Here is a 56,888-nt window from a genome sequence, read left to right on the forward strand (position 1 = left end):
CTGGCGGCGAAGGAGGTGCGGGCACCGTTCCGCTTGGCGTTAACCGGCACGCCTTTGGAGAACTCGCTCAAGGATGTGTGGTCACTGTTCTCGATCACGGCACCCGGACTGTTCCCGAGTCCTCACCGGTTCGAGGAAGAGTACGTGCGTCCGATCGAGTCGGGTGAGAACCCGGGTCGGATGCAGCGCCTGCAGCGGCGGATCCGACCGTTCATGATGCGGCGGACGAAGGATCTCGTCGCCGCGGATCTGCCGGCGAAGCAGGAACAGGTCATCTCGGTCGAGCTCAACGCCGCGCACCGGAGACTCTACGATCGGATTCTGCAGAAGGAGCGGAAGAAGATCCTCGGCTTCATCGACAGCGAATACGACAAGCAGCGGTTCATCGTCTTCCGGTCGCTGACGCTGCTGCGGATGCTCGCTCTCGATCCGTCGATCGTCGATGCCGAACATACTGAGGTGCCGTCGTCGAAGTTGGCCGCGCTCCTGGAACGGCTCGACGATGTCATCGCCGAGGGCCACCGGTCGATCGTGTTCAGCCAGTTCACGTCGTTCCTGGCCAATGTCGCCGCAGAGCTCGACGCTCGCGGGATCCCCAATGTAGTCCTCGACGGGTCGACGCGGAATCGTGGGGCCGTGGTCGACGCGTTCCGATCCGGTGAGGCGCCGGTGTTCCTCATCAGCCTCAAGGCCGGTGGGTTCGGGCTCAACCTCACCGAGGCGGACTATGTCTTCCTCATGGATCCGTGGTGGAATCCCGCCTCGGAGAATCAGGCGATCGACCGGGCGCATCGGATCGGGCAAACGAAGAACGTCATGGTCTACCGCTATGTCGCCGAGGGCACGATCGAGGAGAAGGTGCTCGCCCTGCAGAAGCGCAAGGCCGAACTCTTCGACGACCTCATGTCCGATTCCGGAACCTATGAGGGCCGCGGCCCCGGCGGTCAGGCCTTCAGCCAGACCGTGACCGCCGCGGACATCAAGGGGCTGCTCGAGGGGTAGGGGCCTTAGGCACGTACCCCGTCACACCCCTCCGTCCTCATCAGGCCATTGAGAGGAAGAGCTTCTCGAGCTCTTCAGTGCGCACTTCGTCCTCGTCATCCTCGAGGCACTCCCGCAGTGCCGTCGAGATGATGAGGAATCCCGCCCGGTCGAGTGCCTTCGACACCGCCGAGAGCTGGTGGATGACGTCTCGACAGTGGCTTCCGTCCTGCACAGCGGTGATCACCGCGCCGAGCTGCCCCTGTGCCCGGCGCAGTCGATTGAGGACCTTCTTCTGCGCGGCAGGGTCGGCGAGCATCCGCTCTCCCGGGTCCGCTTCTGTCTCAGTCGGAGCAGTGTCGCGTTCGCTCATCGTCGTCCTTTCACGTTCTCGATGTTGACATCAACTATACCCCTAAGGGTATATTTACTGGATACCCCCTGGGGTATATGGAATTGATGACGAACCGGCCCGCTATGGCCGAAGAAGGAGACAGCTATGTGTCGAGCAGCGACGTGCCGAGTATGCGGAAAGACCACGTGGGCAGGATGCGGGCAACACATCCAGTCGGTGAAGAGCACGGTCCCGGCTGGCCAGTGGTGCAGCGGCAAGCACACCCAGGCCGAAGAGGATGCGGCCCGAGCGGCCAAGCCCGGGTTCTTCTCCCGCCTCTTCGGCCGCTGACCCGGGCGGCAGACCAAACACCCGTCGACCACGGAAAGAAGACTCCCATGCTCCTCGAACGCATCTTCGACACCGACCTCGCCCATGCCAGCTACGTCATCGCCTGCCAGGCCAGCGGGGAGGCGATCGTCGTCGATCCCCGCCGGGACATCGCGGTCTACCGCGACTTCGCCGACCGCCACGGACTGACGATCACCGCCGTCACCGAGACCCACATCCACGCCGACTACCTCTCCGGCACCCGCGAACTCGCCGCCGCCACCGGAGCGACGATGTACGTCTCCGACGAAGGCGGACCCGACTGGTCATACGGGGCGGGCTTCGACGACGCGGTGCGCCTGCACGACGGTGACGAGATCGCCCTCGGCAACATCACCCTGCGCGCCTCGCACACCCCCGGCCACACTCCCGAGCACCTATCGTTCCTCGTCACCGACGGTGCCCAGGCCGACGCACCGGGGTTCATGCTCACCGGCGACTTCGTGTTCGTCGGGGACACCGGACGCCCGGACCTCCTCGACGAGGCGGTCGGCGGCTCCGATACCCGCTTCGCCGGTGCCCGCGACCTCTTCGCCAGCCTCCGCGACCGCCTGCTCACCCTCCCCGACTACGTGCAGATCCTGCCTGCCCACGGCGCCGGAAGCGCCTGCGGCAAAGCCCTGGGCTCCGTTCCGACGACCACCGTCGGCTACGAGCGCGCCTTCGCCTGGTGGTCGCCGTTCCTCCAGAGCGGCGATGAGCAGGGCTTCGTCGACGAACTGCTGTCCGGGCAGCCCGACGCCCACGCCTACTTCGCCAGGATGAAGACCGAGAACCGGGAGGGCCCGTCACTCCTCGGCGAACTCGCAGAGCTCGAGGAATTCGACGCCGGTCGCGTGCAGGAGCGGATCGAGGACGGCTCGGCGGCTTTCATCGACACCCGTCCGACCGCGGATGTCCGTGCCGGCACCCCGGCCGGGGCTCTGCACATCCCGGGGCCCGGAAAGTCCGCGAGCTTCGGCGCCTGGGTCTTCGACCCGGCTGCAGAGTCGACGCCGATCGTCGTCCTCGCCGACGACGCAGAGCAGGCAGCGGAGTTCCGGGATCATCTCATCAGGGTCGGCATCGACACGGTCACCGGCTACGCGACGTCGCTGAACGGGATGGAGCTGCATCCGGTCGAGCTGGTCGCCCCGGCGAACCTGGCGGACGCAGCCGACATCCGCCTCCTCGATGTCCGTTCGAAGATCGAGCACGCCGGCGGCCACATCCCCGGTGCGACCCAACTCAGCGGCGGCCGCGCCCTGTGGGAACTCGACCGCCTGCCGAGCGAAGGCCGGATCGTCACCTACTGCCAGAGCGGCACCCGCAGCGCCATCACCGCCAGCGCCCTGCGCCGCGCCGGATACCGGGTCGCGGAGCTGGCCGGCTCCTACGACGCCTGGCGGTCGCTCTAGTCCTGATTCGGAACAGGGAGCTGCCGGCCATCCGCGAGCCGCTTACCCCTCCAGATCGGGGATGATCGGAAGCTCGGTCGTCACCTCATCCCGGGGAACCACCTCGGCGCTGGTGGCAGTGTTGTCCACGGAATCGTCGGCGGGCATACCGGTCAGCCGTTCGGGGCGAAGGATCTCGCCGAGCTCATCCCGCTCGAGCAGTCCGTGCTCGACGACGAGATCGGCGATGGATTCGTTCTTCGCCAGTGCTTCCTTCGCCAGTTTTGCTGCGGCGACATAGCCGATGACCGGGGCGAGCGCGGTGATAACGGTGACCGAGCGGTCGACGGTGTCCTCGATATGCGCCTCGTTGGCGGTGATGCCATTGACGCAGTTGATGCGGAAAGTCTGGGCCGCGCGTTCGAGCCAGGTGATCGACTGGAACAGCGAGTGGGCGATGATCGGTTCGAAGGCGTTGAGCTGCAGCTGTCCGCCTTCGACGGCCATGGACACGGTGACGTCGGCGCCGGCCACGGAGTACGCGACCTGGGATACCGCCTCGGGGATGACGGGATTGACCTTGCCGGGCATGATCGACGATCCCGCCTGGCGGGCGGGCAGGTTGATCTCACCGATGCCGGCCTGCGGCCCCGAGGACAGCAGGCGCAGGTCGTTGGCGATCTTCGACATCTTCAGCGCGCTGCGCTTGAGCGCACCCGAGAAGGTGATGAAAACACCCGTATCGGAGGTCGATTCGACGAGGTCGCCGGCCGTTTTCAGGTCGAGTCCGGTGATCTGCCGCAGGTGCTTGATGACCGCTTCCTTGTAACCGACCGGGGCGTTGATCGAGGTGCCGATCGCGGTCGCGCCCATGTTTACCTCGCCGAGGAGGGCGACGGCTTCCTCGAGACGTTCGACGTCCTCGCGCAGGGTCGTGGCGAAGGCGTTGAACTCCTGACCGAGCGTCATCGGCACGGCATCCTGCAGCTGGGTGCGCCCCACCTTGACGATATGGGCGAACTCGCGGCCCTTCGCGGCGAAGGCATCGGCAAGGAGCGTGAGTTCGCCGAGGAGGTTCTGCAGTGAGAACGCCAGCGCGATCTTGATCGCGGTCGGGTAGGTGTCGTTCGTCGACTGGCTGTGGTTCGTGTGGTCGTTGGGGTGGATGAACGCGTAGTCGCCCTTGGATCGGCCGGCGATCTCGAGGGCACGGTTGGTGATGACCTCGTTGGCGTTCATGTTCGTCGAGGTGCCGGCTCCGCCCTGGACGACGCCGACGGCGAACTGGTCGTGGAGTTTGCCTGACTTGATCTCTTCGCAGGCGGCGTCGATGAGGTTCGCGCGCTGGTCGTCGAGCGCGCCGATCTCAGCGTTCGCCCGAGCGGCGGCCTGTTTGACGCAGGCGAAGGCGCGGACGAAGTCGGGGTAGACGGAGATGGGACGGCGGGCGATGGGGAAGTTCTCATTCGCTCTGGCCGTGTGCACGCCCCAGTACGCGGTGTCGGGGATCTCGAGGCTGCCGATCGAGTCGGTCTCGGTGCGGGTGGGGAGGTTCGGGTTCGCCGCGGTCGGTGAGGTGAGGGGAAGGGAGGCGGTATTGGGTGATGCGGAGGCGTTTGGCTCAGTCATAGTGATTTCAGAGTCTCACATTTTGGCCGCTGACCGAAGGGGTAGTCGATGTGACCTCAGGAACTGAAGTGGTAGTCCGAGTGCGCCGCGCAGCGGGGGTTGAAAGGTGCGGCGCATTCCGGGCACCCATCGACACTCTTATACGTCTCGATCGTCAGTTCGCTCCAGCAGTTCCCGCACAGGATCGCGGGCTGGTCGAACTTCTCGCGTGGCCATTGCTGAGCGGGATGATCCGCAGTCTCAGAATGGCACAGGTGGCACGGATAGTAGCGGTCGCAGCAGGCGAAGCGGATCGCGATGATGTCGAGTTCGGTGGCGTAGTGGACGCACCGAGTGTGCTCAGCGACGGTCTTGCCGAAGACCTCGGGAGTTCGCGTCATCGCTCGTTCGTCCTCTCGTACGACTTTCGACCGAGAATGGTCCCGGTCGGATCCAGCCTAACTGCAGCGAATCGCTGCCGGTCGATTGCAATCAAACGGTCGCCCTAGTGTTCGCCCGCGTAGAGTGGAACCCCCCCCCGAGCCGATGAGGATCCATGCCGCAGATTGACGACTACGTCCACCCCTTCGCCGAGGTGGCGCTGAGCAACGTCACCCGTGCATATCCGTTCGCCTCCCATCATCTGGCGCGGAGTCTGGCCGATATTGTGCCAGCGGTGGAGAAGCACCCCGCATTCGCGAACTCCTATGACTGGCATTCAAGCGTGCATATGCACTACCTGCTGGCGTCTTTGCTGGAGACCGAGGTGGCGCAGGGGGCCGGTTGGCGCGAACGTGCGATCGTCGTTCTGTCCTCACACCTGAGCGAGGAGAATATGCTCGCCGAGGCGGCCTTTCTCCGTGAGAATCCCTCGTGGGAGCGGCCGTATGGCTGGGCGTGGGCGGCCGAACTCGACCGGGTGCTCAATGCCAGCGAAGTTCCGGAGTTGCGCGCGCTTGGTACCCACACGCAAGTGCTCGCCGAGACGGTTTTCGACTTGGTGGTTGCATGGCTGCCGAAGGTGGCCGCGCCGGTTCGGCATGGAGTGCACTCGAATACGGCCTTCGGTCTGCGTCGTATCCTCATCGGTGCTCGTGCGGCAGACCGGCATGATGTTGTCGACGTCATCGCCGGTGCGGCGCGTCGATTCTTCGCCGAGGATGCCGCGTGGAACTTCCGGCAGGAACGCAGCGGTCACGACTTCCTCTCCCCCGGGCTGTGCGAGGCCGACCTCATGGCTGAGATCCTCACCGAGGATGAGCTTGCGTCATGGCTGTCAAGTTTCCTTTCGGAGCTGTCTCCCGAGTCGCCGGCGCTCACACCCGTAAAGGTCCTCGACCCTACCGACGGTCAGCAGAGCCATCTTTACGGTTTGGGACTCTCTGTCGCGGCATCGGTAATGCGACTAGCTCCGAAGCTAGAGGCGATCGCGGAGAATCCAAGCGATGATGTCCTCATGGTTCAAGCAAAAGGCATGCTCACGCGAGTCGATTCATTAATGGCGCCAGGACTCGAAGCTGCGGTGTCAGGCGAGTATGTATCTTCCCATTGGCTCGCGACGTTTGCTTGGGAAGCATTGATTCAGCGAGTCGGCCATCAGCACTAGTGAAATCCAGCTGCCCCGGCAACTTCATCGCTAGAACAGCTTGTCTTTCTGATCGTCGTTGTATTCGAGCCGAATTGGTGTCTCTTCATGGCTTAGATCAATTGACGGAGCTTTAGAGCTGCGGCTCTTTGCCTCTTCGATCGCCGGGCCTGTCGTCAAATAGTCATAGAGCGCTGCATCAATGGGGTACTCCAGGTTGAGGTCCATCGTGACAACGTCCAAGCTCTTCCCGTTCTCCCCAGGCATCTTTGTTTGCACTGGGTCCGAGGACGTGGCCTGGCCCAAGTAGTAAAAGTCCGTGCCTTCAGCGTCGTCCTTCTTAGCAAAGAGATACAGCGGGATCTCATTGTTCACAATCGACCGGACTTCCTTGCTCTGCAATGTCCTCTTGCTGCGTGTGAACCAACGGAGCGTGTTCTCGCTGACAAAAGAGTCTTCGTACGAAGTGCTCGCGGACACGTCGTCATCTTTGTGATAAGTCACGAAGATTGGACACGAATTGGAGTAGACGTCGACTTTGTACCCGTACATCGTCCCCTTTTGATCGCTTTGCCAATTGAGCAGTCTGCAAACATCTTTGCGCGAGTACTTCTTCCCTGCCTCTAGACGTTCATCCCAGCGGTACCTGTGACGGGATAAGAAGAGTCCTGTCTCAATCGCATCATTCAAATGGGCTAAGAAGCTGGGCGAGTGTTCAAGCAGGTCCAGAAATTCTGAGGTTAGAGTGATCCTGTCGTCTGTCCAATCGACGATCGGAGTCCCGTATTTTTTCTGATCACCCTCAGTGAAGAATTCAAAGTTGAAAATTCTTTCAATGGAGTCAATTGTGGCCTGGTCTGAAGTCGCTCCCTTTTGATCAAAAAGCGAGCGAAGGTCTCTCACAGTCACAGGAGTTCTTGCACTCACTAGTTGCTCGAGCACCAGAAGTTCATGGGGCCGTTTGCCGTTCAGAAACTCCTGACTGACCATCGACAGGATCTGACTTTCTCTGTCTGTGGGCTGCTCGTCGACAACTTTGAATGCGTTGAGCAGTTTCCAATAGTTGCCACGCGCACTGGCGATTACTACTGGGTCAACAACATCAAAGCGCGCATAGTCCATCAGCATCGGCGGCCTACCGAGTCGGGTATGCAGGTCTCTAAAGGACTGCTTGAGGTTCTTCAGGCTATCCAGGCGTGTGGACTCGATCGACTTGAAGATTCGCTCCTTTGCGACCGCATCAAAGTTAATGCTTGAAAGTCCAGAAACCGCGCCGACATCTTGCGCTTCAATCATCCTCTTCCGGAGAGAGTCCTTGTTCAGGCTGCTGTCTCCGAAGAGCGCAATCGGCACGAGGAAGTTGTTCGTGTAGTTACCGATGAAGTCGATAACGATGAGATGGCTCTTGCCAGCTGCCTTGCGCAGTCCGCGGCCGAGCTGCTGAGTAAAGATGATGCTCGACTGAGTTTGCCGAAGCATGACCACTTGGTTGACTGTCCGGATATCAATGCCTTCGTTAAACACATCGACGGAGATGATGTAGTCGAGCTCTCCGTTTTCGAGCTGGGCGACGACACGTTCACGGGTTTCTACCGAATCTTCACCAGTTAGAGCTCGCGTTCGAAGCCGTTTGCCATGTACTTCGTTCTGGTTGAGAAGCGTCGATAGCTCTCGAGCTTCATCTTTTCGGCTGCAGAACATGAGGCCTCTGACCGGGTCGCCTACGTGCCCATAACGCTCAATCACCTGAATCAGGTGAGCTACTCTCTCTGGGGCAACGAGGTTCCGCAGCTGGCTTGTGTCACCGATAACTTCGCCGTCCTTCTCGAAGTCGGTGACACCGTAATAGTGGAACGGGGCGAGCATGTCTTCCTCGAGCGCCTTCTGTAGTCGAATCTCATAGGGCACGTTATAGTCGAACAGGCTATAGACATTGAAATCGTCTGACCGCTCGGGAGTAGCGGTGATTCCAAGCATGAAGTCCGGGGTGAAGTACTGAATGATGTTCTGGTGCAACCTCGCACCAGCCCTATGAACCTCATCGATGAGGATGTAGTCGAAGTGGTCGCGTGCGATTTGGTTCAGCTTTTCAGGAGACCCCAGTGACTGCACGGTTGCAAATACGAATCGTCGATCAAGTTCTCTACGTGACCCGACGAACTTCCCAACCTCGTGTTCCTCAAGATCGAGCACCTTGGTGAATTCCTCAATCGCGCGATCGAGAATTTGTTCTCGGTGCACGACGAAGAGCACTCGTTCCGGATTTGCGGCCTTCACGTCTAGCGCCGCGAGAATGGTCTTACCTGTGCCAGTCGCCGACACGACTAGAGCTTTATCCTCACCCGAGTCGCGTACTTTTCGAATTTCAAGGAGAGCCTCTGCCTGCATCGCGTTGGCGACAATCTGAGTACGAGTCCCTGGCAGCTGAAGGTTCGACCTCGAAACTTCGCTACGTGCGGAAGGCGGGACGTACAACTCTTCGTATACATTGATCCAGTCATCGCTCAGCAGCGTGGCGGACTCAAGCTGGATATCAATAGCAGCAGCAAGCTGCTGAACAATATCGCCGTCAGGAAGTGCTGAGAACCTCAGGTTCCACTCGTGGTTTCGCTTGAGCGCCCGAGAAGTCAGATTTGAGCTACCCACGATCGCTGTGGTCGTAGCTGCTTGCTCAAAGATGAAGCCTTTGGGATGGAAACCTCTTGTGTCATCTTCAAACACGTACACTTCGATGCCAAGGTCGTGGAGATTCTTCAGTTCCCTAAATGACTCAGGTGAATTGAAACCCAAGTAAGTCGAAGTGATGATTCGGCCCCGGCCCGGGAACTCAATCAGTGGTTGCTTCAATGAAGCGATTGCATCTGAACTGACAAATGCAACTGAAAAGGTGAAGCTCTTCGAGCGTCTCAGTTCTTCAAGGATCGCTTTGTGCATCGTGTTGGCTTCAACATTTGAAACTAACATCGGGTTGAAGAGGCGTTCCGCGGGCGACGAACGATCAAGAAATCCGAACGCTGTGTCTCGCTGAACATGCTCTGGAACTGTTGCCACGCCTACTCCTCGGTCATTGAGAAATCTTGCACCACCTTTTCAACTGCAGGTATATCAGCTGGCGCCCACTCCACCGAATCGAGGTCGGTTGCTTCGATCCATCGAATTTCGGAATGTTCAGTTAGTTTCGGTTCGCCTTCGACTAGCTTTGAGTAGAAGGTAGTCAGGGTGACGAAGCCAAAATCGTACTCGTGCCGAGTCGAAGCGACTTCATCTCCTATCTCAGCCGTGCATAATAGCTCTTCTTGGAGCTCCCGGACGAGAGCCGCACGAGGAGTTTCACCGGCTTCGATCTTGCCACCGGGAAACTCCCACATGCCGGGCAGAGACATTGTTGCGCTTCTTTGCGCTGCCAAGACATTTGGACCGTCGACTATGATGGCACCCACGACGTTGATTTCTTTCTTCATGGTTCCCTGCTTCCTTCTCCCTAGATGGCTCCCACCCTACCGACTCGCTAAGTGTTTCTAGGTGCACCGTCGCGTCTGTCGAATCGAAGGGCGACTCATACGATAACGCCCTCGCCGAGCGCTGAACTCTCTCTATAAGGTCGAGCTGATCCGGAACTAGGATCCGTAAAAAATACTGACGATATCGAGGTCGCCACGGCGAAGTGGGTGCAGTGGTTCAACACGTACCGGCCTCACGGAGCACCCGGTGAGGCGACTCCAACCGCGTTCCGACCAGAGTATTTCAACACGCTGCCACAGGTTGGCTAGCTCGTGTGTCAGTTGATGAATTCCAAGTAGAAAACTCTCCATCAAACCCGGGACTTGACGCCCCTCACCCCACGGGCCCCGGAAGTTCAAGCACTCGGGAATTGCGAAGCCGCCACCGGAGCACGCTGATGCCCAACCTGGTGCGGTTGTAGCCCGACAGCGGGTCGTAGCCGAGGCAGCGTTCGATCTGCTCGGCCCGGCTCTGCACCGTGCTGTGGTGCAGACCGAGGTCGCGGGCCGCCTGTCTGATCGTCGGTGCTTCGAGGAGCACGCGCACCGTGGACTCCGCCCACGGCGAGTCCATGATCTCGTCGATCAGCGCAGCGTCCGGATCGGTTGTGTCAGATGATTCGGCGAGCAGTTCGACGAGCCCACCGAAGTTTTCCGCCCGCACTAGCCCTTCCTCGGGCGGGCGGCTGAGCCGCAGTGCCACCACGGCTGCCCGCAGTGACCGCGGCAATTCTCCGATCGACCCGGACGGCCCCAGTCCGGCCGGTGTCACGGCGATGTCCTCGGTGTCGTCGGTCACGATGACCACCTGCAGCGTGCCATGTTCGCTGGTGATGACATCGGTGGGACCGGCGGGTCGTTTCTCGAAGACGGCGAACAGCGGGGCCGCGAGGACTCGATATCCCGAGCCTGGCATCAGCCCGAGGCGAACCGCGGCAGCACTCCGGTCTTCGGGCGTCGCGGCAGGATCGAGGACGAGCGCCACGTCCCGCGGGGTCTCCAGCTGCTGCCGTTCGAGACCGAATCTCACGCCGATGGCCAGGCCGAATCTCTCAAGGATGAGTACATCGTTGGGCAAGGCAACGTCCTCCCGCTCGAGCCAGACCTCGGAATCGTTCGGCAGGGACAGGGCGGCCACCTCGGCGGGTCGGTCTCCCGGAATCGAGACTCCGCCTGAATCGACCCTCAGCTGCCTGCTCCCGTCCCCACTGCGAAAGCCGGCCGGGCAACCGGCCAGAGCCGCGGCCGCGGAGGCGAGGGCATGGGAATTGACCTCGCCGGCCATGAGTTCGTCGAAGCAGGCGATGACGCGCAGACCCAGGCTCGCCTCGGGATCGAGCTTGGCAATCCTGCCGAGCAGCTCCTGCACGTCACCACCTCCTCGTTCGTCCGTCGGTCGACGATTGGCAGTCCACGTTTGTCGCCCGACGGTCGCGATTCGCCTCGGTCGCGAATCAGCCTTTCAGAGCATCGTAGACTGCCGTCTCCATCTCGAGGTACCCACCGACGGATACGGGGTCGGCGAAGGGGAAGATCTGTGTGGCCCAGTACCCGCCGATCTTGTTCTGTCGGTCGAACCAGTAGTAGAGGTTGGCAAGACCCGCCCATGCGGCGGCGCCGGCCGGGCGTCCGGTCGGGGCTTCCTCCTCGTTGATCATGAACGTGTATCCCCAGGTCTTCGGCATGCCGGGGAAGAACTCCGCATCGTTGGACAAGCTCGGGATGACTCCGGGCAGCAGTTTCACCCGAAGATCGCCGAGGTGGTTCTGCGTGGCCATGTCCACCGTTTCGGGGCGGAGGACGACGGTTCCGTCGTCGGCTGCTCCGTCGTTGAGCCACATCCTGATGAACTTCAGGTAGTCATCGACGGTCGAGAAGAGTCCGTGGCCGCCCATCTCCACCTCCGGTTCGGGCAGCATGAAGTCGGTCGCCGCGAGTTCGCCGTCGGTGCGCTGGTGCATCGTGGCCTGCCGCTCCTGCATCGACGCGGTCGGACGGAAGGTGCTGTCGTCCATGCCCAGCGGTTCGAGGACTCGGGTGCGCATCGCCTCACCCAGAGTCTTTCCGGTGATGCCTTCGATGACCTGGCCGACCCAATCCATGTTCGACCCGTACTCCCACTGGGTGCCGGGATCGAACAGCAGCGGAGTCTCCAACGCCTTCCTGGTCGCGGTGACGATGCTCGGCTGGCCGTGTTCGCGGGCGAGTCGTTCGTACTTCTCGTTGAAGAAGTCGTAGCCGAAGCCGGCGGTGTGCAGCAGCAGCTGTTTGGTGGTCGGTTCGCTGGCGGGTGCCCGGAGGATCGGTTCTCCACTGTCGTCGAAGCCGTCGATGACCTGCACGTCGGCCAGTCCTGGGGCATAGTCCTTCGCCGGGGCGTCGAGGTCGAGCTCTCCCGACTCCACCAGCTGCAGTGCCACGGTGCCGGTCAGGGCCTTCGTCGTGGAGAAGATCATGAACACGGAGTCCGTGGTCATCGGCTGCGGATCGTCGAGGGAGCGGACTCCTGCAGCAGTGAGACTGATGGTCTCCTTGTCGGTGGTCACTCCGGCAACGACGCCTGGGACGCCGCCGCTGTCGACGGTCTTCGTGGCCACGCGGACAACTGCGTCGTTGACAGCTGTGTTCTCAGACATGATGTTCCTTTCAGTCGGCCAAGAGCTTCTCGATCCAGGCCATTCGGGTGCTGATCATTCCTTGCGCAAGGTGTGTATGGGCGGCGAAGATGTCGAAGGCGTGGAAGCCTCCGGGCCACACGTGCAGCTCCGCTTCGCTGCCGTCGTTCCAGAGGGCCGAGGCGTAGGCGGCGGCTTCGTCCCGGAAGATCTCGGCCGAGCCCACGTCGATGTACGCGGGCGGCAGATCGGTGAGGTCGTTGGCACGCGATGGTGCGATGTAGGGCGAGACCGCCTCGGTGCGGTAGTCATCGCCGAGCATCGCCTGCCATCCGGTTTCGTTGCTCACCCGATCCCAGACGCCGATGCCGTCGAACTGATGGGTCGACGGTGTGATGCCTCGGTCGTCGAGCATCGGGTAGATGAGCAGTTGGCCCTTGAGCTTCGGTCCGTGCCGGTCACGGGCCGCCAGCGCCATTCCGGCGGCCAGTCCCCCTCCGGAGCTGGCTCCGGCGACGATGAGTCGGGCGGGGTCGACGCCGAGGGTGTCGGCGTTCTCTGCCGTCCACAGGAGCGCGGCGTACATGTCCTCACGCGCATAGGGGTCTTGGAACTCGGGTGCCAGGCGGTATTCGGGGCAGATGAGGATCGCACCGATTCTCTCGACCCAGTCGAGGTTGAGGCCGAGCGCGCTGAAGCGATCGCCGAACATCAGCCCGCCGGAGTGGGCGTAGACGATCGTCGGTCGTCGTTCGGTGTCCCCGGATCGTCTGAAGACGGAGACGGTGATGTCCTCGCCGAGGTGGCCCGGCACCTGATATTCGGAATGTTCGACCCGACGGCCGCTGAGAGTCTCCGCCAGCGGCTCCGAGGCGTACGAGACTCGCATGAAGTCGATGAGCGAAGGAGTGATGGTCGGCGGAAAGACCCCGCCGATGACGGACAGACTCGCGGCGAGCTCCGCGTCGAATCGTGACCGTCGTTGTGTCATGTCACCAAGTATGCCGACCCCGGCACCGCGGCACTACCGCCAGACCATCGTGCTTTTCGCGCAGTCACCCGACAGTTGTCGGGTGCGCCTCACTTCACCCGATGAACCCCATCACCGACTCCTTGACCTGGAGGATCGCCAAGAATCCGAAGAGTGCCAGGCACACCGTCAGCAGCGTGTTCGACCACCAGGTGTTGCGCAGACCGGTCGGCACGGATCCGCGGTTGAGGATGACGAGCAGGGCGAGCGCGAGCACCGGCAGGATGAACGCGCTGATCGCAGCGTAGACGAGGACGAGAGTGACGGGTTTGCCGAGTCCCATGATGACCAGCGTCGCCACCGAGAGGTAGACGAGCGCGCCGCGGAACTCGACCGACTTCGCCGACATGTCGAAGCGCGCCTCGTCCTGGTGCGGGTAACGCCTGAGCACTCGCAGGCAGTCGGCGGTGACGTAGGCGATGCCGGAGAATCCGCCGAGCACGCTCGTGTACACCACGGCGAGGAAGCTGATGAGGAAGACCATCCGTCCGACGTCACCGATGCGGCTGACCAGACTGTCGGCGATCGCGAACAGTGAGTCGTTGTCCGCGATCGTGAAGCCCTGGCCGTAGAGGATGAAGGCCCCGACCGCACTCATCGCCACGGCGAAGACGAAGACGAGGCCGTAGCTGATGACGAGGTCGAGGCGGACGACGGTTTTCCAGTCCGGACTCCGCCAGGACTTCTCCCGGATCCAGAACGAGTACGCGAGGATGCCGGTCGCCCCGCCGACGCCGCCGATGAGCGACATGACCGTGATGATGGACGTGTTCGGGAACGTCGGGACCACGGTCTCGGCGGCGACCTGTTGGGCGCCGTCACCTTGGAAGACGGAGATTGCGAGCGCGATGATGCCGAAGAACATGATGATCCCGAAGCCCATCATCGCCTTTTCGACGAGACCGTAGCGGCCGATGCCCACCAGCACCGAGGCCGAGAGCAGCACGACGACGGCCGTCGGCCAGAACGGAAGCACCGGGAAGATCGCCTGGAGGATGTTCGTCGTCACCGCAACGACGCCGGCGCCGAAGAAGAGCCCGACGAGCAGTTCGGCGATGAGGAAGAGCACCGGGAAGGTCCGCCCGCCGAAGCCGGTGAGGTGGGACAGCAGCGACCGGTCCCCGCTCATCTGCAGCCGGGAGACCGCCTCGGAGAGCACGAACTTGAGCACGATGCCCACCGTGAAGACCCAGATGAGCGCGAGACCGTACTCGGCCCCGGAGTTCATCGTCGTGATCATGTCGGAGGCACCGACGCTGGCGAGCGCGAGCACGATTCCGGGTCCGATGAGCCGCAGTCGACCTCCGAAGGTCACCGGCGCCGAGGTGGCCCCGTCGGTGGTCGTCGATGTGGAGGTGGACATAGGCGGGCTCCGGTCGTTCAGGCTCAGCGGTCGTGCAACGGTCGGGCTCAAGTGTGACTGATCAGCAGCCCTCCGGGACGAGCAGTCTCAACAATCGGGCCCGATGCCCTCCCCGTCGGTGGCGTTCGGCGCAGCAGCCTTGGGCCACGGCACAGCCAGCCTGAGCCCGCAGGATCTGCAGATGTGGCGGGGGCGTCTCGCCGCGATCCGCGCGGACGATGACAGCAGATCCTCAACTGAGGCCCGCCGAGTCCAACCGCTCGGTCGACCGCACCCAATCGGCCGGCAGACGCTCAGTCCGGCTGAGCTCCGAACACCGGGTGGTCGCTGGCGATCGAGATGCGGTTGAACGCGTTGATGAGGATGATCGACCACTCGATCGCCGAGATCTGCTCGGTTGTCAGATGCTGGGCCGCGTCAGCTGCGATCTGGTCGCGATCGGCGGCCTTGTCGAGCACGGTCAGCGACTCGGCGAGGGTCAGGGCCGCGAGCTCCTCATCGGTGAAGATCTCAGCCTCGTGCCAGCTGGGCAGCACGTCGAGCTTGAGCTGAGAGATCCCGGCATTCCGTGCGGCCGGAGCATGGATGCTCAGGCAGGTGCGGCAGCCGTTGATCTGCGAGACCCGCGTGTTCACGAGTTCGATGAGCCCGTCATCGAGTCCTGCGGCACGCGAGGCCTTCCGCGATGCCGCGGCCGCCTGGGCCATGGTCTTGTAGTTCTCCGGGTGGATCTTGTCGATGAAGGGGCGACTCGCGTTGCTCATCGACCCGCTCACGCCTGGCTTTTCACGATGTCGATGTCGGCGCCGGTGGCGTTGCGGTACTTCCCGCCCTGTGCCGTGTAGTCGTCGCCGGCCTCCTGGAGCTTCTTGACGAAGAGCGGGCACACGGGCACCACCGTGATTCCGCGTTCGCGGGAATCATCGAGCGCTTCGGCGACGAGGAACTTCGACAGCCCTCGACCGCCGAACTGCTCGTCGACGACGGTGTGGTGGAAGATGCGTTCGGTCTCAGGATCCGGCCCGGGCAGGAAGTACGCGTGCCCGGCGACGGTCCCGTCGGCAACGGCGATGTCATAGGACTGCGTTGATCCGTTCAGTGAGACCGTCACCTCGGCGCCGGTCTTGTCCTCGAATGTCTTCACCATGGCTATAACCCTTTCGTCGTGGCCTGCTGGTACTGGGTGGAGCGGAATTCGCGGCGGTTCTATTCCGCGGGTCCGGTCTATTCCGCGGGTCCACCTTGGACCTGCGGCGGCGGATTCTTCCGCGGTCTGATCGTGACGTTGGGCAGCCTCGGCGCGGGGAGCCTTCCCATGCCATCGGCGTTCTGACCGGGCCCGCCCTTGCCGACGTATCCCTCGACGGCGCCGAAACGCTCGCCCTCGGCCTGCCATTCCTCGCGGAACCGCGCTATCTCCTCATGCGTGCGGCCGACGAAGTTCCACCACATGACGATCTCTTCGGGAAACGGTTCGCCGCCGAGGAAGATGAGTCGGGCGGGTTCGTCGCTGCGGTTGGCGATGCGCAGCTCCTCCACGCCGGTGCCCGTATAGCCGATCGTCGCGACCGGCAGATCGACGTTCTCGAGCGCTATATCACCGGAATCAACGAGGAGGCCGTGCTCGAACCGCGGATCGACCGGAAGGTCGACGGTTGCGCCCGCATCGAGGCGGATCTCCGCGCCGAGCAACGGAGAGTCCGTCTTCACCGGAGACGAACCTTCGCCGAGGCGGCCCAAAAAGACGAGCATCTCCCCGCCGTCGAGACTCACGGGCTCGGGCTCGAAGTGCTCGAATTCGCGTTCGGGCTGGTGGCGGGTGGCCTCGGGCAGGGCCAGCCACAGTTGGACACCGTGCAGGGTCGTGGTCTCCTCGGTCGAGACCTCGGAGTGGCAGATGCCTCGGCCTGCGGTCATGAGGTTGACCTCGCCGGGCAGGACGAGGCCCGCGTTGCCGCCGGAGTCGATGTGCTGGATGGCGCCTTCGAACAGCCAGCTCACGGTCTGCAGCCCGGTGTGCGGGTGCGGGGCGACGTCCATGCCGCCGGTGACCGAGACATCGGCGGGTCCGTAGTGGTCGACGAAGCACCAGGGGCCGATGAGGGAGCGCTGCCGCTGCGGCAGGGTGCGGCGCACGATCATCGCCCGTGGACCGCCGAGCGGCACCTCACGGGAGGTGATGATCTCAACCGGGGAACGTCCCTGCTGGTCACAGGCCGGCCCGGGCAGTCCCCCGGCCTTGCAGACCACTTGAACGGGGCGGGTCTCGACGTTGCTCATGGCCACATCGTAGCCCTCTTCGCGGCGGGCGGGGAGGGGGACAGTTCCGCGGGAATGCCGCTCACCCGCTCCCCTACTCGACCGGGCAGATCTTCGAGACGAGCTCGAAGATCTCGTCGGCCTCGGCATCCGTGAGCCCGGCGAAACCGTCGAGGATGATCTCGGCATTCGTCGCGGCCGCCTCGTCGCAGAGCCGCAGTCCCTCCTCGGTCAGGGCGACGAGCACCCCGCGCTGATCCTCCGGGTCGGGCTCCTGCATGACCAAACCACGATCCTCGAGCTTGCCGAGCAGTCGACTGAGCGCGCTGCGGCTGATCACGAGGCTGCGCAGCAGGTCTCGATGGCGCACCTGGGCCTCGGGTCGGGCGTTGATGAGCACGTCGAACTCGTTCACGGTCAGCCCGTGCCGCGTCCGGAACTCGTGTACGAACCTCGTATAGAAGTCCTGATACTTCTCCATCATCAGACGCCAGGCCGCGATCTTGATTGGGCCGTTCTGCCTGATCATGCTGCTCACCGGAGTCGTCTTGTCCATCGGTCCGCCCCCGCTCGTCGATGTGTCATGCCACACTTTTGTTGCATAGTCAACAGAATAGTAGTTCAATGATATAACTGGCTCCAGATTCGGGGCCCGTCGACCACCCCTCGGCGTCAGTACCCGGCACATCCCCAACGTACCCCCGGCTGGAGAGATTGAGCAGAGTCGCCCGGACTCCGGTCTCACTCCGGGGGTATCGTGTTGCCGCCGTCGGCCCTTCACCATCGGTTCGACCTCGCCGAGGCGGCTCGCCCGATCCCCGCCCGGCTCAGTCTTGCGGGATCCGCTTCCGCCACGGCCACCACACTCCGCGTCCGATGTCGTGGACGAGCGCCGGGACGACGAGCGAGCGCACGAGGATGGCGTCGAGCAGCACGCCGAAAGTGACGATGAAGGCGAGCTGGACGAGGAACATGATCGGGATGACCCCGAGTGCCGCGAAGGTCGCCGCAAGCACCACGCCCGCCGAGGTGATCACCCCACCCGTCGCCACGAGCCCCTTGAGCACGCCTGCCCTTGTGCCCACCTTGAGCGACTCCTCGCGCACCCTGGACATGAGGAAGATGTTGTAGTCGATGCCGAGCGCGACGAGGAAGACGAAGGCGTAGAGCGGCACCGAGGGATCGGCGCCCGGGAATCCGATGAGGTGGTTGAACACGAGCGCCGAGACTCCCAGCGCGGTGCCGAAGGACAGTACGGTCAGGACCACGAGCAGCAGCGGCGCGAACAGGGACCGCAACAGCAGGATGAGGATGACCGTGATGACGACCAGGATGATCGGGATCGCCAGGGTCCGGTCCGCCTCGGCGGTGTTGTTCGTGTCCAGGTCGACCGCGGTCTGCCCGCCCACCAGCGCATCGGGGTCGACGTCGTGGACGGCCTCGCGGATCTCCGTCACCGTCGTCTCGGCAGCCAGGGAGTCCGCCGCATCGGAGAGGGTGACTTCGAGGAGGACCTGACCGTCGACCTCGGTGGGATCGATCGCCGCCGAGCCGCCGGCAGCATCCGGTGCGCCGCTGCCCGCGCCACCCTGCGGGAGCTGGAGCTTTCCGTCCTCGTCGATCCCGATGGTTCCGCTCGGGGCATCCTCAGCGGCCACGGTCATCGAACCGACCCCGCCGAGGCGGCCGACCGCCTCGGCGGCAGTGCTCAGTTCGTTCGCATCGAGCACGACCTGGGTCGGAGTTCCGGACCCACCTGGGAAATGCTCGGCCAGGACGTCCTGGCCGTCACGAGCCTCGGATTCGCCGAGCACGAACTCGCTCTGCGCGACCCCGGAGGCCTTGAACTGCGGCACCGCGATGAGCGGCAGAGCCAGCAGGATGACGAGTCCGATCCAGATCAGGCGGGGTCGCGCGGCGATCCCACCCGCGATCCGGGCCCACATTCCCTTCTTACGGAGCCCCACCTCGGCGGTCGTCACCTGGGGTCGGAACGGCCAGAACACGGCACGACCGATGATGATGAGCGCGGCGGGCAGGAAGGTCAGCGCCGCGAGCATGGCGACGACGATGCCGATTGCCGCGACCGGGCCGAGGGCGCGCGTCGACGCAAGGTCGGTGAGCAGGAGGACCAGGAGGCCGGCGATGACGGTGCCTCCGGAGGCCGCGATCGGTTCGGCCACGCCCTTGAGCGCAGCGAGCCCGGCCCGAACACGATCCGGCTCGGTCTGCAGGGCATCGCGGAACCGGGCCACGACGAGGAGGGAATAGTCCGTGGTGGCGCCGACGACGAGGATGAAGAGGATGCCCTGGACCTGGCCGTTGATGAGCAGGATCCCGTCGTCGGCGAGATGCCAGATGACGAAGATCGACGCGGACAGCGCGGCGACCGAGGTGAAGAGGACGATGACCGGCAGCAGCGGAGAGCGGTAGACGATGACGAGGATGACGAAGACCGCGATGAGGGCGACGAGCAGGAGGATCCCGTCGATGCCGGCGAAGGCCTCGGTGAGGTCGGCGGCGAACCCGGCGGGGCCGGTGACGTAGACATCGGCAACCGTGGCCGGGGTGGCGACGTTGCCGGACTCATCCGGCGTCGCATCGGCGGCATTCGCGGTCGGGAAGGTGTTGGCGATGACGTCTCTGATCTTCTCGACGTCATCGGCGGTGGTGTCGGAGGAGACGGGGAGGATGAGTTGGAGGGCGTCGCCGTCGTCCGAGGGGATGACCGGTGAGGCGTCGGCGGCAAGCAGACCGTCGTCGTCGAGTTCCTTCGCCACGTCGCCGAAGGCCACGGAGTCGTCGTCGGTGAGGCCGTCCGTGTTCTCGAGAACGACGATGGCGGGGACATAGTCGTCGTCACTGAAGCGGTCGATGATCTCCTGTGCTCGGGTCGATTCGGCGGACTCGGGGAGGAATGAGGAACGATCGTTCGTGGCCACCTCGGAGATCTTGCCGAAGTAGGGCCCACCGACTCCGGCGACACCCACCCAGGCGACGAGCAGGATCGCGAAGAGAGTGATGAGGCTGCGGCGGGCAGGGACGGGCCGCCGGTGAACGGGGGCGGGGATGCCGTCGGCACCGTCTGCAGCGGTACCGTTGCCGCTCGGAGGGGTCGAAGTCAGCAGATGGTGGGGCATGGGTCCATGCTACTCGGGGCTGCGTGTCAGGGAGTCGGGCCGCGCGACCTGGCCGGCGCTGCCGGCGCCTGCCGCGGTGTTGATATCGGACCGCGCTCACCGTGCGATTTCCATTCGCTTCGACTCGAATGCGATGACGATGTCGGCCATAGTGAAAGGATCGCCGAGGCGACGGTTGAGCTTCTTCTCGATCTGCCCCAACCGATAGCGAACGGTGTTCTCGTGCACGTGGAGCCGGGCGGCGGTTTCGCTGATTTTTGCTCCGCAGTCGATGTATGTCGTCAAAGTCGTCCAGGCATCCTCGCTCTCCGAGAGAAGGCCGAGGAATCGACTGATGAGCTGTCGATCAAATCGCGAGTTCATTCGCGCCGCGGCCCACTCGATTGGCCGCATCTCATCAACATAGGCGAAACCACTATCTGCAGCAGCCACCAGAGCAACGTCCGCTGCCCTGAGCATCTCCGGGACCTGGCTGAGAGCAGTGAATGGCCCAGAGATGCCGATTCCGATCAGGCCCGGCTCATCAAACCTCTGCCTGATTTCGTAGTCCGCCTTACAGAGAGCAATCATCTCAATCTCGGTCGGCATCGTCCCCGAATCACTCAGCAGCAGTCCGTTGCCGACTTCGGCTCGTCGCAGTTCCGTTGAAGTCTGTTCGGGGTCCGTCCGAATCCTCAGGACTCGTACCGGCTCGAATGCCGAAAACCCGAACCGCTCCAGCGATCGCCACAGACTCGCCTCGCGTCCAACAGAGATTCCCGCCTCAAGGTCCCGCAGCAGGCGTGCCGATTCCTCGTTGCGATTGCTGATGGAAAACGACTCGAAGCCGGCAAAGGCGCGCAAAAGTTTGGACACGGTGTCAAGTACGGCATCCACCTCGGCACGCCGGTCTGCAACCGCTTCCTCATCATCATGACTGGCAACGACGACCGCGTGGTCTCGTAATCGGATCCTCATCGTCCGTGCGGAAACAGCCCACCGGCCGATCGTCCCGCGAATCGTCTCGCAATGTGAACCCGACCCGACGTCACCGGAGAACACCGAAGACCGTATCCACTCGGAAAGAAGGTGGCTCGGCGCAGCGCCGACCGAACGTACGACCTCACCGAGCTCGTTGATCACAAGCGCGGATCCACCACAGAGCCGGACAACCTTCTTCAGCATCGACTCCACCGGGTCGACAGCGTCCAAAGACATGAGCAACTCGTCGAAGATCCGCTCCTGCGATATTTCCTGGCGTGCGCGCACTACGTATTCTCCTGCCGACAGCGGCCATGAATCGATTTTGTAAGTTCCACAAAATCGTCCCACAGAACTTTCGATTGCTCCATTGACCAAGGAGCCAGGCTGAAGTCAGGCTATGAAGCACATCACAATCAAAGGAGAGAGCCCCGTGGCTGATCTGCGAGTCGCCGTCGACGTCGGCGGTACTTTCACTGACATTTGCATCTTTGACGAATCCACCCAACAAATGCGGGTTACGAAGGTCCCTTCGACCCCCAGCAACCCAATGGAAGCAGTCCTCAACGGCGTGCGTCGGGCCGACGTCGACCTCGAACAAGTCGAGCTCTTCTCCCATGGAACGACAGTTGCCACCAATGCACTCATTACTCGTAATTTTCCCAAATCTGCGATGGTGACAACCAAAGGTTTCCGTGATGTCATCGAGATCCGAGACGGAACGAAGAACGATCTCTGGGATGCGTACTCCGACGTATCCGGTCCCTATATCCGTCGGCGTGACCGTTTCGAGGTCACTGAGCGCATAGATTTCTCAGGCAACATCGTCACCGTACTCGACGAAGATGAAGCGCGACAGCTCGGGCGCCTACTGAAGAAGCGCGGGGTCGATACGGTGGCAGTCTGCTTCATCAATTCCTACGCGAATGCCGCACATGAGATCCGCATGCGAGAGATTCTCAGTGAGGAGCTCCCCGAGGCCAGCATCTCCACCTCGGCCGAAGTTCTTCCCGAGATCTTTGAACACAACCGTTTCAATACCACCGTAGCCAATGCGGTACTCGGCCCATTGGTCTCCGGATACGTCGAACAACTGGATAATAACCTGACTGACGACGGATACACCGGCGAGCTTCTGCTGCTCCACTCGGGCGGCGGGTCCATGACCGCCGAGATGGTCAAACACTTCCCGGTGCGCCTGGCGGCCTCGGGAATCGCCGCCGGCGCTATTGCCGCTCAACATGTCGCCGAGCAATGCGGTCATGCCAATGCAGTCGGCCTCGACATGGGCGGCACCTCGACGGACATTTCGCTCATTGCCGATGGCGAGCTGCGTGAAACCAATGAATGGGAGGTCGAATACGGTCACCCGATCGTCTTCCCCAGCATCGAAGTTCTCACGATCGGTGCGGGAGGCGGATCCCTGGCGCACATCGATATTGCCGGGTCGTTGAGGAACGGACCGCAGTCGGCCGGTGCCGATCCTGGCCCGGTCTGCTATCGCCGCGGTGGGTCAGAACCGACGAACACGGATGCCAACCTCTGGCTCAATCGGCTCGGCACTGATCTTGCCGACGGAGAGATGACACTGGATCGCGAGAGTGCAAAATCTGCCATCAAGGAGAAGATCGCCGATCCCCTCGGGCTCGATGTCGATTCCGCGGCCGAGTCCATCGTCAAGGTGGCCAACGCAAACATGGCGGATGCCGTCCGGCTCGTGTCTATCCGCCGCGGACTCGATCCCCGCGATTTCGCACTCATCGCCTTCGGCGGTGCTGGAGCATTGCATGGAGCCGATGTCGCTCGCGAACTCAATATTCCTTCTGTAATCGTGCCACCAAGCCCCGGAGTCACCTCGGCCCTCGGGTGTCTGCTTGTCGACATCCAGCACGATCTGTCCCAAATGTTCACCGGCGTCGCAGATTCAGCCGACGCAGAAACAGTCGAACAGCACTTCCGTGAGCTCGAGCTGGAAGGACGAGATCGCCTACGTCACGAAAAGGTGGCAGAAGAAGATGCCGTGTTCGAGCGCGGGATCTCGATGCGCTATCACGGCCAGTGGCGTTCGCTGCAGGTCAAAATGGGTTCCGGGCCGAACGCGTTGCGCGAGGCAGTTCAGTTGTTCCACGAAGAACACGAAAAGCAGTACGCGTTCCGACAGGACGACACCCCTGTCGAGATCTATCAACTGCACTTGAAGGCTCTCGGCAAGACACCGAAACCGACGTTCAAACCGACACCGGCCAGCAGCAAGGATCCAGGAGAGCCCATCGAGGTGCGGGAAGTCTTCTTCGACGGTCAATGGCACTCGACGCCTGTCTACCAGCGGGAGAACCTTCCGTCCGGAGCGGCATTCATCGGGCCCGCAATTCTCAACCAGATCGATTCGACCACGGTCATCCCGCCGGATTCATCCGCGGTGATCGACGAGTGGTTCAACATCCGCATTGCACTGACAACCGAGGCAGACGAGCCTGCACTGGAAACCGCTTCCGACGATTCGACACAGAACGGCCTGTGAGGAGAGACCAATGACCACAACAACGGAAAAGTCGACTTCCACGCTCGACCCGGTGACTTTCGAAGTACTCAAAAACGCGTTCGCGACCAGTGTCGATCTCATGAGTGAGCAGATTCTGCGGACCTGCTATTCCTTCGTCATCTATTCGAGGGACTTCTCATCTGCACTCTGCGACCGTCACGGAAATACCGTGATGCAGGGCAGCGCCGACATCGCCGTCCACGTCGGCACCCTTCACTTCCAATGCAAAGCAGTGATGGAAGAGTTCGGCGACGATATCAATCCCGGAGACGTCTTCCTCATCAACGACCCCTACCGCGGCGGCACTCATTTCAATGACGTCAGCTTCATTCGCCCGATCTTCGCGGACGACGAGATCATCGGCTTCGCGCAGAACAAGGGCCACTGGGCCGACATCGGCGGATCCGTGCCCGGCTCGTTCGACGTCTCCGCCAGCGAGCACTTCGGCGAGGGGCTCCGCATCACCCCGCTGCGGGTATGGCACAGAGGCCGGTTCCTCCACGATGTGGCTCAGCTGCTCGTGTCGAATACGCGTGCCCCTGATCAAGCACTCGGCGACCTCAATGCCCAGGCTGAAGCAACAGCTGTGTGTGAGCGCGAGGTCCTGCGCCTTGTCGACAAATACTCGAAGGACACGGTTCTCGATGCAATGCAGGAGACACAGGACTATGTCTGCCGCACCGTGCTCGCCAGCCTCGGCGACCTGCCCCGTGGAGAGTGGGAGACTGTCGACTACCTCGATGGCGATCCCGCTAAGGGTGAAGGCCTGGTGCCGATCCGGGTCAAGCTCACACTGGACGGCTCAGGCATTCACTATGACCTCACCGGATCAGCCGAAGCCGTTTCAACATTCCTCAACTCCGGATACGGAACGACATTCTCTGCAATCTATGCCGGCACGAAGACCTTCTTCCCCGAGGTCCCACTCAACTCAGGCTTTTATGAAGCTGTGACAGCAGAGATCGGAGAAGAGGGAACGGTCGTCAACGCAGGTTGGCCGCATGCTGTGACCGGTTTCTGCTCGGGTCCTTACGAAAAGGTCATGAACGCGATCTTCGAACTATGGTCTCACATCATGCCCGAACGAGCGATGGCCTGCGCCTTCAACCTGGAGTACCTGCTCGTCGGCGGGCACGATGCACGGTCGCAGTCGAATCCGTATTTCATGTGGTATGACTGGATGGCCGGTGGCTGGGGCGGTCGGTCGACCAAGGACGGGTCCTCAGCAACCTCACCGGTCTTCGGCACCGGGCTTGCCGTGCAGCCGGTCGAAGGTCAGGAACGACTGACACCGGTGATCACCACACAGCATTCGATCAACACCGACTCCGGCGGGCCCGGGCGTTTCCGCGGAGGCTGCGGGGTGAACAAGGGCGGCATCCTCACAGACGCGGCCGGCGCGGTGATGAGCTACTGCTGTGATCGCGGCCGGTCGACGACGTGGGGAATCAACGGTGGCCTTCCGTCGATCCCCCACGGTGTATGGCTCAACCCCGCATCGGAGAACTCCCACTATCTGGGAGCAACTTTCTCGAACGTGGCAATCAGCCCCGGTGACACATTCGAGCGCCCGAGCGCTGGTGGAGGCGGCTTCGGCGATCCGCTGGAGCGTCCAACCGCTGAGGTCCTCGAGGATGTCATCGACGGCTACGTCTCCATCGATCGTGCGGCCAAGGACTACGGTGTCGTCGTCCATGAGATCGATGCGGAACTCGACGAGTACGAGATCGATGAAGGGGCGACAGCACGGGAGCGCGAAAAGATCCGCGCCGAGCGCGATTCCTGGTTGGACGCTGATGCCTCCGAGGTCGCACGTCGCTACCGTGACGGCGAGCTGTCTGTTCACGACGTCGTCCGACAACACGGCGTCGTCCTCGACTGGGGCACCGGTGAGCTGCTCGAAAAGTCGACCGCTCAGTTCCGCGACAGCATGCGATCGCGTTCAGCCTCCTACTGGAACTGACGATTGCGATCAGCGGAGGCGCTCGTCCTTTGACGGCGGGCGTCTCCGCAGTCGTGGGGTTGACCTTTCCCACCTCGCGGTCGAAGGTGAGACCAGGAAGTGTTCGGCAGAGCACATCGGCAGAGCGAGGAAGGTCAGCCATATGCCCACAGCAGCAGTCGTCCAAGCTGGATCAGTTCCCTTCGACATCGACGCCTCCGTCGACAAGGCGATTCGCCTGATGACCGAGGCTCGCGACAACGGCGCCGAGATCGCCGTCTTCCCGGAGGCATTCATCGGCGGCTATCCGAAGGGCAGCACCTTCGGCGCCCCGGTGGGACTGCGCACGGACGACGGGCGCCGACAGTACGAGCGCTACAGCAACGGCGCGGTGACCCTCGACGGGCCGGATGTCGAACGACTGGCTGAGGCTGCCAAAGAGCTCGGACTCTTCGTCGTCATCGGGATCATCGAACGACTCGGCAACACGCTCTACTGCACCGCACTCATGCTCGACCCCGGAGTCGGGATCGCCGGGGCGCACCGGAAGCTCATGCCCACCGGTTCGGAACGCCTCATTTGGGGCTTCGGCGACGGGTCGACGCTCGACACCATGGATACTCCGCTCGGACGCGTTGGGTCGGTCATCTGCTGGGAGAACTACATGCCTTTGCTGCGGCAGGCGATGTATGCCAAGGGTGTGGAGCTCTACTGCGCTCCGACCGTCGACGACCGGCCGACGTGGGCTGCAACGATGACGCACATCGCGCTCGAGGGGCGCACGCATGTGCTTTCCGCTTGCCAGTTCATCACTACGGACGCGTATCCGGATGATCACCCGTTCGAAGTGGACCTGCCGTATGGCAGCACGGCCATCCGCGGCGGCAGCATCATCGTCGCGCCCACCGGAGAAGTGTTGGCCGGCCCTGTCTATGACGAGGAGACGATCCTCTATGCCGAGATCGATCCGACGGCGAAGACCCGTTCCCATCTCGACTTCGACGTCGTCGGCCACTACTCCCGCCCCGACGTCTTCGAACTCACGGTCCGCACCGAGCCAAGGAATTCGGTGAGCTTCGACTGATCGGCTGATCACCCCGACGGGACCGTGAGACCGACCTTTGCGGCGTCCATGACGACCTGGGTGCTGAAGCGGCGGATGTTGTCATTGCCGAAAAAGAGCTGTCTGGTCAGTTCGGTATATTCGGCCATGTCCCGGACCAGGAGGATGACCACGAAGTCTCAATCGCCGGCCACGAGTGGCACTGTCGGAAGTGGCACTGTCGGCGGCGGCACGGCCCCGCTGCACAGCCGCGACTTCGACTTCAACGACACAATCCTCGGTGCGGGGATCGACTTCTTTACCGCACTCGTCACCTCACGCCTGCCCGAAGGGAACCGCTCATGACCACGACAACCGCCGCATGGACCGGCAACGACCGTGACCACAATTGGTCGAGTCCCGACCAGGACGATGCGGCCCTGAACTTTCACCGCACACTGAACGGCTACGAGCCCACCGCGCTCATCGAACTGCCGGAGCTCGCCCGCGAACTGGGGGTCGCCGCGGTCTTCGCCAAGGACGAGTCGACCAGGCTGGGCATGCCCGCGTTCAAGGCACTCGGTGCCTCGTGGGCCGTCCACCGTGCCCTTGAGGCGGCGCAGGCGGACACCGACGCCGAGGTGGTCACCGCCACGGATGGAAACCACGGTCGTGCCGTAGCCAGGTTCGCCCGGGAGGCTGGTCGTCCGGCTCGCATCTTCGTGCCGGCAGGCGGCATCCACCCGAGCGCGGTCGCCGCGATCCGCGGTGAAGGTGCTGAGGTCGTCGAGTCAGAGGCAAACTACGACCAGTCCGTCGAAGCGGCCGCCGACTATGCGGCCGCCAACGGCGGGGTGCTTGTCCAGGACACCGCGTGGGACGGCTACGAAGAGGTTCCCGGTTGGATCGTCGACGGCTATTCGACGCTGTTTCGTGAGATCGACGCTCAGCTGAGCGAGGCCGGCCATCACGCACCGGACCTCATCACCGTGCCGACCGGAGTCGGGTCTCTGCTGCAGGCCGCGCTCGCTCGCTACCGGCGGACGAGCGCCGGCGGCGATGCTTCCGGAACGGGAGCGTCCGGCGCCGCCGACACCGCAGTCGTGTCCGTCGAAACGGAAGCGGCGGCGTGCATGGGGCCGAGCCTCGATGCCGGACATCCGGTGACCGTGGAGACCGGAAATACGATCATGTCCGGGCTCAACTGCGGAACCCCCTCGTCGCTGGAGTGGCCCTTGGCCCGTGACGGCCTCGATGCCGCGGTCACGGTCGGCGACGCTGCCGCGATCGATGCCGCGCATCGGCTCGCCGATCTCGGGGTGGCCGCGGGACCCTGCGGAGCCGCCTCGTTGGCGGGGGTCAGAGAGGCACTCGCCGGTGTGGACGCCGAGTCCAGGCGCCGGCACCTGGGCGTGGACTCAGGCAGCGTCATCGTCCTCACCGTCACCGAGGGCTCCGCGGCGAACCCGGTGCCCGACGCCTGAGGCTGGATGCCTGGGGCACGTCGGGCACCGGGGCTTCGCCGGGATCAGTCCGTCACTCGTTCTCGTCGTCGCGCCAAGACGCCGAGGGCCACATCGATGATGAGGAACACGACGAGGCTGATCCCCACCATCGGCAGGAATATTCCAATGCCGATTCCCGCGAGGACGATGACGCCGGTTCCCCACCACGGCGCGTTCAGCAGTGCTCCACGGGGTGGCTTTACCCCACATCGTCTCGTTGGGTCGTGCTTCGGGCGGCGCTGCCACCACATGACGTAGCCCCAGACCACCATCGCCGCGATTCCGATGGCGAGGACGAAGAGCACGAACTGGTTGGCCAGACCGAACAGCGAGCCCATGTGCAGGTCGATGCCCCAGCGGGCGAGCTTCGCCGCCAGACCGTAGTCGGCGAAGTCAACGCGATCTGTGACCTCCATCGTCGTCGGATCGAAGGCGACGGCGTCGACCTTCGTCGGATAGCTGCGCTGGATCTCCTGGACCACCCACGCCGAGTTCGCGTCCGTAGCCGGCAGAATTTCGACCGCCCCGGTGTCGATGTTGACCCCGTGAGCCATGTCCAGCATCATGTCGAAATCGGCCGGGTCGACGTCGGCGGTATCTGACGTGGACCCTTGTCCTGTGCCGGCCTCGTCGCCGTTGTGCTCGGCGTGGGCGTCATGGCCTGCGTGTCCCTCGTGTCCTTCGTGGCCGGAGTGTCCTTCGTGTCCGGAGTGGTCGCCGGCACCGCCTGCGTCAGCCGACCCCGTGTCCGACTCTCCTGCCAGCTCTGTGGAGATCGCCGGTGTCTCCCAGCTCAGTGCCGCGCGCAGCTTCGTGACGTTCTCGCCGCCGAGCTGGGACCAAGTGATTCCGGTGGCGGAGAGGAACAGCATCCCGATCGCCGCCCAGATGCCCACCGAGGCATGCCAGGAAAAACTTCGCCGCAGGCCTGTCCCTATGTGCTTTCGGCTCGGTCGCAGCATCGCTGTGGGATTCTTCGTCCTGCGTGCCCGCTGGATCCAGAGTACGATTCCCGCGGCCGCGACGATGCCCATCCATGAGGCGGCAAGTTCGCTGTAGAGGCGTCCAAGATCCCCGAGGTGGAGGCTGCGGTGCAGCTGGTCGATCCAGGTGCGCAGCGGCAGGGCTCCCGAGGTTCCGTACACGGTGAGGTCACCGACCACCTCGGCGGTGGATGGATCGACGAAGATCGCCCGGGATCCGCTCTCTCCCCACGTTGGGGTCGGAGTACATCACGCGCGTGGTGTCTCCGGGCTCGGGTGCCGGGCGCACTGCCGAGGGCGCGGCACCGTCCCCGATCGTCGCGTTCGCTGCCTTGATCTGCGCGGCCAGCGGGAGCGGGTGGTCGGTCGGGGGAACGCTCAACTGTTCGGCGTAGACGAACTTTTCCAATGTCGGACTGATCGCGTAGGCCGCCCCGCTGAGCGCTGCGACGAGGATGAACGGGCCGATGAGGATTCCGGCGTAGAAGTGGAGGCGCCGCAGGAACGGGCCCAACCAATGTCGGCCCGAGTTTTCGGGCACGGTTTCAGAGGATGTTGTCATGATGATGCTTTCTGTCGGATCTGCGCCGAGGCACGCACAGTCGACCCGGGACAGGCATGGGTCAGCCAGGTCGACCGAGTGCGGTCAGCAGAGATCGCATCGGCTCATGGGAGCCGATGTACGGATGTGATGAGTGTCAGAAAGCTGGCTGTGGCGGTCCTCGCCGCAGCACCGGAGACCGGAGCACGCCGAGGCTGCGCGGCACCACCGGTTCGACGCTGACCTGCGCACGTGGTCCGGTGATGAGTGTCCGCAGGAGGATGGGTCGCGGGATGATCGCCCCGATGATGAGGCGGGCGAACTCGCCGAGCATGACCGGCAGCCGCTCGGCCCAGTAGATCACCGCGATCGTCACGATCCCGGCGATGCAGTGGGCCAAGAGCATCGCCGGTGAGGCGTGGGAATGCATCGCGTGCTCGGTGGCCATAGTTGTGTCCATGGCCGGCATTGACGCGTGCGCGGCGTGAGCTCCCTGCACCGAGTGAGCTCCGGACATCGCCTGACCAGCAGCGAGATGGGCCGAGTGGCTGCCGAGGAGGCCGCTCAGCCAGCTGCCCGCCCCGGTCGCACCGGTCTGGGCGAACAGGGAGAAGAGCAGGTGGAACAGTGCTTGGCTGACCCCGACCGAAACCGTGAGTCGCGGCAGCGAGAGTCGCCGCCCGGCCAGGAGGACGCAGACGAGACTCGACAGCGCCAGCGGAACGATGATGCCCATCGCAGTCGGGAGGGCTCCCCCACCGAGCATGTGCGAGGTCAGTGCGACGAAGGTCGCCGCTGCCGCGGCCAGGATGCCGCGCAGTGCACGCCGGTGCCTGCCTCTCATCCCCACGCGTCTATTTTCACACAGCGCGGCGTTGCCCAGGGGAACAATCGCGATCAATCGACTCTTGCACCACGCAGTGAACCATAGGTACAGTACCAATATGTCTAATACCTCGCAGACAACATCACCCGCCAATGCCCGGACCCTGCTGCTGCCCTATACGCTCGGCCTCGTCATCGCCATGGCCATCGTCCAGATCGTCATCGCGGTCACCGGCGGTGAGGTCACGATCCTCGCCGAAATCCTCACTGCCGTCGTGGCGCTCGGCATCGTCATCTGGCTGTGGCGGAATCTGCGGACCCTCAAACGTGTCCGCTTCGGAGTCGCCATCGTCCATGTCATCGCCTTCGTGACGGTGACGATGTCGTTCAACCTGCATGCGGTCATCCAGACCGTCGCCCTCCGATTCGGCGACGTGCCGCCCATGCCAGAGCACAGCATCATCTTCGGCTCCTGGTTCGGAGCGACCATCGCCATGAGCGCACTCTGGGGGCTCGGCCTGCTCATCCACCTTCTCGGTGCCGTGCTCGGCCGCGGCTGGGAGGACTGAGCGTGGCTGACACGTCGCGCACGGACACGAGTGCGGAATCCGTTGCCGCACCCACCCCGGAGGAGCGCGAGTGGCTCGACCACCGCGTCGAGACCTGGGTCGAGACGTATAAGAAGTCGATGCTCACCCCGGTCACGCTCTCACTCGTCGGTGAGCATCAACCGGCCGAGGTCTCGACCATCGCCGAGTCGGTCACCGCCGCCACCGGGTGGCAGATCACCGAGCGCGGCCTCTACCGTACGGTAAAACGTCTGCAGGATTCCGGCCTGCTGCAGAGCACCGCCGTCGCCGCCCCGCGGACCGGGGCGAAACGCAAACTCCTGACTCTGACCCCGCTGGGGGCGAGCTTTCTCGACGGAATCAGGGGCAACCTCGTCGAGGTGCCGGGCGGCTGACGATTCTGACGAGATTCACCCCTCCAACAGACCCTTGATGTCCGCGGCCGAGATCACCTCGCTGAAGGCGCTGCCGTCGTCCATGAGCGCGGTGAAGAGTTCGGCCTTCTTCGTCTGCAGCGCCAGCACCTTCTCCTCGATCGTGTTCTCGGCGACGAGTCGGTAGACCATGACCTGCCGGGTCTGACCGATGCGGTGCGTCCGGTCGACTGCCTGATTCTCTGCCGCAGGATTCCACCACGGGTCGAGCAGGAACACGTAGTCCGCCTCGGTGAGGGTGAGCCCGAACCCGCCGGCCTTGAGGCTGATGAGGAACACGGGAGCGCTGCCCTCACGGAAGGCTTCGATGACCTTCGTCCGATCCGTCGTGGACCCGTCGAGGTAGACGTAGTCGATCCCGCTGTCCTCGAGTTCGGCCGCCACCGCACGCAGGTAGCTCGTGAACTGGCTGAACACGAGCGCCCGATGACCCTCATCCCGGACCTCGGCGAGGTGGCTCATGAGCACACCGAGTTTGCTCGAGGCGATCCCGGAGTCCGCATACTCGGCGACGATCCCCGGATCGAGCGCGAGCATCCGCAGCAGCGTCAGTGACCGGAAGATCGCGAACCGGTTCTTCTCGAACTCCCCGAGGAGGCCGAGCACCTGCTTACGCTCGCGTTGCAGCACCGTGTCATAGAGTCGCCGGTGCGCCGGTTCGAGCTCGACCGTGAGCACCTGCTCCTGCTTCTCGGGCAGGTCCGCGGCCACGAGATCCTTGGTCCGGCGCAGCATGAACGGGCGCAGCCGTGTCCGCAGCCGGTCCATCCGCTCCGGCGCCTCCCCGAATTCGATCGGGCGGACATAGTCCTCCCTGAAGCGCTTCGCGTTCGGAAACAATCCCGGCGAGGTGATCGCGGCCAGCGACCAGACATCGGTGAGCGAATTCTCCATCGGCGTGCCCGTGATCGCCAGCCGGAACGGCGCCTCGAGTCGCCTCGCCGCGCGGTGCGTCTTCGCCTGGTGATTCTTCATGAACTGGGCTTCGTCGTAGATGAGGCCTGCCCAGTCGAGGGCGGCGAATTCGTCGATGTCGAGACGCATCACCGCATACGAGGTGACGACGATGTCGGCACCGGCGACCGCCGCGGCGACGGAGCGCTTGCGCTTCTTCGCGGTCTCTCCCACCGCGGTCACGCTCAGGTGCGGGGTGAATTTGCGGGCTTCGAGCACCCAGTTCGCCACCACCGAGGTGGGGGCGACGACGAGGAATGGGGCCCGCGTCTCGGTCTCGCTTTCGGTGCGGTCGTGGTCGATGAAAGCGAGCGTCTGCAGGGTCTTGCCCAGACCCATATCGTCGGCGAGGATCCCGCCGAGGCGGTGCTGCCGGAGGAACGCCAACCAGCGGAACCCCTCCACCTGGTAGGGCCGCAGCTGCGCGTTCACGGTGTCGGGCACGGCCACCTCGGCGATCGTATCGAGGTGCCTCAGCCCGCCGATGAGTTCGGTCCACCTCGGATCGTCGGCGACGTCATCGGCGAGATCCTCGAGTTCGTCGTACAGGGCGGTCTGGTAGCGACTGATCTGCGGATTCTCCGGCGAGAAGCCATCGAGGGCATTCGCTTCGGTCAGCAGTTCGCGCAGACGGCCGAAGGCGGGGTTGTCGAGGGAGAAGAACGATCCGTCGTCGAGGATGAGGTGGGATTGCTCCCTCGCGAGCGCGGTGAAGAGTTCGACGAAGGGGATCTCGTGGTCATCGACCGTGATGTCGATGCCGAGGTCGAACCAGTCCGAGTCGTCGGTCGCCTGCGTGCGGAGGCTGACCTGCGGGGTCGCGTCGAGTTCACGGAATTCCGGGGCGTTGTCGCTGTCGGCGAAGGTAACCGTGACGTCATCAAGTTCTTGGATTCGGGGCAGGATCCGGGTGCTGTAGGTGGCGGCGTCGATGCCGGTCAGGATGGTCGATTCTGTTCGGGCGGCGTCGGGGTCGATGGTGCGCAGGCGACGGAGGACGGCGTGCTCAAACTTCTGGTCGCGACCGCGCACCTGGTCGGACAGTTCGCTGCGATGGGGCACCAAGTGGAATGTCCGCTGTGGCGAGTAGTAGGTCCATGACCAGTTGAGACGCATCGTCGGGTTGGATCGGCCCGGGCCGCGGTCGCTCTTGTCTGAGCCGCCTCTGGCGGACCTGTGCTGGTCGGGGTTGTCGTAGCTGATGTGGAGGTTGAGGTGCGGGGACTTCTCGACGGGCAGGTGCACGGATCCGTCGCTGCTGATGACTCGGTCACCGGCACCGCTATTCGTGGCGCCGAGGTCGGACTTCTTCCCGTTCCCGACTCCCCGGATCCCGCCGCGCCTCTCGGGCGACTTCCGCAGCAGCGGGAGGACGCGGTCAACGAAATCTTCGTGCCCTTGTTCGGGGATCCTTGTGGCCGCGGGCCCTTCGAGAAGGGTGCGCTGTGCCTCGGTCATCGGCTCGGTCAGTGGCGCAAGTGTGACCACGGCTTTCGCCGTGCCCACCATGTCCAGGCGGTACACGCCGCCGAGTCCGATAGGCCGGACTTCGTGAGCCTGCATCGGCTGATCGTCGATGACGACTGCGGACTTGAGCACGAGGTCGTCGTCGCTGCGCGTGACATCGAGCTGGAATTCGGCCCGTTGCCCCAGCCGGATTGCGATCTGCTTGTCGGCGCTGACAAGTGGAATGTCGAGGTCAGCAGCCTGACCGAGCAGCTCCCACAGGAAGGGGGAGCCGAAGTCGTCGAGCCGGATCGTTGCCGACGACTGTGCATGGCCGAATCGGCCGAGCCCGTCGTCGAGGGTGACCAGTCGGTAGAACCATTCGAATTGGTCGGCGTCGAAGCGCGAGGCGTTGAGTCGTGAGGTGAACCAGTGCCAGCCGGCCTGCCCCTTGATCCAGTTGTTCTTCGCTCCAGGGATCAGCGGCCGGACGTGCAGCTGCGGTTCCGCCTCATCAGGGATTTCAGCGGCCTTGAGTCTCGATGGTGACCTATTGAAGTAGCTGCGCTGTGGGGCGCGGTGGAGTTCGAAGCCGAGTGCCACGGTCTCGGGCTGCGCGCTCGGCCGACGCGAGACCTCGATGATGCGGTCAAGCCGCTGTCTCCATTCCGGTACCCGAACCTGTCTGACTGTCGATCGCCCGCCACCGATGATCGCGCCGAAGTCGGAAGGGTCGGCACCCCTGACGTGTTCAGTTTCGTCTTCTCCGATCGCGCGACGATAGTCGTCCATAATCGCGGAGGTCCGCTGTTCGAGCATCTGCTGATTGTTGACGATGACCACGGCCACGCAGTGCTTGCAGTCGTAGCCGACCGGACAGGTGCAGACGGTGTCGACGATCTCGCCGGGTCCGCCGTCGTCTGAATCATCAAAGGTGATCGTGGTCTGATACAATCCCGCGGAGCCGGCCACATCGGCGACGAGCTGCCGGTCGGATTCGTGCCAGAGGATCCGCAGCACCTGACCTTTGCGCGCATAATCGGTGCCGCGCGCGAAGGTTCCAGGGTCAACGAAGGCCTTCAGCTCGTCTTTCGGGACGACGGTCATGGCTCGATCCATGCCGCCAGTCTTCCATCTGCAGCTGACATGCGTGGCCAGCCGGCAGCAATGAGGCCCGGCCTCACATCTCCTCGTGCGTCAGGGGATCCCGAGCCTTCATCCGACCGCGCTCGAGCCCGGAGATCGCAGCCACCTCGGCGGGGGTGAGGGCGAAGTCGAAGACGGCGGCGTTGAGGCGCTGGCGTTCGGGGTTCGCCGACTTCGGGATCGGGATGGAACCGACTTCGATATGCCAGCGCAGGACCACCTGGGCGGGGGTGACATCGTGGGCGGCGGCCGCCTCGGCGATGGGGGTTTCGTCGAAGAGCCCCTGGTCACGGTAGAGCGGGGACCAGCTCTCGGTCTGCACACCGATGGAGCGGTGGAAGGCGACGAGCTTGTCCTGCGGGAAATACGGATGAAGCTCGACCTGGTTGACGGCCGGGGTGACCCCGGTCTTCTCGACGAGCTCCGTGAGCATCTCCTCGGTGAAGTTCGAGACGCCGATGGACTTCACGAGCCCGCGCTCGCGCAGTTCGATGAGCCCGCGCCAGGTGTCGACGTACTTGCCGACGCTGGGATTGGGCCAGTGGATGAGGTGGAGGTCGAGGTAATCGAGACCGAGCCGGGCCAGGGACTCCTCGGTGCTCGCGATCGCCTCGTCGAAGCCGTGATGGCGGCCGGGGATCTTGCTCGTGACGAACAGGTCCTCGCGTGGGGTGACGGTGTTCGTGATGGCCTCACCGACCTCGCGCTCGTTCTCGTAGTTCACCGCGGTGTCGAGGAGTCGGTAGCCCGCGTTGTCGACGGCGTTCACGATCGCGTCGACGCCTTCCTCGCCTTTCATCGCGTAGATACCGAGCCCGAGCTGCGGGATCGCGCGTCCGTCGTTGAGGTCGAGGGTGGGGGTGGGTGAGTTCTGGGCTGAGGAATCTGCTGAGTTCGCCATACCTTCACCCTATGACCGCCGAGGCGGCTCTGGCCAGGGTGTTCACCGCCGGATGCTGTGGGGGAGCTCTTCCTGTGAGGAGAACCTGAGCATCACTCAAGGTGGATTGTCGCGATATTCCTCCTGTTAATGTGGACGCATGGAGACGACAGTGCGGGCCGCAACGCGGGGACCTTTTCGCTTCGTCCGTCGGCTCTCGCGCTGGCAGATGGCGTTTCTGCTTCCGTGCGCTGCCATGGTGATCGCTCTGCTTCTCCACGTGGCGCAGTGGGTGACCTCCTGGATCTCGACCGCACTCGCCCAGGCACGCGGAGGCGTCGGCGCCTGTTCTGATCTCGTCACCGATTTCGGTGTCGATCCGGATGCAGTGGAAATCATCGATCGCGCCCCATTCGGATTCGTCTGCCAAGCCTCGACCTACGACGGCGGTACGGCGATGATCGAACACTCCGGGGCCACCTCGGCGATGTTCATCACCTCGGCCGGGTTCGCGGCGCTCGGCTCCGCTGTGCTCCTCGGTGTGCTGCTTGCGTTCACGGTGACCCGACTGCTCGCTTCGGCCCGATCCCCTCGGGGTGACGGCGGCGTGGATCGATGGGCACTGCTGCTCATCGGGATCGGGGTCTTCGTGCTCCCGCTGATGATGATCGGCCAGCACCTCCAGTGGTATGCGAAGTCGGACGGATTCGGGATCTGCCCGGAGTCCGTCAGCGGCAACGATGTGCTCGGATTCTCCGTCACCGCCGACTATCTCCCGCCGAGCCTGACCTGCTCAGGCGATACCGTCACCGGCCAGGAGTTCTCCGTGACACAGTACGGGTTCCCCTTCTACGGGTTCCTCGCCGGGCTGGTCGTGGCGGCGGTGGGGTTGGCCCTGCTCATCATCGTCAGGGTGCGGTCGCGGAGGCGTAAGGGCGCTGAGGTGTGAGGTCGGATGCGCTCAGGCGATTAGTCCGACGGGTTCCTTGCCGTCGAGTACATCGATGACGGTTCGGGCTGCGGCGATGCCGGCGCGCTCTCTGGCTTCGACTGTCTGCCCGGCCAGGTGTGAGGTGATCCAGACGTTGTCGAAGTTCCGCAGCGGGTTGTCTTTCGACATCGGTTCGGTCTCGAGCACATCGAGGGCGGCACCGGCGATCTGGCCATGTTCGAGCGCGTCGACGAGAGCGGCCTCGTCGATGAGTGACCCGCGGGCGGTGTTGATGATGAACGCGGTGTCCTTCATCGCAGCGAGCCGGTCGGCGCCGATGATCGGGTGCCGGTCGCCCGAGCGTGGAGGGTGAGATAGTCGGCGGCCGCGACGACGGTGTCGACTTTGGCGAATTCGATGCTCGGGTCCGCCTTGGTATCCGGGTGGGAAGTGCCGACGATGACTTTCATGCCCAGAGCTGCACCTATTGCGGAGATTGCCTTCCCGCTGGGCCCGTATCCGATGACGCCGAGCGTCTTGCCTCGCAGTTCCGTGCCTGCAGTGCGGGGCCACTGACCTGCGTTGACGCCGTTGAAGACGTCGTTGAGACGTTTGGCGCAGTTGAGCATGAGAGCGAGCGCGAGCTCGGCAACGGCGTCGTGGTTGACACCGGGGGTGTTGGCCATGTGAATGCCGAACTCTTCGGCCGCGGCGATGTCGACGGAGTCGTATCCGACTCCGCTGCGCGCGAGGATCCGGAGGTCGGTCGCCTCGGAGAGCATGTCACGGGTGATCGGTTCGCTCGCAACGATGGCACCGACGGCACCGACGGCACCTTTGAGGAGATTGCGCCGTTCATCCTCGGTGCGGGAACCGGCTGCCGGGGAGTAGACGGGGTCGAGTCCGTGTTCCCGCAGCAGCCGGTCGACGCCGTCGCCGGGGCCCAGGTAATCGGTGGTGATGACAATGCGCCGGCTCATGATGGTGAGCCTATCGCGTGCCTCACTTGAGTGCGCCGAGCACCTCGTTGAGCGCCTCGGTGGCGGAGGGGTGGGTGTAGATCGTGTCGCACAGCTCGGTCGCGGTGACGTCGTGGCGCATGGCGAGCGCCACGGTGTTGATGACCTCCTGCGAGTGCACGTGGACGAGCGCCGCGCCGAGGATGAGGTCCGTCTTCGCGTCGACGACGAACTTGACGATTCCGCGTGGGTCACCTTCGATCTTTGCCCGCGGTGCCGCGGCGATATCGGCCTGCAGCTTGGCGCCGACCTTGATCTCGTAGCCTTCGTCGCGAGCGGCCTTTTCGGTCAGGCCGACGCGGGCGACGGGCGGGGTGAGGAACATCGTGTAAGGCACGGACCCGCGGTCCTTCGTCGACCGTTTGCCCTCGCCGAGGAGCTGATCGGCGAGGATCCGGTTATCGTCCAGCGAGATGTAGGTGAACATCGGTCCACCGTTGACATCGCCGAACGCGTACACGCCTTCGGCGGAGCTGCGCAGGTACTCATCGGTGACGATGAACCCGCGATCGTCGGTGTCGATGCCGGCCTTTTCCAATCCGAGCTCCGCGGTGGCGGGTTTGCGTCCGACGGCCAGGAGGACCGCCTCGGCGTCGATGGTCTTCGTCTCACCGTCGACCTCATAGGTCACGGTCGCGGCGTCAGCGCCGTCGTTGACTGCAGTGACGGAGGCGTCGTTGACGATGGTGACTCCGTCGTCGGCGAGGGCCTGGGCGACCACCTCGGCGACGTCATCGTCCTCGTTGGCCAGCGGGCGGGGCCCGCGGTCGAGGACGGTGACCTGCGAGCCGAAGTGGGCGAACATCGATCCGAATTCGAGTCCGATGTAGCCGCCGCCGACGATGACGAGGCGATTCGGGAACGGATCGACGTGCTGGAGGGATTCGGAGTCGTGGATGCGGCCGCCGAGCTGGGCGCCGTCGATGGGTGGGATGTTGGCGACGGATCCGGTGTTGACGACGATGGTGTCTGCGGTGATCGTCATGGTGTCGGCGCCGCCGGTGACGCGGATTTCGCGTTCGCCGGTGAACTCGGCGCGGCCGCCCACCAGCAGCACCGAGTCGAGGTCGGCGAGCATCGAGTGGTTCTTCTTCCGCATCGCGCCGGTCAGGGTGTCGCGGCGCTTGACGGCCTTGGCGAAGTATTCGTCGGTGTCGTCATCGGCGCGTTTGTTCTCAGCATCGTGGACAAGGATCTTCGTGGGGATGCAGGCGATGTTGATACAGGAGCCGCCGATCATCATCTCCGACTGTTCGACGACGGCGACCTTCTTGCCGGCGCGAGCCATGGTTCCGGCCAGGGTCTTGCCGCCCTTGCCCCAGCCGATGACGAGGAAGTCCACGTGCTCGGTGTGGTCGGATCCGGTGGGGGTGGAAGAGGGAGTGGCTTCGGTCGAGGTGTTCTGCTGTGTCACTGTCTCTGCGGTCATGCACTGTCCTCTCGAGTCGGTGTCTGTCACTGTACCCGCCCCTTATTACTACGTGACGGCGGCTCAGCAACCTGGCGCCAGGTTGCTGGGCCGCCGTCGGGTAGCAATTAGGAGCGGGCTGCGCCCAGGTCCTCGCGGAAGGCTCGGCCAGCGGCACCCAAGTCGCCGCATGAGGTGATGAAGCGGAAGCCCTGCTCCTTGCGCAGCTTCGCCTCCTCGCCATCGCCGCAGTGGATTCCCGGAACCACCCCGGCAGCGTCGGCGGCCGTGCGGATCCGCACGAGCGCCTCGGCGTGAGCCTCGTTGTGCTGCCCGGGCAGGGCACCGACGGCGAACGCGAGATCCGACGGACCGACGTACACCCCGTCGATTCCCGGTACGGCGCAGATGTCCTCGACCGCGGACAGCCCTTCCTCGTTCTCGATCATGACGAACAGCAGCGGCCGCTCATCCCGAGTGTCCTGCACGGCGTTGTGCATGATCTCGGCGGTCGGTCCCCACGAACGATCCCTTCCCCGCGAAGGATAGTCGAGCGCGGCCACCGCGGCCCGTGCCTCCTCGACCGAGGACACAAGCGGGACGATGATCGCCTCGACTCCGGCGTCGGCGAGCGCACCGATCTCCGTGAATCGGTTCGCCGCGACCCGGGCGGTCACGAGCGCGTCCCCGCTGGCGCGCACGGCATCGGTCAGCCGCAGGACGTCGGTGGGGCGGACAAGACCGTGCTGCAGGTCGAGGCAGACATAGTCGAACCCGGCCGCCGACCCGATCTTCGCGAGCTCCGGACTCGTCGACATCATCCACAGTCCGTTGTAGATCTCCCCCGCGCGCAGGCGAGCCCGATGATTTTCAATCGCAGCAGTCATGTACGCATCGAATCACGGAACCCCGCTTGGCCACCAGAGGTGCCCGATATCCGGATGAACCTCGCCGAGGCGGCCCACCCTCGCGTATGGATCATCGATCTCATCGCCAAGGCGGCCCTGTCTTCCCGTACTACCAGGAATCGTCCCGTACGAAACGTCGTCCCTCCTCGGCGAATGGACGATGCGGGCGAGTCTGCAGCCGTCCTCGAGAAGCGTCACTCTGTCGGGCTGTCCTCAAGGAGCGGGCCGATGACGCGGTGGCGGGCGATGACGAAGGGATCGCTGCGTCCGACGTCGAGGAGTTCGAGGTCGAGGCGACGCGGCATCAGTGGCCGGCCTCTGCCGAGGACGACCGGTGCGGTCCAGGTGATGATCTCGTCGAGAAGTCCCTCGTCGGCGAACTGTCCGGCGAGGTCGCCGCCGCCCATCACCCACAGATCGCGGTCGCCCGTGACGGTGCACATTTCGAAGTAGTGGTCGGAGACCGAGCCCTTCGCGAACCGGATATCGGGGGTCTTCCCGTCCTTCCCAGCTTCGGGCAGGCCGAGCTTCCGGTGGGTCATCACCCAGGCGGGAACCTCATAGGGCCACGGCCCGTCGAGATTGCGCAGCACCCACTCATACGTCGTCGCGCCCATGACGATCGCTCCGACTCCGTCGATGAACCCGTCATCCGGTGGCTCTTCGGTCTGGCGCAGCAGCCATTCGAGTGAGTCGTTCGGGTCGGCGATGAACCCGTCGAGCGTGGTCGCGGTGTAATAGACGGTACGTGCCACGGGCAGTCTCCTCCTGAGTCGGTCTCCCTTTCATCCTATTGCGATAAGGCTCTCTCACAGCAGATCGACGTCGATTCCGTCAACAGACAGAACCGACGCCGATCGATGCGACGGCATCCTGCCGCCCCTATACCTCCCCGGTCCGCAGCGCCTCGGCGATGTACTCGGCCTGCCGGATCGCGAGCGCCACGATCGTCAGTGTCGGATTCGCCGCGGCGCCGGTGGTGAAGACCGATCCGTCGGAGATGAAGAGGTTCTTCACGTCATGGGTGCGGCCCCATTTGTCGACGACGCCGTCTTCGGGACGTTCGCTCATCCGCGCGGTGCCGAGGTTGTGCGTCGACGGATAGGGCGGAGTGTGGTGGGAGGTCTGCGCTCCGACCGCCTCGTAGACTCTCTGACCTGCGGCGTAGGCGTGTTCGCGCATCGCCAGGTCATTGGCGTGATCGTCATAGTGGACGTTCGGCACGGGCAGACCGTTCGTGTCCTTGACCGTCGTATTCAACGTCACCCGGTTGCCCTCCTGCGGCATGTCCTCGCCGACGATCCACATTCCCGCGGTGTTGAGGTACCGGTCGAGCAGCGCCGCGAAGTCCGGCCCCCAGCCGCCGGGCTCGACGAAGGAGGCCATGAATACCGGGCCCAGCGAGATCGTCTCCATGTAGTAGCCGCCGGAGAATCCGCGGTCGGGGTCATGGATCGACTCGTCGGCGATGACGCCGGCCATCGTCTCCCCGCGATACATCCGCACCGGCTTGTCGAAGTGGCCCCAGACGGTGCCGGTCAAGTGGCGCATATAGTTCCGGCCCACATGTCCGGACGAGTTCGCCAACCCATCGGGGAAGGACGGTGTGCCGGAGAGGAGGAGCAGCCTCGGCGTCTCGATCGAGTTGCCGGCCACGCACACGATCTTCGCGGCCTGCCGGTGGAGGTTGCCGTCCTTGTCGAGGTAGAGCACGGCGTCGGCGCGGCCGGCCGCATCGTGGGTGATCTGCACGGCCTGGGACTCTGGTCGCAGATCAAGCAGCCCGGTGTCCGCGGCCCGCGGCAGCTCTCTGACCAGGGTCGACCATTTGGATTTGTTCTTATCGCCTTGGAAGTTGAAGCCGTCCTGGATGGAGGCGGGGCGGCCGTCGTACTCTTCGGCGTTCGTGGCGTACGGGCCGGTGGCGTAGAACTTATAGCCGACCTGCTTCGCCCCTCCCGCGAAGACCTTGTAGTTGTTGTTCGCCGGCAGCGGCTTCCGGCCGTGGACATGGGTCGAGCCCATCGCCTTCTCGGCCCGGTCGTAGTACGGGGCCAGCTCCTCGAGCGTGATCGGCCAATCGAGCAGGTTGGCGCCATCGACGCGACCGTAGACGCTGCGGGCTTTGAACTCATGAGCCTTGAAACGTGGGGTCGCGCCCGACCAGTGGGTCGTCGTTCCGCCCACGGCCTTGACGATCCAGGCCGGCAGGTTCGGGAAGTCGCGGGCGATCCGCCACGATCCGGTCGTCGTCCTGGGATCGAGCCATGCCATCTGGTTGAAGGCTTCCCATTCGTTGTTGACGTAGTCTTCGTTGCGCAGGTAGGGCCCGGCTTCGAGGACGACGACGGGGATGCCCTTCGCGGTGAGTTCGTAGGCCAGGGTTCCGCCGCCGGCGCCGGAGCCGACGATGACGACGGCCTCCTCGTCCGGGTCGATGCTGAAACCTGTCGCGCTGCGACCTGCGTTCTGGTCCTGCCCTGCATTCTGACAGCGACCCCGAAGATCATCTCCCGTCAGATCGACGGCGACGATTGGGATGCGATGGGCGAGCTGCAGATCGACTGATCCCTCCCCCGAGGTGGTCGTCCCCTTCCGGGACGGCTGACCTCGATCGAGTGCTCAGCCTCGCCGAGGTGGCCGCGCGGGCCCGCTGATCCGTTCAGCGGGCCCGCGTGCTGCGTTGAAAGCGCCCACCAGCTTGGTGAAACTGCACTGGCTTGGTCCCTGCACCGAGCTTGTGCGCTTTCACCAAGCTGAAGATTCGACGAGGCCGCTCCGCGCCATGCTCGCCACCGGGTTGAGTCAGCAGCAGACCGCCAGAGAACTCGGAATCTCGCAGCCTGCGGTGAGTCAGCAGCTCAAGTTCGCTCCTGATCCTGGCCAGATCCACCCGGAGCTCCTCTTGGAAGCGGCAGTTCCGATTCTGACGAAACTCGCCGCGGATCACGGTTATGAGAATCTGGCTGTGTTCGGCTCTGCGGCTCGCCGCGAAGCTTGCATGGACTCTGACATCGACCTGATCGTGAACTCGCCAGAAGGCACTTCGTCGGTCGACTTCATCCGCTTCAAACAACTCATTGAGAAGGTCTTCGGCAGAGATATCGACTTGGTCGATTTCGGCGGTTCGAAGCCGGGACTAGACGATGACATCCGCCGAGAAGCGGTCTCACTGTGATGGATCGCGGAATTGCGAAGGAGCTTCTGCGTCAGCCTCCTTGAGGCAGGTACGCCTTCTCAGACTCGAGCCAGTCGTCGAGGATCGTGGCGCGGTCGTCGAACTTCGCTGTCGGGAACGCGAGCCCCTTGGTCGGAACGCTGGCGCCGAGTTCGACGAGCAGCGGCCGCAGGGTCGTCTCCACAGCAAGAGTGTGGGCGGGCGAGCCGATGGTGAACACCGGGATAGCGATGAGTCCGTGCAGACCGTTCGCGTCATAGCGGTCGAGGAAGGCTTTGAGCAGCCCGGTGTAGCTGGCTTTGTAGGTCGGCGTGGCGATGACCGCGAAGTCGGCGGTGGCCAGGCGTTCGGTGAGTGTGTCGAGCCGATCGGACTTCCACTCGAAGATCTCGTTGGTCACCTCGGCGAGTTCGATGGTCTCATCGATCTCGGATCCGGTGTGTTCGGCGATCTTGGCGGCAAGGTCCTCCGCCACCTGCCGGGTTCGCGAGTTCGGGCTCGGGTTGCCGACGACGACGGCGATGCGAGTGGTCATATGGGGTCCTCTTCCTATTCTTGGCCTGCGCTCAACGATAGGCCGAAAGGAAACCGCAGAGACGGACGTCTGACACACGCCTTCATCCCCGACGCTGCACCACCACACATCGCTGCAGCGACTTCACCGTCCTTGGGTGGGCGTTCTGGTCACGCATTTCTCAACAGAACGTGACCAGAACGACCACCTAGTGACGGAAAGGGTGAAGCGGACCGCCCTACTTCCCCGCCTGCTTCTTCACGCCCAGGGCCAAGCGGGCGATATCGCGCAGCACCTCGAGCTCCTCACTGCCGTCGAGCAGCGTCCGCAGTTCGACGGCAGCCCTGCTCAGCAAGCCGCGGTAGGCACCGGCGACGTTGTCGGGCTCCCGGGTCAACGGATAGGACACACAGAGCGCGAACACGATCGCGCCGACCGTGAAGGCCACACTCGCCGAGGCGGTCCCGGCGACCCGTGCCTGCTTGGTTGCGTAGAACTCCCCCGGATTTCCCGGACCGCACAGGGCGAGCGCCCCTGACCCGCCGTCGACCAGCGGCAGCACCGTGCCCACCCCGCGGGAGACCCGCAGCTCATGGTCGGCTTCGACATTGCGCACGCAGATGCGGTCCTCGCCGACGCGCACCCACAGCTGCACGGATTCTCCGGTCATCGACCGCAGGTGTTCGAGCACCGAGTTCGTCGTGGCGATATTGCGTCGACCGGGGAACGGACCCAAGCGCAGCAGACCGGCAGAGTCCCGGACGATGAACTTGTGCTCCCGGAGGTCGGTGAGCAGCCGGTAGGTCGTCGACTTCGAATAGCCGAGCCTGCGGCACACATCTGCCGCCGTCATCGGAGAGTCCTGAAGCGCCGCGAGGATCGCGGCACTGCGGTCGATCACCCCGATCTCTGCGGCAGGCCGGGATTGTGCGTCAGGGACAGACTGGGATCCAGCGCCTGCGACCGACGAAGCCCCCGAGTCCGCGTCGGGTTCCCCGACGGGCATCTGTTCTGCTCTCTTCATCCGAATTTCCTAACCCACAGTCACATCGGTGAGCAGTTTGCGTCTGCTCACCCACCACCGGAAGACGATCGGCCCCACGATGCCTGCCACCATGAGGATGATGATCGACAGCGACACAGGCCTGGTGACCAGGGGTGCGAACGATCCACCGGAGATCTGCAGCATGCGCCGGAAGTTGTCCTCGAGCAGCGGCACGAGCACGAGCGCAAGGATCGCCGGAGCCAGCGGAATGCCGCCCTTCTCCATGAGGTAGCCGATGACTCCGAAGATGCCGAGCATCATCAGCCCGAACAGACTGAATTCGATGGCGTAGGCGCCGATGACCACAAGCACGAGGATGGATGAGAAGAGGATCTCCTTGGGCATCTTCAACAGCTTCACGAAGACCCCGACCAGCGGCAGGTTGAGGATGATGAGCGCGATATTGCCGATGTACATGCTGGCGATGATCGTCCAGATCAGACCGGTCTCGTCCCGGAAGATCAGCGGCCCCGGCTGCAGGCCGTACATCGTGAACACGAAGAGCAGCAGCGCCGTCGTCGCCGAACCCGGGATGCCGAGGCTGAACAGCGGAATCATCGCACCACCGACGCCGGCATTGTTCGCCGCTTCGGGACCGGCCACGCCCTCGATGGCGCCGTGACCGAATTCGTCCTTCCGCTTCGAGATCCGCTTCTCCATGATGTAGGACATGAACGAGGCCAGCGAGGGACCGACTCCGGGCAGGATGCCGATGATGAAGCCGACCACGGAACCGCGGGCCCACGGGCCGGCCGAGCGCTGCCAGTCTTCCTTCGTCATCCATTTGTCGTTTCCGAAGCTCTGGATCTCATCCTTGGCCCCACGTCCGAGCGCGAGATTGCGGATCGCCTCGGGGATGGCGAAGAGCGCCATCGCGAAGATCGTGAAGTCGATCCCGTCGGAGAGCAGATCCATGCCGAAGGTCTGCCGGGGCAGTCCGGTCTGGAAGTCGAGTCCGATGAGGCCGACGGCCAAGCCGATGAAGATCGAGATGAGCGCCTTCGCCCGCGAACCCGCCGACATCGTCGACGCGAGCAGCAGGGCCGTGGCCATGAGCAGGAAGTATTCGGTGGCGCCGAAGACGTTCGCGAGCTTGACGAGGACGGGTGAGAGGAACGTCAGTCCGATGATCGCCAGGGTGCCGGCGAGGAACGATCCGATCGCCGCAGTGGCCAGGGCGGCCTTGCCCCGACCGCGGCGGGCCATTTCGTAGCCCTCGATCGCAGTCACGGCGCTGGCAACCTCACCAGGGGTTTTGATGAGCGTAGCGGTGATCGAGCCGCCGTACATCGAACCGTAGTAGATTCCGCACAGCAGGATGAGGCCGTGCACCGGCTCCATTCCGAAGGAGACCGGGATGAGGATCGCGATCGCAGAGATCGGTCCGATTCCCGGCAGCACTCCGACGACGGTGCCAAGCAGCACGCCGAGGAGGGCGAAGGCGAGGCTGACCGGCTCGAGTGCCGAGGCGAAGCCGCCTCCCAGATCCATGAGAGTGTCCATGTCCGCCCCCTAGCCCAGGATTCCGACGGGCAGGTACACGGCAAGTCCGTAGACGAACGCCGCGTAGACCACGACCGAGAAGAGAACGGAGAAGATGAGGTTGCGGATCCACTTCTCAGGCACGTAGATGCTGGTCAGCCCCATCAGGAACGCCACCGTTGAGAGAAGGAACCCGACCGGGATGAGGATCGCCAGGTAGACGAAGAAGAGCGCGAACTGGAACACGACCTTCCGTCCCGGCGGCTCAGGCGGAGCCTCGAGGACGATCCCGCTGGCTCCTCCCGCAGGTTCGGAATCCTTCGCCGAGGCGGCCGCACCGTCCCCATCGCTTGCCGCGGTCACGTCGGTGGACCCGGAAGACCCCGCGGACCCGGACCCAGCCCCCGCGGACTCAGCGGATCCGGCGGACCCGGGAGCCGCCTCGGCGAGTGTGTCTTTCCGGTGCCGGACGATGGCTTGGCCGGCGACGAAGAGGCCGAGCACGATGAGACCGATGCCGACGATGGCGGGAAAGGTGCGCGGGGTGACGATGTTCGCGGTCTCCTGGATGGCGAACGTCGCGATGTAGTACACCGCGCCGATGACGGCGATGGCGCCGCCGGTGATGAGGTCGGTGCGGTGAGCGGTCATTTGCTGTTGCCCAGATCGGTTTCCTTCACGCCTTCTTCCACCGTCTTCGCAGCGTCTTCGACGTAGGCCTGCGCCTCGTCACCGGTGTGGAATTCGGTGGCCCATTGGTTGTTCTTCAGGGTCTCCTGCCAGGCATCGGACTTGCTCACATCTTCGAGCGCCTTGGCCCAGAAGTCGACGGCTTCTTGGGGCATCTCGGCGGGTCCGTAGACTCCGCGCCAGTTGCCCAACGTCACGTCGTAGCCGGAGTCCTTCGCGGTGGGCACCTTGTCGAAGGGTGCGGCGAGGGGCTTCTGGGCGAAGGTGACGAGCGGTTCGATATCGCCGGCTTCGATGACGGAGCGGAATTCGCTCATTCCGGCGATCGCGACCTTCGCGTCTCCGTTGAGCATGGCGGTGGTCTGTTCGCCGCCGCCGTCGTAGTTGACGAAGTTGATATCGGCCGGGTCGATGCCGGCTTCCTTCGCGAACAGGGCGAACGGCAGGGTGTCATCACCGGCGGCTGCGACGGTGACCTTCTGCGGGTCCTTCTTCAGCTCCTTGACCAAGGAGTCGAGGTCCTTGAAGTCGCCGTCCTTCGGGGTCACGACCATGAAGTCCTCGACGTAGAGGGTCGCGATGAGCGTGGTGTCCTCGGGGCCGAACTTGCACAGGTCGCGGGCCTTCATCGTCTGGCTGGCCAGGGAGGTGATCGCGATCTGGTCGTCCTTGCCCTTCTCCTGCTGCATCATCGACGTCAGCCAGGAGCAGCCGGTGCCCCCGGGCTTGTTCTGCACGGGCAGCGGGGTTGAGACGATGTCTTCCTTCTGCAGCGCTTCGACGAGCGCCCGGGCCGTGGTGTCCCAGCCGGATCCGGGTTCGGCCGGGGCCGTGACCGACACCGGGCCCTTCGGGTAGTCCCCGCCTTCGCCCGGCGCTTGGGCTTTGTTTCCGCAGGCGGTGGCGACGAGGGCGACCGTGGCGAGCACGGCCCCGATCTTCGCCGCGCGCTTGCGGGTGGTCGTCTTTCCTTCGCTCGCCGAGGCGGCTGTCCGTGTGCGTGTGATCGTCGTTGATCGCATGAGCTGTTCCCCTTGTGTGTGCGGTTGATGATGGGTAGCGGTGGAGCAGGTGGTGCTGTGGGTCAGTCGTTCGGTGGTCCGGTCGGGACGGTCGGGCCGTCCCGGTAGTGGCTGTTGTGGCGGCCGGGTTCGGGCACATCGCCGCGCAGACCCAGCCGGGATCCGTCGAAGGTCAGCGGCAGCAGCGGCACGTCGACGCTGGTCCCGCCCGGCAGCCCGGTGTGGGCCAGGGCCCCGGAGGCCACAAGGTGCGGATCCGAGGTGAGGTCTCCCGGCGTATTGACCGGGGCGACGGGGAGCCCGCGGCGGGTGCACTTCTCTTCGATCTCGGCCAGGCTCAGCTGCGACAGGGCGGCTTGGAGTTCGCGGTGGATACGGTCACGTTGGTCGACGCGACCTTGGTTGGTGAACATGTCCGGATCAGCGGCAAGACCGGTGAGTCCGAATTCGTCGCACAGGTCGCGCCACTGCCCGTCGGAGACGGCGGCGACGAAGACCTGGTTGTCCTCGGCATCGCGGAAGATGTCGTAGACGGCCCAGGTGGCCTGTCTGGTCGGCATCGGCCGGGGTGGTTCGCCGCTGATCTGAGCCTGCGCCATATGCGTGCCGACGAGGAACGCGTTGTTCTCGAACAGGGCGGAGTTGATGAGTTTTCCACGTCCGGTGGTCTCGCGCACCCGCAATGCCGACTGGATGCCGATGACACCGAACATTCCGCCCATGATGTCGTTGACGCTGGCACCGGCGCGCAGAGGCTGACCGGGTGGGCCGGTCATATAGGCCAGTCCGCCGAGCATCTGCACGACCTCGTCGAGGGCGGCCCGGTTCCCATACGGTCCGGACAGGAATCCCTTGAGCGAGCAGTAGATGAGCCCGGGATTGCGGGCTGACAGCTCCTCATAGCCGAAACCGATCGATTCCATCTTGCCGACGCGAAAGTTCTCGAGGAGAACATCGGCGGAGTCGATGAGGTCGAGGACACGGTCACGGTCGGCCGCCTCGGCGATATCGAGTTGGACGCTGTGTTTGTTGCGGTTGAACGCGGGGAACAGCCCGGATCCGGACCCGGGCAGGTAGCGGGTCTTGTCGCCGGGACCGCGGGGTTCGATCTTGATGACCTCGGCGCCGAGGTCGGCGAGGATCATCCCGCAGCTGGGCCCCATGACCATGTGGGAGAACTCGATGACGCGGATGCCTTCGAGCGGCAGCGGTTCCATCTCAACCCCTCGCCGAGGCGGTCGCGAAGAGGGGATCGAACGCGGCGGGGGTGGCGGGAATATCGGACAGGCTCGAGGTCAGGGGGTGCCCTACGGCGGCGATGAGAGGTTCGCGGACCTCGGTGAGGGCGTCGACGTCGACTCCGGTGGCCACCCCTTCGCGGTGGAGGAGGTGGACGAGATCGTCGGTGCCGATATTGCCGGCCGCTCCGGGGGCGAAGGGGCAGCCGCCGAGGCCGCCCATGGCCGCGTCGAAGTTCGAAATCCCCAGGTCGAGGGCGGCGGCGACGTTGGCCATGCCGAAGTTGTAGGTGTCGTGGAGGTGGAGGTTGACCGGTTTGTCCGGGAACGCGTCGAGGACGGCTTGGGTGTTGCGGCGGACGAGGGAGGGGTTGGCGTTGCCGATGGTGTCGGCCACGCCGACGCCGTGAGCTCCGGCCTCGACGAAGGGACGGAGAACCTCGACGAGGTGGCCCGGTTCGGTGATTCCGTCGAAGGGGCAGATGAAGCTCACGGCGGTTGTGATGTCGAAGCGCAGCCCGTGGTCGCGAGCATAGACGGCGGCGTCCATGAGGCGGTCGGAGGCTTCGGCGATGGAGGCGTCGGAGTTCGCTTCCGAGTGTCCTTCGGAGGCCGAGAGCACGAGTTTGATGTTCTTCGCGCCTGCGTCGACGGCGCGCTCTGCGCCTTTGAGGTTGAAGACGAGGGTGAAGAACTCGACCCCGTCGGCCTCGTGCGGTGCCAGACGGTGCAGCAGTTCGTCGGTGTCGGCCATCTGCGGAACCTTCTTCGGATTGACGAAGGAGCCAACTTCGATGTGCTTGAGTCCCGAGCCGATGAGCTTCTCGGCCAGAGCAACCTTGACATCGGTGGGCACGATGGCTTCTTCGATCTGCAGCCCGTCGCGCAGAGTGGTGTCGAGGATATCGACGCAAGTGGGCCGGACCATGGGACTCCTTCACGCAAGCTCCCGCTGAGCGGGAAACGATTCGTCGCCGCGCGACCATGCGCGACTCCATTCTCGTTATATAACGCGCTCAGTCCGGGGAACAAGCTTTGTTCGGCATATGAGAGGTCGAAGAGAATTACCTGTGTTCAGTCCCGTCTATCGGGACGCTAGGTCCTTCGGCCGGTATGTCTGGATCGCGTGGCCTGCTTCGAGTTCGCTGCGGTCGACGGGCTCCAGGTCGACGACGTCACTCAGTCCCGCGAAGAGGTAAGTGATGCGGCCGAAGGTCAACCCGTCGGCACGCTTGAAATTGTTCGCATGGTGAAGGTGGAAGTCGTCGCTGACGACTCCGACGCGATGGTCGCAGCAGCCGTCGACGGTGACGTTGATCGAGTACCTCAGCTCGGCCATGGCATAAGAGTAGACCTGGGAGGTCCTCACTGGAAGAGGTTTTGGCGCTCAGTCCTCGCTGCTGTCCTCGTCCGACTCCGGGGCTGTGCCCTGATCCGATGCCAGCCCCAGCCATGACAGCACTTCGTCGGTGTGCTCGCCCAGATCAGGACCGAGGTGGTCGATCGCGATCGATTCGCCGCCGATGACCGGGGTGATGCCGGGGAAGGCGACGTCTTCGAGGACTTCTTCGCCGGTGGAGACGTCGAGGTTCTGAATCATCCCGCGAGCGGCGAGCTGCTCATCAGCGACGAGATCTTCGGCCGTGTAGATGGGCCCCGCCGGAACGCCCACTTCCTCCAGAGCCTCGACGACGTCCTCGACTGAACGCTGCGCGCACCACGCCCCGATGGCTTCGTCGAGTTCGTCGCGCCGCTGCCAACGGCCGGCATTCGTCTGCAGGTCGGCATCCTCGGCGAGGTCGGGACGGTCGATCGCCGTCATCAGCCGCGGGAAGATTCCATCCCCATTACCGGCGATGACCACGGACTTCCCGCCGGCGCACATGTAGCCGTTCGAGGGCGCGATGCCCTCCATCCGACCGCCGGTGCGGGTGCGGACCTCGCCGAATGCGGAGTAGTCGGGGACGAGGGATTCCATCACGGAGAACATCGCCTCGTTGAGCGCGACGTCGACGGTCCGCTCCGACAGCGGACCCTTGCCTTCGAAGCTGTGCGCGGATCCGACGACCGCCTCGGCGGCTCCGGCGATCTTCTGCCGCTGTCGGTCGAAGAGCATCATCACGGCACCGAACGCCGCCTGCATTCCGGCGATCGAGTCGCCGATCGAGATGCCCACGCGCACCGGCGGGCGGTCGGGGTCGCCGACGAGTTCGCGGAAGCCGGAATATCCTTCGGCGACGGCGGCGAATCCAGGCCGGGACGACATCGGTCCGGTCTGGCCGAACGCTGAGATGCGCACGAACACAAGGTCGGGGTTCGCCTCTTCGAGCACATCGGGGCCGAGTCCCCACTTCTCGAGGGTGCCCGGGCGGAAGTTCTCGAGCAGGATGTCGCTGCGGCGGACGAGTTCGAGCACAGCTTCGCGTCCCTCGTCGCTGCGCAGGTCGAGCACGACCGACTTCTTGTTGCGGTTGATCGTGCGGTAGAGCATCGAGGTGTCGCCGGCCTTGAGCCGCCAATTGCGCAGTTCGTCACCGGTGCCGGGGCGTTCGACCTTGATCACCTCGGCGCCGAAGTCCGCAAGCATCCGCCCGGCGGTGGGTGCGGCGATGTAGTTGCCGAGTTCGAGGACTCGCACACCGGAAAGGGGAAGTCGGTGCGTGCTCATGACGATGCTCCTAGTTGTGCGTGGGTCGGTTCTCCCATGGTGCCAGGTGCGGTGCCCGGAATCCCGGATATCCGCATCTTCAGATGATCGCGGGCCTCACCTCGCCGAGGCGGCCCGCGTGCGAAGCGGTGAGCTTACCCTGCAGTAGCTCCTCGGTGGACTGCCTCATCCCCTGAGAACGATGTGAACATCATTCACCATTTGAACAGTTGCTGTGACTTTGGGGAACTTCCAGCAACTTCGCTTGAATCACTGTTGTCACGCGGGCGTGCGTATTCAAGACTGACTATCGAGTCGCAGACAGCGATGATTCGTCACCGAATGAGGAGTTGAACATGGAATCGAACGATTTCGCAGGCAACAACGACAACGGTCAGAACGACTTCGGCAATCAGCAGCAGGGCGGCCAGCAGAGCCAGCAGGGCGGCTTCGGTGACCAGGGTGGCCAGCAGGGTCAGTCGGGTCAGCAGGGCCAGGAGCAGGGTGGCTTCGGCGGTCAGGACCAGGGCCAGGGCGGCCAGCCCGGCGGCCAGGAACAGGGTGGCTTCGGCGGCGGCGAAGACCGTGGCCAGCAGCAGGGTCAGCAGGCCCAGGGCCAGCAGCAGTCCAGCGGCTTCGGTGGCGACAACGACCGCGAGCAAGGTGGACAGCCCGGAGGCCAGGACCAGGGCGGTTTCGGCGGCGGAGATGACCGCGGCCAGCAGGCCCAGGGCGGCCAGAACGACAGCGGCTTCGGCGGAGACGACCGTGGGCAGCAGTCCCAGGGAGGACAGCAGTCCGGCGGCTTCGGCGGAGACAACGACCGCGAACAGGGCGGCCAGCCCGGCGGTCAGCCCGGAGGCCAGGAACAGGGCGGCCAGAACGATGGTGGATTCGGTGGCGAGCAGGGTCAGGGCGGATTCGACGAGAACCGCTGATCTCAGCCCTCACCTGATCCGGCGTCATCGTTGAGGCGCCGATCCGCAAACACAAGCGGCGCACCAGTCATCGGTGCGCCGCTTCGTGCATTCACTCCGTGACGGTCACGACCTGACGGTGTCGGCCGAGGCCCTCGAGCTCGAGTTCGACGACGTCGCCGTCGGCCAGGTACGGGTACTGCCCCGACAGCGCGACTCCCTGCGGTGTGCCGGTGAGGATGACGTCGCCCGGCTCGAAGGCCATCGCCTGGCTGAGTTGGAAGATGATCTCGCCGACGGAGAAGATGCGGTCACTCGTCGACGAATCCTGCCTGGCTTCGCCGTTGACCCAGCTGCGCAGTCGCAGGTTGCCGGGGTCCACCTCGGCGGTGGGGCGGATCCACGGCCCGAGCGGGGTGAACCCGGGCAGATTCTTCCCTTTCGACCACTGACCCCCGGACTCCTCGATCTGCAGTCGGCGTTCGGACAGATCATTGCCGAGCACATACCCGGCGACGTGATTGAGTCCTTCCTCCACCGAGGCGACCCTGAAGGCCCGTGATCCGATGACCACCCCGAGTTCGACCTCCCAATCGGCTTTCGTCGCATACGGCGGCAGTTCGATCGGATCGGTGGGCCCGGCGATGGTCGAGGGCATCTTGAAGAAGATGACGGGCCGCTCGGGAGGTTCGGCTCCGGCTTCACGAGCATGCGCGGCATAGTTCATGCCCACGCACACGATGGCAGAAGGTCTGGTCAGCGGAGCGCCGATGCGCATCTCTTCAGCACCATCGAGCGGCTTGAGTTCCCCAGCCTCGAGCGCGCTTCGGACGCGTCCGATGCCGTCGGCGGCGAAGAAGTTCGGGTCGATGTCATCGAACAGTGGACGCAGCTCGAAGCAGACTCCCTCGTGACGGACCGCCGGAATCTCGTGCCCGATCGGTCCCAGTCGCAGCAGTTCCATACGGATCCTCTCTACTAGCTCCAGGCCACAACGTTGTGACCTGCCGACAGGCTAGCGAGACTGCCAGCGTTGATTTGGAATTTCTCAAGCATTGGACACCCGCGGGCGTCGAAGCGCCCACCGAGTTCGACCGTCACACAGTCTGCTGGCGGATGTAATCGGCTTTCGCGCGGCGGGGTACGACGACGACCGGCACGGGAGAGTTCTGCAGTATCCGCATCGCGTGGCTGCCGAGCGAGACCCGCTTGAGCGCACCCAGCCCGGAGGATCCGAGCATCATCACTTCCGGATGCTTCCACTCGACAGCGCCGAGCGCCGCGGCCCAATCGGCGCCGGTTCCCACGACGACGTCCGTCTCACCAGGCTTGATGTGCAGCTGCTCGATCGAGCACAGGATCTTGTCCGTGTCGCGCTGGACGGTCTTCGTCCATTCGTCGATGACGCGTGACTCCATGTCGAAGGGCACGTTCGCCGAGGCGACCACGCGCGAACGCGGGGCGAACGAGGCGATGCGGAACGGCACGTCCGACTCCGCCGAAACCATCGCAGCACCAAGAATGAGATCCGCCGAGGTGGACGACCCCGAATATGCTGCCGTGATCCGCTCCAGCCGCGCCCCTGCAGGCGCTTCGAATCCGGCCGGGGCCAGGGCCACCGGCAGCCTGGCGCTGTGCAGCAGACCGTTCGACACCGACCCGAGCGCGATCTTGCCCGGCTTCCCTTCCGAGGATGGTCCGACGACGAGGCGATAGGCGTCGGTCTTCTCACACATCTCGAGCAGACCGCGCCGAGACGACCGCGCGGAATGGAGGACGCATTCGGACTCGATATCGCTGGGAATGAGCGCACGCGCCTCGTCGAGGGCCGCCTCGGCGACGGTGCGGAACCTGTTCTCGTACTGGCTCTCGAAGTGCACGGGCGCCATCGGGAACGCAGCGGAGTCGACGGCGGTTGCGACGATTCGGCGCCGATAGGTGCGGGCGAGGACGACGCCCAGCTCGACGGCTGCGCGATTGTCCTGACCTGGGGCAAGACCGACGACGATGCTCATTTGGCTCCTCCTGTGGAGTCCGGCCCGGGGGATTCGGGATTGGTGGGCCCCGCCTCGGCGAGCTGCTTGCCGAGGACGGAGGACTTGCGGCCGAAGATGAAGTACAGGCCCAGGATAAAGGCGGTCCAGATGATGAAGACGACGATCGTGATGACCTGCAGGCTCGAGATGATCCAGAAGCAGCCGATGATCGAGAGCACCGGCAGGACGGGGTAGAACGGGACCTTGAAGCCGCGTTCGAGGTTCGGTTCGCGCACGCGCAGGATGATCACGGCCAGGGAGACGACGACGAAGGCGACGAGGGTGCCGATCGAGGTCATCTCGGCGAGGAAGTTCAACGGGATGAAGCCGGCGAGGACCGCGATGACGGCAGAGACGACGATCGTGCCTTTGACCGGGGTGAGTGTGCGGGGATTGACCTCGCGGAAGAGTTTGGGCATCATGCCGTCGCCGGCCATCGTGAAGAGGATGCGGGACTGGCCGTAGATGGAGACCAGGGTGACGGAGAAGATCGAGATCACCGCGCCGGCGGCCACGACCGTGCCGGGCCACTGTGAGCCGACGATGCTCTCGAGGATGGCCGACAGGCCTGCAGTCTGTCCGTCGAATTTCTCCCAGGGCTGGGCGGCCAGGGCGGCGACGGCGACGAGGACGTAGACGGAGGTGACGATGATGAGGGCGGCGATGAGGGCGCGGGGCATCGTCTTCTTCGGGTTCTTCGTCTCATCGCCGGCCGTGGCGACAGCGTCCATGCCGACGTAGCTGAAGAAGATCAGTCCTGAGCCGGCGACGACTCCGGAGATGCCGAAGGGAGCGAAGTCGGCGAAGTTATTCGAGTCCCAGCCGGTGACGCCGACGCAGATGAAAAAGATGAGGACGCCGATCTTCAGGCACACCATGATCGCATTGACGACGATCGATTCGCCGGTGCCGCGGACCAGGAGGAAGCAGCACATCGCCAGCAACAGGATGGCCGGCAGGTTGACGATTCCGCCTTCTTCCGGCGCATAGGCCAGGGCGTGCGGAATCTCGAAGCCGAAGAGGTTGAACAGCAGCTGGTTGACGTACTGCGACCAGCCGACTGCGACGGCGGCACCGGCGACTCCGTATTCGAGGAGGAGACACGCGGCCACCCCCATCGCCGGCAGTTCGCCGAGGGTCGCGTACGCATAGGAGTAAGAGGAACCGGAGACGGGGACAGAGCCCGCGAGCTCGGCGTAGCAGATGACCGCGAGTCCGGCGACGGCACCGGCGATGACGAAGGACCAGATCACGGCCGGTCCCGCCACCGGAACGGATTCCGAGAGGATGAAGAAGATGCCGGTGCCGATGGTCGAGCCGACGCCGACCATCGTCAGCGAGAACAGACCGATGGTGCGCTTGAGATCGGTCTCGACATCTTCCTTCTGCCGCGGAACCGGTTTGATCCGGAACAGCTGCTGTCGCAGGGAGGGCATAGTCAACTCCTGACATCATTGTCGGCTCGGTATACCTCGTCGCTTCGACTGTACTTCAGGTTCGCGACTCCGGCGGCGTCGAAGGGATGAAATCGTGGGCCGGTGCGCGGCTGAGCGCGCGGACCTGTGTTTTGTGCGGGTCGCCGCCGCCCTCCCCTCGTAATTGCTACCCGACGGCGGCCCAGATACCTGGCGCCAGGTTGCTGGGCCGCCGTCGGGATCCTTCTATGTCTGTCAAGCGGCTTGGCCGATCGGTTTCGTGGCCTCGAGAATGCGATATACAGAACGAGCGACGTGACGCTTCATACACCGGATCGTCTCCTTCTTCGTCTCCCCCTCACCAAGCCGTTTCGCCATATATTCCTGGGACCGCTGATGGTGAGATAGCCGCGTGATAGCCACCATGTACAACGCAGAATTCAACCTACGATCACCACTGCGATTCAGCCTGAACCTGACCACATTCC

The 56,888-nt window shown here is 64.0% G+C and carries 50 protein-coding genes and 2 pseudogenes (1 of these 52 only partly in view); 13 read left to right on the plus strand and 39 right to left on the minus strand.

Going from position 1 to position 56,888, the window contains the following annotated elements; all coding sequences use genetic code 11:
• Nucleotides 1-1,002: the 3' portion of a DEAD/DEAH box helicase gene (locus BI49514_RS08250; RefSeq protein WP_101545971.1), read on the plus strand. The gene continues 2,004 nt to the left of window position 1, outside the view; 1,002 of the gene's 3,006 nt are visible here — the last part of the coding sequence; the start codon falls outside the window, past its left edge; its stop codon occupies nucleotides 1,000-1,002.
• 40 nt (nucleotides 1,003-1,042) lie between these two features.
• Here BI49514_RS08250 and BI49514_RS08255 read toward each other — a convergent pair whose 3' ends face one another.
• Nucleotides 1,043-1,354: a metal-sensitive transcriptional regulator gene (locus BI49514_RS08255; protein ID WP_420808571.1), complete on the minus strand. Its 312-nt coding sequence runs from the start codon at nucleotides 1,352-1,354 to the stop codon at nucleotides 1,043-1,045.
• Between the two features lie 359 nt (nucleotides 1,355-1,713).
• Here BI49514_RS08255 and BI49514_RS08265 point away from each other — a divergent pair, with 359 nt between their 5' ends.
• Nucleotides 1,714-3,102: an MBL fold metallo-hydrolase gene (locus BI49514_RS08265; protein WP_101545975.1), complete on the plus strand. Its 1,389-nt coding sequence runs from the start codon at nucleotides 1,714-1,716 to the stop codon at nucleotides 3,100-3,102.
• A 42-nt stretch (nucleotides 3,103-3,144) separates the two neighbouring features.
• Here BI49514_RS08265 and BI49514_RS08270 read toward each other — a convergent pair whose 3' ends face one another.
• Nucleotides 3,145-4,710 (minus strand): aspartate ammonia-lyase, encoded by a 1,566-nt coding sequence (locus BI49514_RS08270; protein ID WP_101545977.1) that lies wholly within the window; start codon nucleotides 4,708-4,710, stop codon nucleotides 3,145-3,147.
• Between the two features lie 56 nt (nucleotides 4,711-4,766).
• Nucleotides 4,767-5,090: a CHY zinc finger protein gene (locus BI49514_RS08275; RefSeq protein WP_101545979.1), complete on the minus strand. Its 324-nt coding sequence runs from the start codon at nucleotides 5,088-5,090 to the stop codon at nucleotides 4,767-4,769.
• Nucleotides 5,091-5,284: 194 nt separating this feature from the next.
• On the opposite strand from BI49514_RS08275, the gene BI49514_RS08280 reads away from it, so the two are divergent.
• A complete protein-coding gene (locus BI49514_RS08280; RefSeq protein ID WP_244195300.1) occupies nucleotides 5,285-6,295 on the plus strand; it encodes a DUF2891 family protein in 1,011 nt (336 codons plus the stop codon).
• Nucleotides 6,296-6,325: 30 nt separating this feature from the next.
• Here the strand turns inward: BI49514_RS08280 and BI49514_RS08285 are convergent, their stop codons facing one another.
• Nucleotides 6,326-9,325, minus strand: coding sequence for a DEAD/DEAH box helicase (locus BI49514_RS08285; RefSeq protein WP_244195299.1), 3,000 nt, complete (start codon nucleotides 9,323-9,325; stop codon nucleotides 6,326-6,328).
• Nucleotides 9,326-9,327: 2 nt separating this feature from the next.
• Nucleotides 9,328-9,735 carry a (deoxy)nucleoside triphosphate pyrophosphohydrolase gene (locus BI49514_RS08290; RefSeq protein ID WP_101545983.1) on the minus strand — a complete coding sequence of 136 codons (408 nt, stop codon included), beginning with the start codon at nucleotides 9,733-9,735 and terminating at the stop codon, nucleotides 9,328-9,330.
• A 180-nt stretch (nucleotides 9,736-9,915) separates the two neighbouring features.
• On the opposite strand from BI49514_RS08290, the pseudogene BI49514_RS17285 reads away from it, so the two are divergent.
• Nucleotides 9,916-10,044, plus strand: a pseudogene (locus BI49514_RS17285) (integrase core domain-containing protein); the annotation flags it as partial.
• Nucleotides 10,045-10,108: 64 nt separating this feature from the next.
• Here BI49514_RS17285 and BI49514_RS08295 read toward each other — a convergent pair.
• From BI49514_RS08295 to BI49514_RS08340, 10 genes are all read right to left on the minus strand, one after another.
• On the minus strand, nucleotides 10,109-11,143 hold the full coding sequence (locus tag BI49514_RS08295) for a helix-turn-helix domain-containing protein (RefSeq protein ID WP_101545985.1): 1,035 nt from the start codon (nucleotides 11,141-11,143) through the stop codon (nucleotides 10,109-10,111).
• 85 nt (nucleotides 11,144-11,228) lie between these two features.
• Entirely contained in the window at nucleotides 11,229-12,410 is a 1,182-nt protein-coding gene (acmB, locus tag BI49514_RS08300) for a methyl acetate hydrolase AcmB (protein WP_101545987.1), read from the minus strand.
• A 10-nt stretch (nucleotides 12,411-12,420) separates the two neighbouring features.
• Nucleotides 12,421-13,380: an alpha/beta hydrolase gene (locus BI49514_RS08305; protein WP_101545988.1), complete on the minus strand. Its 960-nt coding sequence runs from the start codon at nucleotides 13,378-13,380 to the stop codon at nucleotides 12,421-12,423.
• Between the two features lie 94 nt (nucleotides 13,381-13,474).
• Nucleotides 13,475-14,782 (minus strand): Nramp family divalent metal transporter, encoded by a 1,308-nt coding sequence (locus BI49514_RS08310; protein WP_101545990.1) that lies wholly within the window; start codon nucleotides 14,780-14,782, stop codon nucleotides 13,475-13,477.
• Nucleotides 14,783-15,075: 293 nt separating this feature from the next.
• On the minus strand, nucleotides 15,076-15,546 hold the full coding sequence (locus BI49514_RS08315; RefSeq protein WP_101545992.1) for a carboxymuconolactone decarboxylase family protein: 471 nt from the start codon (nucleotides 15,544-15,546) through the stop codon (nucleotides 15,076-15,078).
• Between the two features lie 8 nt (nucleotides 15,547-15,554).
• A complete protein-coding gene (locus BI49514_RS08320) occupies nucleotides 15,555-15,929 on the minus strand; it encodes a GNAT family N-acetyltransferase (protein ID WP_101545994.1) in 375 nt (124 codons plus the stop codon).
• Nucleotides 15,930-16,006: 77 nt separating this feature from the next.
• Nucleotides 16,007-17,062 carry a pirin family protein gene (locus tag BI49514_RS08325; protein WP_101545996.1) on the minus strand — a complete coding sequence of 352 codons (1,056 nt, stop codon included), beginning with the start codon at nucleotides 17,060-17,062 and terminating at the stop codon, nucleotides 16,007-16,009.
• Nucleotides 17,063-17,135: 73 nt separating this feature from the next.
• Nucleotides 17,136-17,633 (minus strand): MarR family winged helix-turn-helix transcriptional regulator, encoded by a 498-nt coding sequence (locus BI49514_RS08330; RefSeq protein ID WP_180954367.1) that lies wholly within the window; start codon nucleotides 17,631-17,633, stop codon nucleotides 17,136-17,138.
• A gap of 235 nt (nucleotides 17,634-17,868) precedes the next feature.
• Nucleotides 17,869-20,181: an MMPL family transporter gene (locus BI49514_RS08335; RefSeq protein WP_101546000.1), complete on the minus strand. Its 2,313-nt coding sequence runs from the start codon at nucleotides 20,179-20,181 to the stop codon at nucleotides 17,869-17,871.
• 96 nt (nucleotides 20,182-20,277) lie between these two features.
• A complete protein-coding gene (locus BI49514_RS08340) occupies nucleotides 20,278-21,429 on the minus strand; it encodes a helix-turn-helix domain-containing protein (protein WP_101546002.1) in 1,152 nt (383 codons plus the stop codon).
• A 145-nt stretch (nucleotides 21,430-21,574) separates the two neighbouring features.
• Here BI49514_RS08340 and BI49514_RS08345 point away from each other — a divergent pair, with 145 nt between their 5' ends.
• The 3 genes from BI49514_RS08345 to BI49514_RS08355 all read left to right on the plus strand — a co-directional run bounded on the left by BI49514_RS08345 (nucleotide 21,575) and on the right by BI49514_RS08355 (nucleotide 26,709).
• A complete protein-coding gene (locus tag BI49514_RS08345; RefSeq protein ID WP_208634999.1) occupies nucleotides 21,575-23,662 on the plus strand; it encodes a hydantoinase/oxoprolinase family protein in 2,088 nt (695 codons plus the stop codon).
• Nucleotides 23,663-23,672: 10 nt separating this feature from the next.
• A complete protein-coding gene (locus BI49514_RS08350; protein ID WP_101546005.1) occupies nucleotides 23,673-25,646 on the plus strand; it encodes a hydantoinase B/oxoprolinase family protein in 1,974 nt (657 codons plus the stop codon).
• A gap of 142 nt (nucleotides 25,647-25,788) precedes the next feature.
• Nucleotides 25,789-26,709, plus strand: coding sequence for a carbon-nitrogen hydrolase family protein (locus tag BI49514_RS08355; protein WP_101546007.1), 921 nt, complete (start codon nucleotides 25,789-25,791; stop codon nucleotides 26,707-26,709).
• 8 nt (nucleotides 26,710-26,717) lie between these two features.
• Here BI49514_RS08355 and BI49514_RS08360 read toward each other — a convergent pair whose 3' ends face one another.
• Nucleotides 26,718-26,861: an AsnC family transcriptional regulator gene (locus BI49514_RS08360; protein WP_101546009.1), complete on the minus strand. Its 144-nt coding sequence runs from the start codon at nucleotides 26,859-26,861 to the stop codon at nucleotides 26,718-26,720.
• A 168-nt stretch (nucleotides 26,862-27,029) separates the two neighbouring features.
• On the opposite strand from BI49514_RS08360, the gene BI49514_RS08370 reads away from it, so the two are divergent.
• Nucleotides 27,030-28,151, plus strand: coding sequence for a pyridoxal-phosphate dependent enzyme (locus BI49514_RS08370; RefSeq protein WP_101546013.1), 1,122 nt, complete (start codon nucleotides 27,030-27,032; stop codon nucleotides 28,149-28,151).
• Nucleotides 28,152-28,195: 44 nt separating this feature from the next.
• On the opposite strand, the gene BI49514_RS08375 is transcribed toward BI49514_RS08370, so the two are convergent.
• The 3 genes from BI49514_RS08375 to BI49514_RS08380 all read right to left on the minus strand — a co-directional run bounded on the left by BI49514_RS08375 (nucleotide 28,196) and on the right by BI49514_RS08380 (nucleotide 30,540).
• Nucleotides 28,196-29,335, minus strand: a complete 1,140-nt coding sequence (locus BI49514_RS08375; protein ID WP_338063770.1) for a PepSY-associated TM helix domain-containing protein — start codon at nucleotides 29,333-29,335, stop codon at nucleotides 28,196-28,198.
• Nucleotides 29,325-29,717, minus strand: coding sequence for a PepSY domain-containing protein (locus BI49514_RS17185; RefSeq protein ID WP_338063771.1), 393 nt, complete (start codon nucleotides 29,715-29,717; stop codon nucleotides 29,325-29,327). Before BI49514_RS17185 ends, BI49514_RS08375 begins: the two co-directional genes overlap by 11 nt.
• Before the next feature lie 136 nt (nucleotides 29,718-29,853).
• A complete protein-coding gene (locus tag BI49514_RS08380; RefSeq protein ID WP_244195298.1) occupies nucleotides 29,854-30,540 on the minus strand; it encodes a hypothetical protein in 687 nt (228 codons plus the stop codon).
• A 100-nt stretch (nucleotides 30,541-30,640) separates the two neighbouring features.
• Between BI49514_RS08380 and BI49514_RS08385 the strand changes: the two genes are divergently transcribed.
• Nucleotides 30,641-31,090, plus strand: a complete 450-nt coding sequence (locus BI49514_RS08385) for a hypothetical protein (protein WP_101546017.1) — start codon at nucleotides 30,641-30,643, stop codon at nucleotides 31,088-31,090.
• 2 nt (nucleotides 31,091-31,092) lie between these two features.
• Complete coding sequence (locus tag BI49514_RS08390; RefSeq protein ID WP_101546019.1) at nucleotides 31,093-31,485, plus strand: helix-turn-helix transcriptional regulator; 393 nt, start codon at nucleotides 31,093-31,095, stop codon at nucleotides 31,483-31,485.
• A 15-nt stretch (nucleotides 31,486-31,500) separates the two neighbouring features.
• On the opposite strand, the gene BI49514_RS08395 is transcribed toward BI49514_RS08390, so the two are convergent.
• Together BI49514_RS08395 and BI49514_RS08400 are read right to left on the minus strand one after the other, a co-directional pair.
• Nucleotides 31,501-35,043 carry a DEAD/DEAH box helicase gene (locus tag BI49514_RS08395; protein ID WP_101546021.1) on the minus strand — a complete coding sequence of 1,181 codons (3,543 nt, stop codon included), beginning with the start codon at nucleotides 35,041-35,043 and terminating at the stop codon, nucleotides 31,501-31,503.
• A gap of 61 nt (nucleotides 35,044-35,104) precedes the next feature.
• The gene (locus BI49514_RS08400) at nucleotides 35,105-35,971 is read right to left on the minus strand and encodes an aldo/keto reductase (protein WP_101546022.1); all 867 of its coding nucleotides are present in this window, start codon (nucleotides 35,969-35,971) and stop codon (nucleotides 35,105-35,107) included.
• A gap of 139 nt (nucleotides 35,972-36,110) precedes the next feature.
• Here BI49514_RS08400 and BI49514_RS08405 point away from each other — a divergent pair, with 139 nt between their 5' ends.
• Nucleotides 36,111-36,899 (plus strand): hypothetical protein, encoded by a 789-nt coding sequence (locus tag BI49514_RS08405; protein ID WP_145996197.1) that lies wholly within the window; start codon nucleotides 36,111-36,113, stop codon nucleotides 36,897-36,899.
• 12 nt (nucleotides 36,900-36,911) lie between these two features.
• On the opposite strand, the pseudogene BI49514_RS08410 reads toward BI49514_RS08405, so the two are convergent.
• The 5 genes and pseudogenes from BI49514_RS08410 to BI49514_RS08430 form a co-directional block, all read right to left on the minus strand.
• A pseudogene (locus BI49514_RS08410) lies at nucleotides 36,912-37,861 on the minus strand (phosphoglycerate dehydrogenase).
• Between the two features lie 22 nt (nucleotides 37,862-37,883).
• Nucleotides 37,884-39,329 carry a dihydrolipoyl dehydrogenase family protein gene (locus tag BI49514_RS08415; protein ID WP_101546026.1) on the minus strand — a complete coding sequence of 482 codons (1,446 nt, stop codon included), beginning with the start codon at nucleotides 39,327-39,329 and terminating at the stop codon, nucleotides 37,884-37,886.
• A gap of 107 nt (nucleotides 39,330-39,436) precedes the next feature.
• Nucleotides 39,437-40,195 (minus strand): HpcH/HpaI aldolase family protein, encoded by a 759-nt coding sequence (locus BI49514_RS08420; protein ID WP_167443999.1) that lies wholly within the window; start codon nucleotides 40,193-40,195, stop codon nucleotides 39,437-39,439.
• Between the two features lie 215 nt (nucleotides 40,196-40,410).
• Nucleotides 40,411-40,971, minus strand: coding sequence for a dihydrofolate reductase family protein (locus BI49514_RS08425; RefSeq protein WP_101546028.1), 561 nt, complete (start codon nucleotides 40,969-40,971; stop codon nucleotides 40,411-40,413).
• 127 nt (nucleotides 40,972-41,098) lie between these two features.
• The gene (locus BI49514_RS08430; protein WP_338063772.1) at nucleotides 41,099-42,490 is read right to left on the minus strand and encodes a GMC family oxidoreductase; all 1,392 of its coding nucleotides are present in this window, start codon (nucleotides 42,488-42,490) and stop codon (nucleotides 41,099-41,101) included.
• A gap of 511 nt (nucleotides 42,491-43,001) precedes the next feature.
• Between BI49514_RS08430 and BI49514_RS08440 the strand changes: the two genes are divergently transcribed.
• The gene (locus BI49514_RS08440; protein ID WP_101546032.1) at nucleotides 43,002-43,394 is read left to right on the plus strand and encodes a nucleotidyltransferase domain-containing protein; all 393 of its coding nucleotides are present in this window, start codon (nucleotides 43,002-43,004) and stop codon (nucleotides 43,392-43,394) included.
• Between the two features lie 31 nt (nucleotides 43,395-43,425).
• Here BI49514_RS08440 and BI49514_RS08445 read toward each other — a convergent pair whose 3' ends face one another.
• From BI49514_RS08445 to BI49514_RS08485, 9 genes are all read right to left on the minus strand, one after another.
• A complete protein-coding gene (locus BI49514_RS08445) occupies nucleotides 43,426-43,929 on the minus strand; it encodes an NADPH-dependent FMN reductase (protein WP_101546034.1) in 504 nt (167 codons plus the stop codon).
• A gap of 217 nt (nucleotides 43,930-44,146) precedes the next feature.
• Nucleotides 44,147-44,932: a helix-turn-helix domain-containing protein gene (locus BI49514_RS08450; RefSeq protein ID WP_244195297.1), complete on the minus strand. Its 786-nt coding sequence runs from the start codon at nucleotides 44,930-44,932 to the stop codon at nucleotides 44,147-44,149.
• A 9-nt stretch (nucleotides 44,933-44,941) separates the two neighbouring features.
• Nucleotides 44,942-46,456, minus strand: a complete 1,515-nt coding sequence (locus tag BI49514_RS08455; protein WP_101546036.1) for a tripartite tricarboxylate transporter permease — start codon at nucleotides 46,454-46,456, stop codon at nucleotides 44,942-44,944.
• Between the two features lie 9 nt (nucleotides 46,457-46,465).
• Nucleotides 46,466-47,086, minus strand: a complete 621-nt coding sequence (locus tag BI49514_RS08460; protein ID WP_101546037.1) for a tripartite tricarboxylate transporter TctB family protein — start codon at nucleotides 47,084-47,086, stop codon at nucleotides 46,466-46,468.
• Nucleotides 47,083-48,147, minus strand: coding sequence for a Bug family tripartite tricarboxylate transporter substrate binding protein (locus BI49514_RS08465; protein ID WP_101546039.1), 1,065 nt, complete (start codon nucleotides 48,145-48,147; stop codon nucleotides 47,083-47,085). Before BI49514_RS08465 ends, BI49514_RS08460 begins: the two co-directional genes overlap by 4 nt.
• A 62-nt stretch (nucleotides 48,148-48,209) precedes the next feature.
• Nucleotides 48,210-49,364 (minus strand): CaiB/BaiF CoA transferase family protein, encoded by a 1,155-nt coding sequence (locus BI49514_RS08470; RefSeq protein ID WP_101546041.1) that lies wholly within the window; start codon nucleotides 49,362-49,364, stop codon nucleotides 48,210-48,212.
• 1 nt (nucleotide 49,365) lies between these two features.
• Entirely contained in the window at nucleotides 49,366-50,313 is a 948-nt protein-coding gene (locus tag BI49514_RS08475) for a hydroxymethylglutaryl-CoA lyase (protein ID WP_101546043.1), read from the minus strand.
• A gap of 156 nt (nucleotides 50,314-50,469) precedes the next feature.
• On the minus strand, nucleotides 50,470-50,724 hold the full coding sequence (locus BI49514_RS08480; protein ID WP_101546045.1) for a hypothetical protein: 255 nt from the start codon (nucleotides 50,722-50,724) through the stop codon (nucleotides 50,470-50,472).
• A 48-nt stretch (nucleotides 50,725-50,772) separates the two neighbouring features.
• Nucleotides 50,773-52,053, minus strand: coding sequence for a CaiB/BaiF CoA transferase family protein (locus tag BI49514_RS08485; protein WP_062239990.1), 1,281 nt, complete (start codon nucleotides 52,051-52,053; stop codon nucleotides 50,773-50,775).
• Between the two features lie 335 nt (nucleotides 52,054-52,388).
• On the opposite strand from BI49514_RS08485, the gene BI49514_RS08490 reads away from it, so the two are divergent.
• Nucleotides 52,389-52,970: a hypothetical protein gene (locus BI49514_RS08490; RefSeq protein ID WP_101546047.1), complete on the plus strand. Its 582-nt coding sequence runs from the start codon at nucleotides 52,389-52,391 to the stop codon at nucleotides 52,968-52,970.
• A gap of 91 nt (nucleotides 52,971-53,061) precedes the next feature.
• On the opposite strand, the gene BI49514_RS08495 is transcribed toward BI49514_RS08490, so the two are convergent.
• The 4 genes from BI49514_RS08495 to BI49514_RS16915 all read right to left on the minus strand — a co-directional run bounded on the left by BI49514_RS08495 (nucleotide 53,062) and on the right by BI49514_RS16915 (nucleotide 56,883).
• Nucleotides 53,062-53,913: a fumarylacetoacetate hydrolase family protein gene (locus tag BI49514_RS08495; protein WP_101546049.1), complete on the minus strand. Its 852-nt coding sequence runs from the start codon at nucleotides 53,911-53,913 to the stop codon at nucleotides 53,062-53,064.
• 133 nt (nucleotides 53,914-54,046) lie between these two features.
• The gene (locus BI49514_RS08500) at nucleotides 54,047-54,964 is read right to left on the minus strand and encodes a universal stress protein (protein ID WP_101546051.1); all 918 of its coding nucleotides are present in this window, start codon (nucleotides 54,962-54,964) and stop codon (nucleotides 54,047-54,049) included.
• A complete protein-coding gene (locus BI49514_RS08505; RefSeq protein ID WP_101546053.1) occupies nucleotides 54,961-56,421 on the minus strand; it encodes an APC family permease in 1,461 nt (486 codons plus the stop codon). Before BI49514_RS08505 ends, BI49514_RS08500 begins: the two co-directional genes overlap by 4 nt.
• A 234-nt stretch (nucleotides 56,422-56,655) precedes the next feature.
• Nucleotides 56,656-56,883 (minus strand): transposase, encoded by a 228-nt coding sequence (locus tag BI49514_RS16915; protein ID WP_420836298.1) that lies wholly within the window; start codon nucleotides 56,881-56,883, stop codon nucleotides 56,656-56,658.
• Nucleotides 56,884-56,888 lie beyond the last annotated feature (5 nt).

Origin of the sequence: Brevibacterium iodinum ATCC 49514, assembly GCF_900169265.1 — a bacterium.
Classification (GTDB): Bacteria; Actinomycetota; Actinomycetes; order Actinomycetales; family Brevibacteriaceae; genus Brevibacterium; species Brevibacterium iodinum.

Bases quoted from the DNA above. Each gene is read 5' to 3' on its own strand.
- BI49514_RS08255 (WP_420808571.1), bottom strand. From the start codon at position 1,354: ATGAGCGAACGCGACACTGCTCCGACTGAGACAGAAGCGGACCCGGGA.
- BI49514_RS08265 (WP_101545975.1), top strand. From the start codon at position 1,714: ATGCTCCTCGAACGCATCTTCGACACCGACCTCGCCCATGCCAGCTAC.
- BI49514_RS08270 (WP_101545977.1), bottom strand. From the start codon at position 4,710: ATGACTGAGCCAAACGCCTCCGCATCACCCAATACCGCCTCCCTTCCC.
- BI49514_RS08275 (WP_101545979.1), bottom strand. From the start codon at position 5,090: ATGACGCGAACTCCCGAGGTCTTCGGCAAGACCGTCGCTGAGCACACT.
- BI49514_RS08290 (WP_101545983.1), bottom strand. From the start codon at position 9,735: ATGAAGAAAGAAATCAACGTCGTGGGTGCCATCATAGTCGACGGTCCA.
- acmB (WP_101545987.1), bottom strand. From the start codon at position 12,410: ATGTCTGAGAACACAGCTGTCAACGACGCAGTTGTCCGCGTGGCCACG.
- BI49514_RS08305 (WP_101545988.1), bottom strand. From the start codon at position 13,380: ATGACACAACGACGGTCACGATTCGACGCGGAGCTCGCCGCGAGTCTG.
- BI49514_RS08310 (WP_101545990.1), bottom strand. From the start codon at position 14,782: ATGTCCACCTCCACATCGACGACCACCGACGGGGCCACCTCGGCGCCG.
- BI49514_RS08315 (WP_101545992.1), bottom strand. From the start codon at position 15,546: ATGAGCAACGCGAGTCGCCCCTTCATCGACAAGATCCACCCGGAGAAC.
- BI49514_RS08320 (WP_101545994.1), bottom strand. From the start codon at position 15,929: ATGGTGAAGACATTCGAGGACAAGACCGGCGCCGAGGTGACGGTCTCA.
- BI49514_RS08325 (WP_101545996.1), bottom strand. From the start codon at position 17,062: ATGAGCAACGTCGAGACCCGCCCCGTTCAAGTGGTCTGCAAGGCCGGG.
- BI49514_RS08335 (WP_101546000.1), bottom strand. From the start codon at position 20,181: ATGCCCCACCATCTGCTGACTTCGACCCCTCCGAGCGGCAACGGTACC.
- BI49514_RS08350 (WP_101546005.1), top strand. From the start codon at position 23,673: ATGACCACAACAACGGAAAAGTCGACTTCCACGCTCGACCCGGTGACT.
- BI49514_RS08355 (WP_101546007.1), top strand. From the start codon at position 25,789: ATGCCCACAGCAGCAGTCGTCCAAGCTGGATCAGTTCCCTTCGACATC.
- BI49514_RS08370 (WP_101546013.1), top strand. From the start codon at position 27,030: ATGACCACGACAACCGCCGCATGGACCGGCAACGACCGTGACCACAAT.
- BI49514_RS17185 (WP_338063771.1), bottom strand. From the start codon at position 29,717: ATGACAACATCCTCTGAAACCGTGCCCGAAAACTCGGGCCGACATTGG.
- BI49514_RS08380 (WP_244195298.1), bottom strand. From the start codon at position 30,540: ATGAGAGGCAGGCACCGGCGTGCACTGCGCGGCATCCTGGCCGCGGCA.
- BI49514_RS08385 (WP_101546017.1), top strand. From the start codon at position 30,641: ATGTCTAATACCTCGCAGACAACATCACCCGCCAATGCCCGGACCCTG.
- BI49514_RS08395 (WP_101546021.1), bottom strand. From the start codon at position 35,043: ATGGATCGAGCCATGACCGTCGTCCCGAAAGACGAGCTGAAGGCCTTC.
- BI49514_RS08400 (WP_101546022.1), bottom strand. From the start codon at position 35,971: ATGGCGAACTCAGCAGATTCCTCAGCCCAGAACTCACCCACCCCCACC.
- BI49514_RS08405 (WP_145996197.1), top strand. From the start codon at position 36,111: ATGGAGACGACAGTGCGGGCCGCAACGCGGGGACCTTTTCGCTTCGTC.
- BI49514_RS08415 (WP_101546026.1), bottom strand. From the start codon at position 39,329: ATGACCGCAGAGACAGTGACACAGCAGAACACCTCGACCGAAGCCACT.
- BI49514_RS08420 (WP_167443999.1), bottom strand. From the start codon at position 40,195: ATGACTGCTGCGATTGAAAATCATCGGGCTCGCCTGCGCGCGGGGGAG.
- BI49514_RS08430 (WP_338063772.1), bottom strand. From the start codon at position 42,490: ATGGCATGGCTCGATCCCAGGACGACGACCGGATCGTGGCGGATCGCC.
- BI49514_RS08440 (WP_101546032.1), top strand. From the start codon at position 43,002: ATGCTCGCCACCGGGTTGAGTCAGCAGCAGACCGCCAGAGAACTCGGA.
- BI49514_RS08445 (WP_101546034.1), bottom strand. From the start codon at position 43,929: ATGACCACTCGCATCGCCGTCGTCGTCGGCAACCCGAGCCCGAACTCG.
- BI49514_RS08450 (WP_244195297.1), bottom strand. From the start codon at position 44,932: ATGAAGAGAGCAGAACAGATGCCCGTCGGGGAACCCGACGCGGACTCG.
- BI49514_RS08455 (WP_101546036.1), bottom strand. From the start codon at position 46,456: ATGGACACTCTCATGGATCTGGGAGGCGGCTTCGCCTCGGCACTCGAG.
- BI49514_RS08460 (WP_101546037.1), bottom strand. From the start codon at position 47,086: ATGACCGCTCACCGCACCGACCTCATCACCGGCGGCGCCATCGCCGTC.
- BI49514_RS08465 (WP_101546039.1), bottom strand. From the start codon at position 48,147: ATGCGATCAACGACGATCACACGCACACGGACAGCCGCCTCGGCGAGC.
- BI49514_RS08470 (WP_101546041.1), bottom strand. From the start codon at position 49,364: ATGGAACCGCTGCCGCTCGAAGGCATCCGCGTCATCGAGTTCTCCCAC.
- BI49514_RS08475 (WP_101546043.1), bottom strand. From the start codon at position 50,313: ATGGTCCGGCCCACTTGCGTCGATATCCTCGACACCACTCTGCGCGAC.
- BI49514_RS08480 (WP_101546045.1), bottom strand. From the start codon at position 50,724: ATGGCCGAGCTGAGGTACTCGATCAACGTCACCGTCGACGGCTGCTGC.
- BI49514_RS08485 (WP_062239990.1), bottom strand. From the start codon at position 52,053: ATGAGCACGCACCGACTTCCCCTTTCCGGTGTGCGAGTCCTCGAACTC.
- BI49514_RS08490 (WP_101546047.1), top strand. From the start codon at position 52,389: ATGGAATCGAACGATTTCGCAGGCAACAACGACAACGGTCAGAACGAC.
- BI49514_RS08495 (WP_101546049.1), bottom strand. From the start codon at position 53,913: ATGGAACTGCTGCGACTGGGACCGATCGGGCACGAGATTCCGGCGGTC.
- BI49514_RS08500 (WP_101546051.1), bottom strand. From the start codon at position 54,964: ATGAGCATCGTCGTCGGTCTTGCCCCAGGTCAGGACAATCGCGCAGCC.
- BI49514_RS08505 (WP_101546053.1), bottom strand. From the start codon at position 56,421: ATGCCCTCCCTGCGACAGCAGCTGTTCCGGATCAAACCGGTTCCGCGG.